This is a genomic window from Scandinavium lactucae, from assembly GCF_033843265.1.
GTDB classification, from domain to species: domain Bacteria; phylum Pseudomonadota; class Gammaproteobacteria; order Enterobacterales; family Enterobacteriaceae; genus Scandinavium; species Scandinavium lactucae.
In genome coordinates this window covers 114,127-171,797 of the sequence record NZ_JAWXRD010000002.1, presented here as the reverse complement: position 1 = coordinate 171,797, position 57,671 = coordinate 114,127, and the positions used below count along the sequence as shown (strand labels likewise).

At 56.2% G+C, this 57,671-nt stretch carries 41 protein-coding genes and 1 tRNA gene (1 of these 42 running past the window's edge); 23 read left to right on the top strand and 19 right to left on the bottom strand.

The genetic code is table 11. From position 1 onward, the window contains the following. Positions 1-18: 18 nt before the first annotated feature. From fimA to sfmF, 6 genes are all read left to right on the top strand, one after another. Positions 19-570 (top strand): type 1 fimbrial major subunit FimA, encoded by a 552-nt coding sequence (gene fimA / locus SIK69_RS02800; RefSeq protein ID WP_319626828.1) that lies wholly within the window; start codon positions 19-21, stop codon positions 568-570. A 70-nt stretch (positions 571-640) separates the two neighbouring features. Continuing rightward, entirely contained in the window at positions 641-1,186 is a 546-nt protein-coding gene (fimI, locus tag SIK69_RS02795) for a type 1 fimbrial protein subunit FimI (protein WP_319626829.1), read from the top strand. Between the two features lie 43 nt (positions 1,187-1,229). Then, positions 1,230-1,922 carry a type 1 fimbria chaperone FimC gene (fimC, locus tag SIK69_RS02790; protein WP_319785344.1) on the top strand — a complete coding sequence of 231 codons (693 nt, stop codon included), beginning with the start codon at positions 1,230-1,232 and terminating at the stop codon, positions 1,920-1,922. Further along, entirely contained in the window at positions 1,922-4,504 is a 2,583-nt protein-coding gene (locus SIK69_RS02785) for a fimbrial biogenesis usher protein (protein ID WP_319785343.1), read from the top strand. The genes fimC and SIK69_RS02785 overlap by 1 nt, the downstream gene beginning before the upstream one ends. A 13-nt stretch (positions 4,505-4,517) precedes the next feature. Then, complete coding sequence (gene fimH / locus SIK69_RS02780; protein WP_319785493.1) at positions 4,518-5,501, top strand: type 1 fimbria D-mannose specific adhesin FimH; 984 nt, start codon at positions 4,518-4,520, stop codon at positions 5,499-5,501. A gap of 49 nt (positions 5,502-5,550) precedes the next feature. Beyond that, positions 5,551-6,036 carry a fimbria assembly protein gene (gene sfmF / locus SIK69_RS02775; RefSeq protein ID WP_374941298.1) on the top strand — a complete coding sequence of 162 codons (486 nt, stop codon included), beginning with the start codon at positions 5,551-5,553 and terminating at the stop codon, positions 6,034-6,036. A gap of 48 nt (positions 6,037-6,084) precedes the next feature. Here sfmF and fimZ read toward each other — a convergent pair whose 3' ends face one another. Together fimZ and SIK69_RS02765 are read right to left on the bottom strand one after the other, a co-directional pair. Continuing rightward, positions 6,085-6,717, bottom strand: coding sequence for a fimbria biosynthesis transcriptional regulator FimZ (gene fimZ, locus SIK69_RS02770; protein WP_319626833.1), 633 nt, complete (start codon positions 6,715-6,717; stop codon positions 6,085-6,087). A gap of 897 nt (positions 6,718-7,614) precedes the next feature. Further along, positions 7,615-8,292, bottom strand: coding sequence for a hypothetical protein (locus tag SIK69_RS02765; RefSeq protein WP_319626834.1), 678 nt, complete (start codon positions 8,290-8,292; stop codon positions 7,615-7,617). Between the two features lie 402 nt (positions 8,293-8,694). On the opposite strand from SIK69_RS02765, the gene SIK69_RS02760 reads away from it, so the two are divergent. Both SIK69_RS02760 and SIK69_RS22915 read left to right on the top strand, forming a co-directional pair. Beyond that, positions 8,695-8,771: transfer RNA gene (locus SIK69_RS02760), tRNA-Arg, on the top strand. A gap of 323 nt (positions 8,772-9,094) precedes the next feature. Beyond that, positions 9,095-9,253 carry a YHYH domain-containing protein gene (locus SIK69_RS22915; protein ID WP_374941359.1) on the top strand — a complete coding sequence of 53 codons (159 nt, stop codon included), beginning with the start codon at positions 9,095-9,097 and terminating at the stop codon, positions 9,251-9,253. Between the two features lie 142 nt (positions 9,254-9,395). On the opposite strand, the gene SIK69_RS02755 is transcribed toward SIK69_RS22915, so the two are convergent. Beyond that, entirely contained in the window at positions 9,396-9,779 is a 384-nt protein-coding gene (locus SIK69_RS02755) for a DUF1090 domain-containing protein (protein WP_319626836.1), read from the bottom strand. Positions 9,780-9,977: 198 nt separating this feature from the next. Here SIK69_RS02755 and SIK69_RS02750 point away from each other — a divergent pair, with 198 nt between their 5' ends. Further along, positions 9,978-11,099 (top strand): ribosomal protein uL16 3-hydroxylase, encoded by a 1,122-nt coding sequence (locus SIK69_RS02750; protein ID WP_319626837.1) that lies wholly within the window; start codon positions 9,978-9,980, stop codon positions 11,097-11,099. An 86-nt stretch (positions 11,100-11,185) separates the two neighbouring features. Here the strand turns inward: SIK69_RS02750 and SIK69_RS02745 are convergent, their stop codons facing one another. Both SIK69_RS02745 and SIK69_RS02740 read right to left on the bottom strand, forming a co-directional pair. Further along, entirely contained in the window at positions 11,186-12,538 is a 1,353-nt protein-coding gene (locus tag SIK69_RS02745) for an MFS transporter (protein WP_319626838.1), read from the bottom strand. 46 nt (positions 12,539-12,584) lie between these two features. Further along, positions 12,585-13,673 carry a cellulase family glycosylhydrolase gene (locus tag SIK69_RS02740; RefSeq protein WP_319626839.1) on the bottom strand — a complete coding sequence of 363 codons (1,089 nt, stop codon included), beginning with the start codon at positions 13,671-13,673 and terminating at the stop codon, positions 12,585-12,587. A 200-nt stretch (positions 13,674-13,873) separates the two neighbouring features. Between SIK69_RS02740 and SIK69_RS02735 the strand changes: the two genes are divergently transcribed. The 3 genes from SIK69_RS02735 to SIK69_RS02725 all read left to right on the top strand — a co-directional run bounded on the left by SIK69_RS02735 (position 13,874) and on the right by SIK69_RS02725 (position 17,644). Continuing rightward, positions 13,874-14,887, top strand: coding sequence for a LacI family DNA-binding transcriptional regulator (locus SIK69_RS02735; protein WP_319626840.1), 1,014 nt, complete (start codon positions 13,874-13,876; stop codon positions 14,885-14,887). Positions 14,888-15,071: 184 nt separating this feature from the next. Next, positions 15,072-16,088 (top strand): HlyD family secretion protein, encoded by a 1,017-nt coding sequence (locus tag SIK69_RS02730; protein WP_319626841.1) that lies wholly within the window; start codon positions 15,072-15,074, stop codon positions 16,086-16,088. Positions 16,089-16,099: 11 nt separating this feature from the next. Beyond that, positions 16,100-17,644, top strand: coding sequence for a DHA2 family efflux MFS transporter permease subunit (locus tag SIK69_RS02725; RefSeq protein ID WP_319626842.1), 1,545 nt, complete (start codon positions 16,100-16,102; stop codon positions 17,642-17,644). Between the two features lie 55 nt (positions 17,645-17,699). On the opposite strand, the gene SIK69_RS02720 is transcribed toward SIK69_RS02725, so the two are convergent. The 11 genes from SIK69_RS02720 to SIK69_RS02670 form a co-directional block, all read right to left on the bottom strand. Then, positions 17,700-18,695 carry an HAD family hydrolase gene (locus tag SIK69_RS02720; protein ID WP_319785342.1) on the bottom strand — a complete coding sequence of 332 codons (996 nt, stop codon included), beginning with the start codon at positions 18,693-18,695 and terminating at the stop codon, positions 17,700-17,702. Then, positions 18,692-19,708, bottom strand: a complete 1,017-nt coding sequence (locus tag SIK69_RS02715; protein ID WP_319785341.1) for an oxygen tolerance domain protein — start codon at positions 19,706-19,708, stop codon at positions 18,692-18,694. Before SIK69_RS02715 ends, SIK69_RS02720 begins: the two co-directional genes overlap by 4 nt. Next, positions 19,705-21,225 carry a vWA domain-containing protein gene (locus SIK69_RS02710; RefSeq protein WP_319785340.1) on the bottom strand — a complete coding sequence of 507 codons (1,521 nt, stop codon included), beginning with the start codon at positions 21,223-21,225 and terminating at the stop codon, positions 19,705-19,707. Before SIK69_RS02710 ends, SIK69_RS02715 begins: the two co-directional genes overlap by 4 nt. Beyond that, positions 21,222-22,199 carry a VWA domain-containing protein gene (locus SIK69_RS02705; protein WP_319785339.1) on the bottom strand — a complete coding sequence of 326 codons (978 nt, stop codon included), beginning with the start codon at positions 22,197-22,199 and terminating at the stop codon, positions 21,222-21,224. Before SIK69_RS02705 ends, SIK69_RS02710 begins: the two co-directional genes overlap by 4 nt. Continuing rightward, positions 22,192-22,632, bottom strand: coding sequence for a DUF4381 family protein (locus tag SIK69_RS02700; RefSeq protein WP_319626847.1), 441 nt, complete (start codon positions 22,630-22,632; stop codon positions 22,192-22,194). The genes SIK69_RS02705 and SIK69_RS02700 overlap by 8 nt, the downstream gene beginning before the upstream one ends. Continuing rightward, positions 22,633-23,538 (bottom strand): DUF58 domain-containing protein, encoded by a 906-nt coding sequence (locus SIK69_RS02695; RefSeq protein ID WP_319785338.1) that lies wholly within the window; start codon positions 23,536-23,538, stop codon positions 22,633-22,635. It abuts the gene before it with no gap. After that, positions 23,538-24,551, bottom strand: coding sequence for an AAA family ATPase (locus SIK69_RS02690; RefSeq protein WP_319785337.1), 1,014 nt, complete (start codon positions 24,549-24,551; stop codon positions 23,538-23,540). Before SIK69_RS02690 ends, SIK69_RS02695 begins: the two co-directional genes overlap by 1 nt. Continuing rightward, positions 24,548-25,843, bottom strand: coding sequence for an anaerobic sulfatase maturase (locus tag SIK69_RS02685; RefSeq protein WP_319785336.1), 1,296 nt, complete (start codon positions 25,841-25,843; stop codon positions 24,548-24,550). Before SIK69_RS02685 ends, SIK69_RS02690 begins: the two co-directional genes overlap by 4 nt. Before the next feature lie 119 nt (positions 25,844-25,962). Continuing rightward, entirely contained in the window at positions 25,963-27,540 is a 1,578-nt protein-coding gene (locus SIK69_RS02680) for an arylsulfatase (RefSeq protein WP_319785335.1), read from the bottom strand. Between the two features lie 212 nt (positions 27,541-27,752). Beyond that, positions 27,753-29,402 (bottom strand): class I fumarate hydratase FumA, encoded by a 1,650-nt coding sequence (gene fumA / locus SIK69_RS02675; RefSeq protein WP_319626852.1) that lies wholly within the window; start codon positions 29,400-29,402, stop codon positions 27,753-27,755. Positions 29,403-29,454: 52 nt separating this feature from the next. Then, positions 29,455-30,966: an anion permease gene (locus SIK69_RS02670; RefSeq protein WP_319626853.1), complete on the bottom strand. Its 1,512-nt coding sequence runs from the start codon at positions 30,964-30,966 to the stop codon at positions 29,455-29,457. A 635-nt stretch (positions 30,967-31,601) separates the two neighbouring features. On the opposite strand from SIK69_RS02670, the gene SIK69_RS02665 reads away from it, so the two are divergent. Together SIK69_RS02665 and SIK69_RS02660 are read left to right on the top strand one after the other, a co-directional pair. Next, positions 31,602-34,376, top strand: a complete 2,775-nt coding sequence (locus SIK69_RS02665; protein ID WP_319785334.1) for an NADH-dependent fumarate reductase — start codon at positions 31,602-31,604, stop codon at positions 34,374-34,376. Between the two features lie 58 nt (positions 34,377-34,434). After that, positions 34,435-35,400, top strand: coding sequence for an FAD:protein FMN transferase (locus tag SIK69_RS02660; RefSeq protein ID WP_319785333.1), 966 nt, complete (start codon positions 34,435-34,437; stop codon positions 35,398-35,400). Here SIK69_RS02660 and dcuR read toward each other — a convergent pair. Both dcuR and SIK69_RS02650 read right to left on the bottom strand, forming a co-directional pair. Further along, positions 35,381-36,100, bottom strand: a complete 720-nt coding sequence (gene dcuR / locus SIK69_RS02655) for a two-component system response regulator DcuR (protein ID WP_319626856.1) — start codon at positions 36,098-36,100, stop codon at positions 35,381-35,383. The two genes, SIK69_RS02660 and dcuR, sit on opposite strands and share 20 nt — an antisense overlap. After that, positions 36,097-37,698 carry a sensor histidine kinase gene (locus SIK69_RS02650; protein WP_319626857.1) on the bottom strand — a complete coding sequence of 534 codons (1,602 nt, stop codon included), beginning with the start codon at positions 37,696-37,698 and terminating at the stop codon, positions 36,097-36,099. The genes dcuR and SIK69_RS02650 overlap by 4 nt, the downstream gene beginning before the upstream one ends. 170 nt (positions 37,699-37,868) lie before the next feature. Here SIK69_RS02650 and SIK69_RS02645 point away from each other — a divergent pair, with 170 nt between their 5' ends. Next, on the top strand, positions 37,869-38,786 hold the full coding sequence (locus SIK69_RS02645; RefSeq protein ID WP_319785332.1) for an N-acetylmuramic acid 6-phosphate etherase: 918 nt from the start codon (positions 37,869-37,871) through the stop codon (positions 38,784-38,786). A 43-nt stretch (positions 38,787-38,829) separates the two neighbouring features. Here SIK69_RS02645 and SIK69_RS02640 read toward each other — a convergent pair whose 3' ends face one another. After that, positions 38,830-39,936, bottom strand: a complete 1,107-nt coding sequence (locus tag SIK69_RS02640) for a GGDEF domain-containing protein (RefSeq protein ID WP_319785331.1) — start codon at positions 39,934-39,936, stop codon at positions 38,830-38,832. Between the two features lie 262 nt (positions 39,937-40,198). Between SIK69_RS02640 and SIK69_RS02635 the strand changes: the two genes are divergently transcribed. From SIK69_RS02635 to SIK69_RS02600, 8 genes are all read left to right on the top strand, one after another. Then, the gene (locus SIK69_RS02635) at positions 40,199-49,864 is read left to right on the top strand and encodes an autotransporter-associated beta strand repeat-containing protein (RefSeq protein WP_319785330.1); all 9,666 of its coding nucleotides are present in this window, start codon (positions 40,199-40,201) and stop codon (positions 49,862-49,864) included. Between the two features lie 110 nt (positions 49,865-49,974). Continuing rightward, positions 49,975-51,591, top strand: a complete 1,617-nt coding sequence (locus SIK69_RS02630; RefSeq protein ID WP_319785329.1) for a mechanosensitive ion channel family protein — start codon at positions 49,975-49,977, stop codon at positions 51,589-51,591. An 11-nt stretch (positions 51,592-51,602) separates the two neighbouring features. Further along, positions 51,603-52,709, top strand: a complete 1,107-nt coding sequence (locus tag SIK69_RS02625) for a BamA/TamA family outer membrane protein (RefSeq protein WP_319785328.1) — start codon at positions 51,603-51,605, stop codon at positions 52,707-52,709. A gap of 30 nt (positions 52,710-52,739) precedes the next feature. Further along, positions 52,740-53,699, top strand: coding sequence for a hypothetical protein (locus tag SIK69_RS02620; protein WP_319626976.1), 960 nt, complete (start codon positions 52,740-52,742; stop codon positions 53,697-53,699). Then, complete coding sequence (locus tag SIK69_RS02615) at positions 53,699-54,829, top strand: BamA/TamA family outer membrane protein (RefSeq protein ID WP_319785327.1); 1,131 nt, start codon at positions 53,699-53,701, stop codon at positions 54,827-54,829. The genes SIK69_RS02620 and SIK69_RS02615 overlap by 1 nt, the downstream gene beginning before the upstream one ends. After that, positions 54,829-55,935, top strand: a complete 1,107-nt coding sequence (locus SIK69_RS02610; RefSeq protein WP_319626863.1) for a DUF4056 domain-containing protein — start codon at positions 54,829-54,831, stop codon at positions 55,933-55,935. Before SIK69_RS02615 ends, SIK69_RS02610 begins: the two co-directional genes overlap by 1 nt. Before the next feature lie 179 nt (positions 55,936-56,114). Beyond that, positions 56,115-57,287, top strand: coding sequence for an OmpP1/FadL family transporter (locus SIK69_RS02605; RefSeq protein WP_319785326.1), 1,173 nt, complete (start codon positions 56,115-56,117; stop codon positions 57,285-57,287). A gap of 127 nt (positions 57,288-57,414) precedes the next feature. Beyond that, positions 57,415-57,671: the beginning of a YncE family protein gene (locus SIK69_RS02600; protein ID WP_319785325.1), read on the top strand. 817 nt of this gene lie beyond the right edge of the window; only the first 257 of its 1,074 coding nucleotides appear in the window; the start codon lies at positions 57,415-57,417; its stop codon lies beyond the right edge, outside the window.

Below are 57,671 nucleotides of genomic sequence, written 5' to 3'. Positions count from 1 at the left end.
AATCATCAAGGAAAAATCATGAAAGTTAGCAAAATCGCTGCGTCTCTGGTCGCTACTCTGGGTCTGTTTGCGGGCGCAGTGCATGCCGATGCCACTAGCGTAAACGGCGGTACCGTGCATTTTAAAGGCGAGCTGGTTAACGCCGCCTGTGCCGTCAGCACGGACTCCTCTAATCAGGAAGTCAACCTGGGCCAGTACCGCACCGCGTCTTTCGCAAAAACCGGTGATACCTCGGCGAAAATCCCGTTCACTATCGTGCTGAACGACTGTGATCCTGCCGTGGCAGCGACCGCTGCTGTTGCGTTCTCGGGCCAGATTGATGCCAAAGACAACACCCTGCTGGCCGTGGCTTCCGGTAACAACGCCGACACCGCGTCAGGCGTAGGTATCGAAATTCTGGATAACGCATCCGCCACTCTGGCACCGAACGGCAGCGCATTCTCTGCCGCGCAGAACCTGACCGAAGGCACCAACACCCTGCACTTCAGCGCACGTTATAAAGCCACTGCCGACACGACTGCGCCGGGCCAGGCTAACGCTGATGCAACCTTCGTTATGAAATACGAGTAAGACCTCGTCGCGCTCAGGATGAGCATTGCCTCAGGGATGAGGCTCGTTTTCAGACTCCCGGGAAGTCAACATGATACGGACGTTGCCGCTGCTGGCATTGATGATTTTGGCTGCATTCCCCGCCTTCAGCCACAGGGTTGTGGTGGACGGTGGGCGCGTTCAGCTGCGCGGCGAACTGGTCAACAGCGCCTGTGCCGTGGCGCAGGAAAGCCAGGAACTGCGCGTCGAAATGGGCCAGTACCGCAGTAATACCTTCGGTGAAGTGGGCTCCTTTTCCACTGTGACCGTGCCGTTCTCGCTCCATCTCGTCGAGTGTCGCCCCGATATTGCAAGCCTGGTCGGCGTGAGCTTTCAGGGCCTGAGCCCGGCGGAAGACCCGCAGGTTTTTGTCGCCTCGGCCAAAGCCACCGGTATGCCTGGGGAAAGCGGTTTGGGGCTGGCGCTATTTGATGGGCAACAAAAACTTATTATTCCTAACGCACCGCCTGAACATTATTTCCCGATAACCGCTAAAGAAATGATTTTACATTTCAGTGCCCGTTATCGCGTTATTTCATTGCCGCTAGTACCAGGGAATTTACTCACCGATGTCTGGTTTACCCTCGTTTATCCGTAAATATCAGACGCTGTCAGAAAATAAGAAAACAGGTAAATGGGTTATGATCCGCTTAATTAAAAAAACAATTTTACTCTCATTGCTGCTGCTCACCGGTGCGCTGCCTGCTCAGGCGGCGGGTGGCATCGCGCTGGGTGCAACCCGGGTGATTTACCCTGCCGACGCCAAACAAACCTCGCTGGCGCTGAGCAATAGCAACAAGCAAGAGCGCTACCTGATTAACGCGTGGATTGAAAACACCCACGGTCAAAAAGAAAAAACCTTCGTCATCACGCCGCCGCTGTTCGTCAGCGAACCCGACAGTGAAAACACGCTGCGCATCATCTACGCCGGGCCTACGCTTGCGGCAGATAAAGAGACACTGTTTTACCTGAACGTGAAAGCGATCCCGTCGATGGATAAAAAGAGCGGCGATAACAGCAACGTGCTGCAGTTGGCGATCCTGTCGCGCATCAAGCTGTTTGTGCGTCCGAAAAATCTTGAGATGCAGCCCACACAGGCGCTCGAGAAGCTGGCATTCACCCGTAGCGGGTCAGCCCTCAACATCAATAATCCATCCCCGTATTACCTCACCCTGGTCAATTTACAGCTGGCAGGGAAAAAGCTCGATAACGTAATGATCGCGCCAAAAAGTCGCGCCACGGTGACGCTGCCCGCGGGTGCTCAGGGCACGTTGAGCTGGCAGAGCGTGAATGACTACGGGGCAATCACGCCGGCCCGTCGTGTGAATCTGTAATGAACGTGCTCACTCTCCCGCGACGCCCCCCGCGTCTAAAACTGCTCACGCTCGCGCTGTCGGGCTTATCGTTCGCCCCTGGCGTGCAGGCAGAAAGCTACTTTAACCCGGCGTTTCTCTCGGATGATGCGGCGGGCGTAGCGGATCTGTCGCGCTTTGAAAAAGGGCATCAGCAAGCAGCCGGGGTTTATCGCGTCGATATTTGGCGTAACGAGGAGTTCGTGGGCGCACAGGATTTGCCCTTCGAACCTGCCGACGGTACCAAACCCGCCGCGGGCGGGTTAGCCCCGTGTCTGACGCCTGCTCTGCTCAAGCGCCTCGGCGTAAACACGCTGGCGTTTCCCCTGCTGGCTAAAGCGGACAAAGACGCCTGTGTGGCGCTGGAAAAAGCCATCCCGGGTGCAGAGGTGCTGTTTGATTTTGCGGCCCTGAAGCTCAGCATCAGCCTGCCTCAGGTGGCGATGTTCAACAGTGCGCGCGGCTACATTCCCCCGGAGGAGTGGGATGAGGGCATTCCGGCCCTGCTGGCGAATTACAGCTTCAGCGGCAACCGGGGGAGCGAGGATGACAGCTACTTTCTGAACCTGACCAGCGGCCTGAACTACGGCCCGTGGCGGCTGCGCAATAACGGCACCTGGAGCTATTCCAACAACAATAACCAGAAGGAAAACCGCTGGCGGAACGTGGCGACCTGGGCACAGCGGGCCATCGTGCCGTGGAAAAGCGAAATCGTTCTCGGCGACAGCAATACCGGCAGCGATGTGTTCGACAGCGTCGGCTTTCGTGGGGCGCGCCTCTACTCCTCCGACAGCATGTACCCCGACAGTATGCAGGGCTTCGCACCGACGGTGCGTGGTATCGCCCGCACGCCAGCCAAAATCACCATCCGCCAGAATGGCTATGTGGTCTACCAAAGCTATGTGCAGAGTGGGGCATTCGCTATCACCGATCTCAACCCGACCTCGTCGAGCGGTGACCTGGAGGTGACGGTGGATGAAAAAGACGGCAGCCAGCAGCGTTATACCGTGCCGTATTCATCGGTACCGCTGTTGCAGCGTGAAGGGCGCTGGAAGTATGACCTGGTGGCCGGGGATTACCGCTCCGGCAACAGTCAGCAGGACACGCCTTTCTTTGCTCAGGGCACACTGATTACTGGCCTGAACGGCGGCTATACGGTTTACGGCGGCACGCAGCTGTCAGAAAACTACACCGCCGTGGCGCTGGGGCTGGGCAAAAACCTCGGTGACTGGGGGGCGGTATCGGTAGACATCACCCATGCTCACAGTCGGCTGGTGGACGACAGCACCCACGACGGGCAATCGCTGCGTTTTCTGTACGCCAAATCTCTGAATACTTTCGGCACCAACTTCCAGCTGCTGGGCTATCGCTACTCGACCAAAGGATTCTTCACCCTCGACGATACGACGTGGAAGAACATGAGTGGTTACCAGTACAGCGACAAAGATAAAGATGAAAACGGTGTGCCGGACATCATCAGCTATCACAACCTGACGCAGAACAAAAAGGGGCGTTTTCAGGCCAACATCTCGCAGCAGCTCGGCGACTACGGCTCGTTGTATCTCTCAGGCAGCGAGCAAACCTACTGGGGCTCGGATGAAACCAACACCTGGTATCAGGTCGGTTATTCCGGCGGCTGGCGCGGGGTGAGCTATTCCTTGTCGATGTCGTGGAACAAATCGATTGGCCTCCCCGGCACCGACCGCATCGCATCATTCAACCTGTCGGTGCCGTTCAGCATCTTTAACAACGGTGCAGAGCGCCGCGATTCCGCGTTTGACAGAGCCTACGCCACGGTGTCGGCCAGCCGCAACAGCGATGGCGATAACAGTTGGCAGAGCGGCGTCAGCGGCACGCTACTGGAAGGGAACAACCTCAGTTACAGCGTGACCCAGGGCAACGCCAGCGGGCGCGGCTACACCGGCAGCGCCAGCGCTAACTGGCAGGCGACCTACGGCACGCTGAGTGGGGCGTACAACTACGACCGCGATCAGCACTCCCTTAACTGGCAGGCGGCAGGCGGCATTCTGGCTCACGCCGATGGTGTCACCTTCAGTCAGCCGTTGGGTGACACTAACGTGCTGATCAAAGCGCCGGGTGCAAGCGGCGTGAGCATCGAAAACCAGACCGGGGTGAAAACCGACTGGCGCGGTTACGCGGTCATGCCGTACGCCACGGTCTACCGCTACAACCGTATCGCGCTGGACACCAATACCATGAGTAACAGCACCGATGTGGAAAACAACGTCAGCAGCGTAGTGCCGACCGAAGGGGCTATCGTGCGTGCGGCATTCGATACGCGTATTGGTGTGCGTGCGTTGGTAACCGTGCGTCGGGGTAACCAGCCGGTGCCATTCGGGGCGATGGTCCGGGAGAACACCAGCGGCGTGACCAGCATGGTGGGCGACGACGGACAAATTTATTTAAGTGGTTTACCGCTGCGCGGTGAGCTGTTGATTCAGTGGGGCCAGGGGGCGGGATCGCAGTGCCGCGCGCCTTACACGCTGCCTGAAAAGAGCCTGCAACAGGCAATCACGCTGACGGAGATCCGCTGTGAAAAATAAAGCCATCACCCTTATGGTGCTGGGGTGGGCGATGTTGTCTACCTCCGCTTGGGCCACCGTCTGTCGTAACTCGACCGGTGTACCGACGGATGTGTTTTACGATTTGACTGACACTTTCACCAGTGCCAATAACCAGGTCGGACAGGTGGTGACGCTGAGTCAGAAATCGGGTTGGGTAGGGGTGAATGCGGTGTGCCCGAGCGGCACCAGCGGGAACACCACCAAACGTAGCTATGTCAGCCGTTTTCCGGTGGTTAGCACTGAGGGTGGCTATAAATATCTGAAGCTTAACGACTATCTTGATGGCGCGATGCAGATAACTGACAGCTACGCCGGGACGTTCTATCCGCCGCAGAATTATATTCAGATGGGCTCGCACCCTAACGTGTCAAAGCAGAAAGCTTTCCCGGTGAATGACTCGAAGCTGGTGTTCCGCCTGAAAGTGACCCGGCGTTTTATCAACATGGTGGTGATTCCTAAGCAGACGATGTTTAACGTCTATGTGACCACCACCACTGCCGACCCGTTGACGACGCCGGTCTACACCATCAGCTACAGCGGCACCATCAACGTGCCGCAAACGTGTGAAATTAATGCTGGCACGGTGGTGCAGTTTGATTTCGGGGATATCGGCGCATCGCTATTCAGCCAGGCAGGGGCGGGCAATCGTCCGGCCAACATTCCGCCGCAGCAAAAAACCATCGCCATCAAATGCACCAACGTGGAATCACAGGCGTACCTCACCATGCGCGTTGAGGCGGAGAAAAGTCAGGGTAACGCGATGGTTTCCGATAATCCGGATCTGGGCTTTATCGTGGCCGACAGCAGCGGCAACCCGCTGACACCGAATAACATCAACAGCAAAATTCCGTTCCGTCTGGATGCCAGTGCGCAGGCGCGGGTGGGGATCCGAGCATGGCCGATCAGCATCACCGGCAATAAACCGGCAGAAGGGAAGTTTACGGCGCGGGGGTATTTGCGCGTGGATTATGACTAAGGGCCAGCCAATGAAATCAGTGAAATTATGTGTAACCTTGCTGGCTGGCATGCTGATGTGCCCGGGCGTTCGCGCGGATAACGCGCTGGGGGCGGTCAACATCGAACTGTTCGGCAACGTGGTGGATTACAGCTGTGTAGTGGAAGCCGCCGACAGTGACAAATCGGTTGAACTTGGGCGCTGGGCAACCAAACAGCTACGTAACGCTGGCAGTACTACCTCGGTCATTCCTTTTACCCTCAGCCTGACAGGCTGTCCACCGGGCTCGGCATCGATAACCTTTGCCGGGAAAGCAGACGACAGTGATCCGACGCTGCTAGGGCTTAATGGCGGCAGCAATGCCAGCCGGGTGGCGGTTGAAATTCGTGACGCAGACCGCAGTCGGCTGCCGCTACAGCAGGCCAGTAAAGAGGTCACGGTGGATGCGTTGGGCAATGCCACGCTGCAGTTTTATGCCAACTATATTGCGACCGCCGACAATCCGCAGCCAGGCAAAGCCGATGCGGATGCGACGTTTATGATTAATTACAACTAATCGGTTCAGCGTCATTCCCAATATTTTACCGGGGAATGACGCTAGCGCTTAAAGCAGTTCGTGGGATTTGGCGTAGTCAATCAATTCAACAATGGTATGTACGCCGAGTTTGGAGAAAATATTTGATTTATGTGCGCTGATTGTCTTGTTGCTGAGCAGCAATTGCTCGGCAATTTCTTTATTTGACAGACCGTTTACCAGGTAGCGTAACACCGTCACCTCGCGATTAGAGAGTGGCAATTCGCTCAATTCTCCACGGCGCGAAGCGGTGTTACTGAGAAAGTTAAGGGTATCCGACGGGAAGAATGAATATCCGTTCAGCAGCATTTCCACCGCTTTGTAGATGTCATTGTGATCCTTTCTTTTGCTAACGAAACCATTCGCGCCAGCACGTATTGCCCGCCCGGCATAATAATTTTCAGATTTCGAGGATAAAAAAAGGACCTTCGTTTGCGGACTGATGTCATTGACTCGTTTCAGTAAAGAAAATCCATCTGTTCCCGGTAGTTCGATGTCAACGATTACCAGGTCTACTTTATTTTTACGCACATAATCAATGACTTCGCGGCCATCATCTGACTTGAGGGCGACGTGAATATTGCTATTTTTCTTCAGCAGAACCTCTATCGACATCCTCACGATAGGTTGCTCATCCATAATAACAACGGAAGCAGGTTTCATTTTCTATTCCTCAGATCATGTATTCAAGTGTGCAGCGTTCGCGAAGAACTCTGGCACCAGCCCAGCGCCAATGGGTTGCATTCTTCAATAACCCGTATTGCGCAAAGAAGCGTTGTCATGGGTATGAGAAGAAAACAATAATTGGCTGATCGGCCAGTATTCGTAAAAACGATGGGTGTAATCAGGAAATCCTGATGCATTGATTATTTATCCGTTGGTGTGAGCTACTCTTCCTTTTTTTACTGGCGGCAGAATTGTCGCATTGAACTATTATTCATAGGCGATTGTTTTGCCTGTTTTGTTATTAGTCTCAATGTCGTTGATTATACCGTGTAACGTTTTAGGAAAAAGCCTGAGATTATGACAATTAACTTTACTAATTACGATGTTCTGAATGAGATTGGCATGCAATTTTCTTTTGGGGTGAATTTCTGCGGTTTATCGGTTTGCTGACGCTAAGTTTTCATGTAATAGCAAAAAACAAAACATGCGACTGCTTGTTGTAGGGTTGTTAAAATATTCTCGAATTGTTATATCACCCTCCCTCAAGGGACGGCGTAAAAAAATGCAGTCTTAATAGAGTGTTACCGCCATAGCCCTGCACCAAAAGTCTGAGCCTGCCTACACGGTTACTTGCCGAAGGTTGTCCTGTTTTGAGGACCCTTGATGGGCCGCTTTTGCAACCCTGCTCACAATAACCTCGAATATATCACCTGCAATACTGAGTTTATTCTTCTCTCTCAGCATCAAATTCCAGAAATTCTCTTCTATGAGGTGATTCGTTTTGTGTTGTACCAGATATTAGGAATAGTTGTAATTGTTTCATTTTGGTTAAAAAATTACCGAATATTAACTTTAATTTAAGTAATTTCTTAAATATTTCCCGGCATCAGCAGGTTATTCCGAGTGATGGCTATCGCGGAGCGCGTTGATGCGCTGTAACAAGCGCAGGAGCTGCTGGCGATGATTTAAACGAAGCAGTGACAGTACACAACCCACGCGATAAATGATTCGATGATAGGGACGCAGCTGTAAGCGGGCGATGCTGCACAGCGAATGACCGTTGGATATCAACATCAGCACACTCCACTCTTTGCTTTTAAACAAACGTGAGACCAGAGGCTGAGGGGGATCGTGGAGTTGAAAAGCATGACGAGCCTGCACCAGCGCCAGACGCTTATCAATTATTCGACAGCGGCAGGATGCCTGTAAAAAACGCAGTGATTCCCGATCGGTTTCTGGCGTAATCAGCGCAATGTCCATCTGGGGGTGGCGTTGCTGTAAATCTCGCAGCCGATCAAGCAGAGTGAGAGTTGGCTGACTCCAACCCTCGAGGTCAACAATCAGACACAGGGGGAGGGTTTGTCGAACCACGTTCAGCGCTTCATCGAAATCGTCATAAATGCGGCACAGACAGAGCGGAACTGGGCTGTGGCGAACGCCGATGGCAAGGTAGTGGTCACGAGTCACCAGAATGCGATAGTCACAATAGCGTGCGGTGTGGTTGAGCAGGTCGCCACGATCCACCAGGGCGTTATGGGGCAGGGGAAGTGAATGCCCCTGAAAATCCATCATATTACGCCGCCGCCTTTCCCTGCGTAGCATCACGCGCATCGTTTCCCTCCCGGCACGTTCGCACTGGCTCACGCCTTTTATTCAGTATCGGCATGAGCGAAGAAATATTGCCTGGCGTGTTCCCGACAACCCCCTGTCATTGCGACTGCTCCCGTCTTTGCATGACCTGTTCCATTGTTGCTACAGGAAAACTCTGAAGGTACCAGGCGTTGCTTAAACCGTGGTTGGATATTTCGTAGTGAGAGGGCAGATAAAGGTGGGTGTCTAAGCTTTAATCAGTTGAGCGCGCGTGTTTTGGGCATCTGGATGAAGAAGGGGAATTTGAGGGCGAAAGCCATTGACTCACCAGGCATTGACCGTATAATTCGTCGCGTTCAACACCGCGAAGTTCATCTTCTCAGTGCGCCCTTAGCTCAGTTGGATAGAGCAACGGCCTTCTAAGCCGTAGGTCACAGGTTCGAATCCTGTAGGGCGTACCATTTAAGTTCAGTGACTCCTTCCTCTCAAGCAAAAGATCAGTTGTGTAAAGTGCTGTGCTTGTATAGCTAATTGGTTATTGTCTGGCTTTTTTCACCTTTTAATCCCTCTAACTTTTTAAGAATTGTAATTCATATACACCCTCATTCATTTTATATGGTTATGAGTCATTCCTCATGCATACATTAAACAGTGGGTTTGATAAGGTATATTAATAAGAGAATTAAAGTAGACATCTATCGTAATGGGGTTACTATGGGGGTGTTATTTTATTCTGGTGTTATGGAGTGCTTGTTTATATCGGAATATGACTCAGTAGTTACCAATGGGTATTATTAAGGATAATATAATGAAGAGAATTTTACTGGCACTATTCGTGCTTGCTTATGCGAGTAGCGCCCTTGCTCACTCTGGCGGCACCAACTCTGAAGGTTGCCACACACAACACTCAACTGGCGAATATCATTGCCACAATAAAAAATAACATCGTTATGAATGTTTTTTCCATATAGGGATTGGTTTTGCCCTGCTGATTTTGGGCTTAATAATTATCTTCAAATATGACGTGAAATGGTAAGCGCCGAAGGACGACTGACTTCGGCGTTTATTTTTGTCAGATAGCCCGACTATTTATTCAGCTCATCCTTAGCCTGCGCCAGTTCGTCTTTGGCGTCATTCAGCTTCTCCTGCTTTTTCTCAATCTTATCAGCACGGCCCGAGGCTTTTGCTTCGTTTAACTCCTGCTCGCGCTCCGCCACTTTTTGCTCTTTTTTACGCACATCGGCTTCACGATCTGCACGCAGAGAGGCATCGGTACAGTTGGCCGTCACTTCCGCCAGCGCCTTCTCCAGGCCCGCCACGCGGTAGCTATTGTTATGCGCTTTCGCGTAGTCAATTTGCTGTTCGATATCGGCTTTCTTGGCCGCGCAGCCCGTTAAACCCGCCGCTGCAAAAGCTGAGGTCGCAGGCAGTGCCAGCAGCAGCAGGGCAAACGTCATATTCCTTTTCATCACGGTCATTTCCTCATTTTTCTCAACACGTTCGTTTGTCTAAGGAAAATCTTACCGTGGAGATCTTAATGAATTCTTAAACGAGGGATAAACAGGGCGGATGAATCATTTTTTCGCCAACCCTTGACCCTTAACAAAGTCGGCCTGGAGGAGGTGGCGCATAATCACGCCCGTTTATCCTTTTACTGGTGTGATTGTATGGTTAACCAACTGAACCTTAACTGGCCCGAGTTTTTAGAGAAATACTGGCAAAAAAAGCCGGTTGTGTTGAAGAATGCCTTCCCGAACTTTGTGGACCCGATCACGCCGGATGAACTGGCCGGTCTGGCGATGGAGCCGGAAGTGGACAGCCGTCTGGTCAGTCAGACCGATGGGAAATGGAACGCCAGCCACGGACCGTTCGAGGACTTTGACGGCCTGGGCGAAACCGGCTGGTCGCTGCTGGCGCAGGCGGTGAATCACTGGCATGCACCGTCGGCGGAGCTGGTGCGTCCTTTCCGTGTGTTGCCGGAATGGCGTCTGGATGACCTGATGATCTCCTACTCGGTGCCCGGCGGCGGCGTGGGTCCGCATATTGATAACTACGATGTGTTTATCATTCAGGGTATGGGGCGTCGTCGCTGGCGCGTGGGTGATGCCATTCCGATGCGTCAATTCTGCCCCCATCCGGCGCTGCTGCATGTCGACCCGTTTGAGCCGATTATCGATGTAGAAATGTCTCCGGGCGACATTCTGTATATCCCGCCAGGATTCCCGCACGACGGTTTCACCTTTGAAGACACGCTGAACTACTCGGTCGGCTTCCGGGGGCCAAACGGACGTGACCTGATCAGCAGCTTCGCGGATTACGCCCTGGAAAATGATTTAGGCGGTATTCATTACAGCGATGCAGATTTGACCGTGCGTGAACATCCGGGCCGGGTCGAAGAGTATGAGCTTGAACGCCTGCGCGCGATGATGATTGAGGTTATCAGCCAGCCGGAGGACTTTAAACAGTGGTTTGGCCGCTTCGCCACCACCCCGCGTCATGAGCTGGATATCGCCCCGGCAGAACCCCCGTATGCGGAAGAGGAAGTACTGGATGCGCTGACGGGGGGCGAAACCCTGACCCGTCTGAGCGGTCTTCGCGTGCTGCATATCGGCGACAAGTTCTTCGTCAACAGCGAAGCCTGGAACACCGTCCACCCTCAGGCGGCCGATGCGCTGTGTCGTTTAACCGAAGTCGGGCAGGAAGAACTGGGTGATGCGCTGCACAATCCGGCGTTTATCGCCGAACTGACGGCGTTGATTAATCAGGGTTACTGGTACTTCGAAGCGTAATTCTCCTGGCACCCGGCGGCGCTGCGCTTGCGCGGACCTACAAATTCATCACGTAGGCCTGGCAAGCGTAGCGCCGCCGGGCGTTTTTATTCCTGCTGCAAGGCATGACGCCTATCTGCCAGCAGACGACAAATCTCCGCGTGTTTCTCTTCGGTGAAGGTAAAGCGTGACATAAAGCCTATGCGAATCAGCGAGCCAATCGCCGGGAGCAGGCAAACCCCAAAGAACAGTCCATTCAGCACCGCATCGCTCTGCGTTTGTGCCTGTGGCACGTAGCCAATCAGGGTCAGAAACAACCCAATAAGCCCCCCGCCAACCGCCACCGACATCTTGCCGGTGAAGGTCTGTCCGGAAAAGGTGATCGCCGCGCAGCGTTTGTGGGTGTGATATTCGGCATATTCGATGGTGTCGGCAATCATCGATGAGGTCAGAATATTGCTCATCATCACGAACAGGGTGCTCAGACCCAGCAGCAGGAACAGCACTGCAGTGTGGTGATATCCGGCAAACCACATCACCACCCGCACCGCGATATCCAGCCCGCAGAGGATCATAAACAGCTTCCGCTTCTGCATTTTACGGGTCAGCATCGGCGCTACCAGGCATACCACCGCAGCAACGATCCCCATCAGACCAATCACCATTTGCAGGCTGGCATCGCCCATGTTGTAGATAAAAAAATAGATGTAAATGCCGTTGGCGACGTTATGGAATACACAGAAAAAGAACGACAGCAGAATAATAAATAACGGTTTGTTCTGCCGCAGATTACGGAAGGTATCCCGCATGGTGACTTTTTCCGGACTCGGCGGTACACGTTCTTTAATTTGCAGGAAGCCGTTTAGCATCAGTGGCAGGCCAACCAGCATCATCACCAGCGCCGCCATAAAGTAGCCTTTGTCGTTGCTGTACTGGGCAAAGAAGGCCGCCAGTTTGGGGAAGAAAATATTGGCGCAGGCGATGCCCGCATTCACCCCCAGCATTGCCGCGGTCACCGCGCGAGTACGCTCCCCGGAATCGTTGGTCATCACCGATGACATCGACCAGAACGGAATATCGGAAATCGCATACAGGGTGCCCCACAGAATATAGGTCGCGCCCGCGTAGAGAATTTTGGTGGTGGTATCGGCCTCTATTTTATAGAACGACAGCAGGGTCACACCGGTGATTAGCAGCGGCGCAATCAGCAAAAAGTGACGGAACTTGCCGAAGCGGCTGTTGATGGTGTCCATGAAGCTGGCAAACAGCGGATCGTGGACCGCATCCCAGGCGCGGGCGATAAGGAAAATGGTACTGGCGGCGAGGGCGGAAATGCCCAACACATCAGTATAAAAATAGTTAATAAACGACCCGACTAAGCCAAAGCTAAAACACTGACCTAAACCATAACCAAAATAAGACCACAACTCACGAGACGGTATTTTCATCGTATTTGCCATAGCGCGTACCTTTCCCCGCCAGCGGTCTGACGGGGTCATATTCTTATTAACGGGTAGGGTGCAAGCCAATCTGGCTCAGTTTACCTACCAGGGTCATTTCCGCTTTCGAGAACGGAATACCGTTTTCTTCGAATACGTCGTGGAACCACAGGCGACAATAGTCTGGCGAGTTTGTCATCACCACCGGCCAGGGCAGCCAGGTCTGGGTTTTGCCGCGCACCAGGCCCCACTGGTACGGCGCAACGTTGGCGGCGTGCATCAGCGGGAGCTGTTCTTCAATGGTGCTGCCGACGTGGCGCGCCAGCCATTCGGTACAGAAGATCGGGCGGCCCAGTTGTTGCAGCTGATGAATAATGGCCACCATCCGCGCGGTATGGGTATAGGCGTGAAAGCTCACCACGTCAGACAGCGCCAGCGCGGTCTGATCGAGCGGATGCTGCCAGAACTGCTCGTTCTCCGTTTCCGCAGGTAGACGCCAGGCGCAGACGGTCAGCGGTTGCTCGGGATCTTCGTCGCGCACCCATTCGAATGCCCGCTGCATCAGCTCATGCGCGTAGTCTTCGAGCTTTGCATCGTACTGCACTTCCACGGTGCCGGTGGCGAAGATCCCCCGGTTGCCCGGTTCGTTGTAAAGGTCCCACAGCAGGACGCGTTTATCGCACCTGAACTCACGCACAATATCGCGCACGTAGCGCTCAATCAGCGGCCAGTCGTCGCGGTTGCAGACTTTCGCCCGACCCGGACTCGCCGCCGCCTGACTGTTATGTTTCCCCGGCACCGGGGCTTTTTGCGGCCCGAGGTAGGGCTCGTCGCCAGAGAAACCGCAGTCGTCCATCAGAGTCAGCATGGTACGAAAGCCGTGATTATCGGCAATGTTTAAGAACCGGTGGATGCGGGCAATCAGCCCGTCGCGGTCATGTTCCCAGACGATAAACGGCAGATTGATACGCAGGCTGTTGTACCCGACGTCTGCCGCCCAGCCGAGCTCACGTTCGATGGTTGGCGCGTCAAAGGTCTCTTGTTGCCAGATATCGGTCCAGTTCACTGCGCTGGACGGCAGATAGTTAAAGCCGCACAGCCAACCCTGTTGCTGATACCACCCCTGCGCCTGGGCCTGACTCCATTGCTGTTTCATGCTATTCCTCGTTGCTGATAATATTTAGCTAATAAATATTAGTTGGTGGATAAATCAGCAAATGGCATGACGTGAAATAGCGACTGGCTTCACAAAGTTGAGGCTGATATAGCGAAGAAACGTGATGGACCGCGCATCAGGCTGCCGTAACCGGATGCGGGAAGGTATGATGTTGATTCAGCAGGCGTGAGGCAGGGAATATGAAGCGGAAAAATAAGGTCACGATGAACGATATTGCGCGTGCCGCCGGGGTTTCCCAGGCCACGGTGTCGCTGGTGCTTAACCAGTCGCGCAACATCAAACTTAGCGAGGAGACGCGCCAGAGGGTCATCGCCGTGGCAGGTGAATTGGGTTATGACCGTCTGCCTGCCATTCATTCGCCGCGCAATCAGGAGGAAATTGCCCTGCTGATAAGCTCATTGCAAAGCTACGATCCGTTTGTCGATGCTATCAGCCAATCGAGGGAAGCCGCGTGGCGTAACGAAGTCTTGCTCACGGTGTATGACTACGGGGACGATAACCCGCTGGCGTTGAACATCATTCGCCAGCTGGAAAAGCGCAACTGCGTTGGGATTATCCTCGCCTCGCCGGTGACTACCGTTGTGGATATGACAGCTTTTCAGGACTGTACCACGCTGCCGTTGGTGCTGCTCAACCAGCGCGACCCTGACTCTCCGCTGCTGCCGTCATTCGTGCCGGACGATTACGCCAACGCCTTCCAGCTCACGCGCCACCTGATAAACCAAGGGGCGCGGCGGATCGCGCACATCACCGGAGAAAGCTGGATGGAGGCTACCCGCCAACGTCTGGCGGGCTATCATGCGGCGCTGGCTCAGGCGGGCATTACTCCGCAGCCGGAATGGGTTCAGCAGACTAACTGGCAGTTCAATCAGTCGTACCAGGCCACCGTAGCATTGCTGAATCAGGCCGCCCGCCCGGAGGCAATTTTTTGCGCCAGCGACTGGCTGGCGATCGGCTGCTATCAGGCGCTTTCGGCCCATGGGGTGCGGGTGCCGGACGATATGCTGGTGGCCGGGTATGACGATCAAAATATTTCCGAGCAAATGACGCCCCCGCTGACAAGTATTCAGCTGCCTTATGGAGAACTTGGCAGGCTGGCAGTGGAATATCTCTGTCATGCGGAAGACACGGCCACGCATTTATCCCTCGCCGGACGCCTGAAAATAAGGCGTTCCACCGCCGCGAATTTATAATTAAACCGCCAATAGCACAGCCTGCTTAGTTTACACTTAGCAGGCTAAGTATATTTATCGCATCAATACTTCTGCTGATACCTGAAGACTTCACTTTGACGCCGCCTGTCCGTCGCGCACGGCGTCTGTGTATTTTTATTTCCTTTTTTCGACGTGGGTATCGCTCCAATAAAGAGACCTGCACATGAATATTAAAAAGCTTCGTTTTATCTTATTGCTGGTGGTGCCGACTCTGGGCGTGGCTGCCGGAGGCTGGGTGTATTTTACCGGCGGTCGTTATGTTGAAACCGATAATGCCTACGTGAAAGCCGATAAAACGGCGATCGGGGCTGAAGTTTCGGGCCGGGTATTACAGGTCGCGGTAAAAGAAAACCAGCACGTGAATAAAGGTGATTTACTGTTTAGCATCGATCCTAAACCCTATGAATTAGCCGTCGCCCAGGCCACATCCGATCTGAATAATACGGTTATTGATTTAAAAACCATCAAATCACAATATCAGAGCAAGCTCGCCAACATCGCGGTGTCGAAAAGTCAGCTGGCCTACGCCCAGCGGGAAGAAGGGCGTTTGCATCGTCTGAACGGTCCGGGCTATGTGTCGGCGTCCGATCTTGACGGTGCGCATCAGAAAAGCCTGTTGATGGCGCTGGAAGTGAACATGCTGCAAAAACAATTGCAGGAAGTGGCTGACAGCTTCGGCGGTGATATTTCTCTGCCGGTGGAAAAACATCCGCGTTATAAAAAAGCGCTGGCTGAACTGAATACGGCGAAAAACAATCTCTCACACGTTAATGAATATGCGCCGTCGTCCGGTAATATCACCAAAGTCTTGCAGCGTGGCGAATACGTGCAGAGTGGCACCACCGCCATGTTGCTGGTCTCCGATCACAATCTGTATATCGAAGCGAACTTTACCGAAAAAGATTTGACCCATATTCGGGATAACGAACCGGCGGAGATTAATGTCGATTACGCGCCGGGTGTGACCTGGCACGGCAAAGTCAGCAGCATCAGCCCGGCGACGGGTGCCGAGTATTCGGTTATTCCGGCGGAAAACGCGACCGGGAATTGGGTGAAAGTAACCCAGCGTGTGCCGGTGCGTATTCGTCTGCAAACCGACGCCAATCAGCCGCAGCTACGGGCTGGCTTAAGCGCCACCATCAAAATTGATACCCAGGCTGACGCTCGCAGCGCATCCTGAGGAGGTGGCTTATGTCTACTGATGTGATTGCGGCCCCGCAGCCGCAAAAGCAGGGCGTTGACCGCCGACTGCTGATAACCTTCTCGGTGATGTTGGCGACCATCATGCAGGCGCTGGATACCACCATTGCCAACGTGGCGCTGCCGCATATGCAAGGCGCGATGGGCGCAACCCAGGATCAAACCTCGTGGGTGTTAACGTCCTACATTGTGGCTGCCGCGATTGCGATGCCGCTGACCGGTTTTGTCGCGGCGCGTATTGGGCGTAAGCGCTTATTCACCTGGTCGGTGGTGGGTTTTACCGTGGCATCGATGCTGTGTGGTGCCGCGCAGTCGCTCGATCAAATCGTCATATTTCGTCTGTTGCAGGGCATTTTCGGCGCAAGCCTGGTGCCGTTGTCGCAGTCGGTGATGCTGGATGCCTGGCCGAAAGAGAAGCACGGTTCGGCGATGGCGATGTGGGGCATGGGGGTGATGGTTGGCCCGATCCTCGGCCCGGCACTCGGCGGCTGGCTGACTGAGTATTACAGCTGGCGCTGGGTGTTCTACATTAACATTCCGTTTGGTGCCCTGGCGTGGTTGGGAATTTCGGCTTTTGTCAGCGAAACGGCTATCGATGCAAAACGTAAATTTGACTTGCTCGGCTTCTTCCTGCTGAGCGTCGCTATCGGCAGTTTGCAGTTATTTCTCGATCGCGGCCAGTCAAAAGAGTGGTTTGCGAGCGGGGAGATCATTATCGAAGCGGTGCTGGCGGCGCTGGCGTTTTATCTGTTTATTACCCACATCTTTACCGTCAAAAAACCGTTTATCGAGCCGGGTATTTTCCGCGATAAGAACTTCGTCGTTGGGTTGCTGTTCAGCTTTATGATGGGCACCATTCTGCTGGCGACCATGGCACTAATGCCACCGCTGCTACAGAACTTCATGAACTATCCGGTTATCGACGTTGGTCTGCTGATGACTCCGCGCGGGTTCGGCACCATGTTCAGCATGATGGTGGTCGGGCGTATCGCCGGAAAAGTCGACCTGCGTTACGTCATCGCCCTTGGCGTGGTGGTCATGGCCGTTTCACTCTGGCAGATGACCCAGTTCAGTATGTGGATGAGCCAGTGGGAGATTATCAGCTCCGGGGTGGTGCAGGGCATTGGGATGGGACTGACGTTTGTGCCGCTGTCGACGTTAACGTTTTCCACGCTGGCACCGTCGTACCGTACCGAGGGCACGTCGTTGTATTCGCTTATCCGTAATATCGGCAGCAGTATCGGGATTTCGATGGTGACGACTTACCTCGCGCAGCAGAGCCAGCGTAACCATAGCGTGTTTTCCGGGTTTATTAATCCGTTCAACAAAGCCTTGCAGCATGATATCCAGCACGGGGCGTACAACCTGCATCAGATGCCGGGCCTGATGGCGATTAACAACGAAGTCACCCGTCAGGCGACGGTGATGGCCTACTATCAGGATTTCCGCCTGATGATGTTTTTATGTTTCTTGTTGCTGCCGTTGGTGCTGCTGTTTTCGAAGCCCACGAAAGTCGGCGAGACGATTTTAGAATAGGGGCGCAATTCTTTTCGCCCTCTCCCGGCGGGAGAGGGCGTCAGGCTTCACAGGCTCACTTCACCGGGCACTGCGCCGGGTCGAACACCGTTTTCCAATCCTGTTTCATATCCACCACCGTCCAGCCTTTAGCTTTGGCTTCCGGCAACGCGGCTTCCAGCTTGCCGCTGGCAGGCGGGTGGCTGTCGTAGGCGTATTCCCGGGTGGCATCGGTGTGATGCACGATCAGGCCAAAGGTTTTGTAATCCGGGTTGGCGGCGGTGTATTGCAGCATCTGCAAATCGCCATCGCTGTTACCAAAGGCGGCGACCGGGCGATGGCCCATAAACAGGTGGATCGCCACCGGTTTGTTGGCGGCATCGTCGTTAAACGCCCCGGTCATGGTTTTGCGGATCTGCGTGCCGTTGTCGGTGAGGGAAAACTCGCCGAGTGCAAACGATCCGACCACCTGCTCCGGCGGGATGCCGTACATTTTCTGCGACATCACGCGCATGAAGTCGATCCCACCCCCGGAAATAATCCACGTTTTGAAGCCGTTTTCCCGCAGGTAATCCAGCAGCTGACGCATTGGCTGATAACCTAACTGGTCGTAGCGACAGTCGGTTCGCGCGTCTTTGTGGTTAGCGAGCCAGCTTGCCACGCGTTGTTCGAAGTCTTCGGTGGTCATCCCGCTGTGGGTCATCGCCAGCAGCTTCATCAGCCCCTTGTCGCCCGCTTTCACCACCGTTTTCAGATCGTTGTTCAACACCGCGTTAACCAGCGGATCCTTCTTCCAGTCCGGATGGTCCGGAGCCTGACGCTTAACTTCGTCCAAAATGAACTGGATCTGGAACGTCAGCGGCGCTTCCGGCCACAGGGTGCCGTCGTTATCGAACACCACATAGCGCTTATCCTTTGGTATGAAGGTGGTGCTGCCCTGTTTCGTCGAGTTCTGCACCCACTGGACAATCGACGCTTTTGCCGCGGTATCATTCCACGCCGACAGCGGATCGGCATGGGCGAGGGTAGTGCATCCCAACATTAGGGTGCAGGCGAGTAGCGTTTTTTTCATCGTTTTTTCCTTTCAACGGGGGCGAGTCCGGGCAAAGTGACCGGCTGCCAGAAGCGTTGCCAGCGGTGCGTGATCCACGCCGCGCTTTGAAATAGCGAGTGGCGGGAAAACCAGCCGATGACGGCAAGCAGCGCCAATGCCAACAGGCCGATAATCAGTGACCCGTTGACTTCACCGCTGCTGCCGCGCAGGGCAGATTCTTTTCCGGCGGCGCGCGCGTTTTCTATTTTCAGCGTCTGGCCTTTCAGTTCGGCGAGCTGCCATTGCTGATGTTCGGTATCCCACCAGCGCAGCTTCACCGGCGGGAGCGTCACCGTTCCCGCCTCGGTTGGCATATAGCGCAGGCGCTCGACGCGCATCGCGCCGTCAATGTCGCCGCGCCCGCCCTTGATAAAGCTGTTTTGCGGGATCAGACGCTGGCTGTCGCTACCGGGAATGGCATACAGCAGCTGGGGGATTTGGGCGGGTAACACATCCCGCGCTTTGACGGTGACCACGCGTTCGATAGCATCGCCCGCGCGCAGGGTTGTGTCTTTACCGGCGTGAAACTGGGTGATGGTCTGGGTCAACGTCAGGCCGCGCGCGGGCAAAAAGCGGTCTGGCTGTTCGACGCCTTTCGGCCATTTCACCGGCAGTTCGATCGCGTCCAAATGCACTGTGGCGGGTGGCTGGCCGGAAGAGGTGACCGTCAAGTCGACCGCAGGCAGACGCAGGGTGCTTTGATCCCAGGCCATCAGCTGGCGCTCGAGACGAATGCCACTCCAGCTAATGCCGTTTTGTTGTCGGGTCAGCAGTTGGTTCGGCAGCGGCGTGTTGAGCAACACCCCATTCTGCACCGCAAACTCCGGCCATTCCGGCGGCGGATTAAACCAGCTGTCGGTCCAGAAGGTGACTGCGACGGTCACCGGTTGGCCCGGAACGATCGTTTTCGGGGCAACAATGTCGCGGGTGATGTCCATCGTCGCGTGAGCCGGGAGCATGACAAACAGTAACAGCGCTAACCACCGTTTCATGGCGTCGTCTCCTGTGCGCCATTTCGATACAAGCTTTCCAGTAAACCCGAAGGCGATACCTGCAAATTCTCATACCACTGGTTGAGTTGCGGCGAGCTGCCTTTGATAGCGCCAATGTCTTTTTGCTTCACGCCCTGACCTTTCTTCAAATCTTTCAGCACCTTGTCTGGCCCTTCATCATCCTGGTTGCTGCCTTGCTCCTGCTCAGCCTCGCGCTGCTTAAGCCGCAATTGCATCACGATGTGCGACACTTTTTCGCGGTTATCTCGCGCCATTTTCCAGTCAGGGCGCAGGCTTAACGCCAGATCATAAGTATCGAGCGCCTGCTGCCACTGCTTTTGCTGGGCGAGACTGTTGCCGGTCCACAGCAGGGTTTCCGGAGTTTGCGGTGCGCGACGAAACGCGTTCACCGCCGCCGGGAAGTTTCTGGCATTGTACCAGGCAATGCCCTGCCACAGCGGGTCGCGGAAGTGTTCGGCGGCCTTCTGGAATTGTCCTTTATCGAAGGCGCGCTGGCCCTGAATATCCGGGCTGACCCACGCGTCCAGCCAGGCGGCATCACTGTGTGAAGACCAGAACATCAGCGGCATCACGAAGGCGACACAGATAAGCTGCCGCCGCCAGAAGAACAGCAATATCAGCATCGGGATTGCCAGCAGCCAGCCGCTGTTTTTCCAGTGCAGGTCGCTGCGGGCGTTGTTCTGTTGGCTGATGGCCTGTTGAATATGGCTTTTGACCACCTGCAAATCGCTGCCATCGCCAGTGACCAGCGTCACCGGAATCCCCGTCTCGCGCACCGCCCTGAAACGCTCAACGTTCAGGCGGGTATCAATCCCCCGACCGGCGTACTGTTCTGGTAGCGTGCCACCTGCGGCGGTGCCGGGCACCCAGATTTGCAGCGGCACATCGTGTTTTTCGAGGTAGGCGGCATCAGCATCCGTCAGCGTATCGGCCACCAGAATCAGGCTGCGCGGAGTGACCGGGCTATTTTTAATCGCTAAATCGATGGCGGACTTCAGCCCCGAGCCGGTGCCTTCTGGCATCAGCGACGGCGTTTGGGCGTGGAGGAACAGCGAGAAGAACTGCGGGTCCTGCGTCAGCGGGGTGGTGACGAACGCCTGATTGCTGTAGACCACCAGACCAAAACGTGCGCCGGGGGATTGCTCCATCAATCGACTGATTTTGCTTTGCATTCTCTCGTTGCGGCTCGGCGTCAGATCCTGGGCGTACATCGCCAAATCTTGCTGCATCACCACCATCACGTTACTTTCTGGGGTCAGGGCGGCGGGCAGCTCCCGCTGCCAGCTCGGTCCGGCGAGCGCAATGATGCCGAGAGCAAACAGCCAAGGCAGCACCTGGGTTAGCCGTTTGTTGCGCCCGATAATCAGCGCCTTCGCAAACGGTTTGTCCATGATTCTCGGCCAGCTGCTGGCCTGCGCGTAGGGCAGAAACGCCAGCAGGGCGGCGATAATCAAGCCCAGCAGCCGCCAGGGATAGATAAAGTGGAAATCACTCATGCGCGTTTCTCCCTGATAAGCCTGGCGAGGGCCAACGTTAACAGCAGCAGCATGGCGGCCCCGAGTGGCCAGGCAAACAGCGGCAAATGCCACGACCAACCGATGCTTTTCACCTGCACCGGGGTGATGGCGTCAATCTCTTGCCATACGCTGTCCAGCGCTGCACCAGAGTTCGCCGCGGTCCAGGATTTGCCGCCGGTCGTGCGGGCGATGTTTTGCAGCAGCGTCAGGTCGACCTTATCATCGCCTGCACTGTGCAGGTCGCCAAAGGCAATGGTATGCACCTGCACGTGATGCGATGCCGCCAGCGTGGCAGCGAGATCGGGGGAGAGCTGCGAGGCGGTATCGTTGCCGTCGGTCAGCAGGATAGCCAGTTTACTGACGTCTTTATTTGGTCCCGAATCAAGCAGTTTGACCGCCACGCCGAGCGCATCACCAATGGCGGTTTGTTGACCAATCATCCCCGGCGCAAGCTGATTGATGCGCATGTTCAACGCCTGTTTGTCTTCGCTCACCGGGGCGAAAGGCCAGGCACTGCTGGCAAAAATCACCATCCCGATACGGTCAGAATGACGCGCCGCGACGAATTTGCGCACCGACGCCTGTACCGCCTGCAAACGGGTTATCCCGCCTTCAACATCGTTTTTCTGCATCGAGCCGGACACATCAAGGATCAGCACCATATCGCGCATCGGTTTTTGTATGTGCTGCGGCGGGGTGAGGTATTCCGGGCGGGTCAGGGCGCAGACCAGTAAGCTCCACACCAGCCAGAACAGCACCCCGCGCAGCCAGCCTTCGCGCACCGGCTGGCTGTCGAGCTTCAGTTCATTGATAAGGTTCGGTAAAAACGGCACCCGCACGTGTTCTTTCAGCTGTTTATCCTGAGGCAATAAATAGCGCCCCAGCAGCGGCAACAGCAGCAAAAGCCAGGCCCAGGGCCAGGCAAAATCCATCCTTGAGAAAAGCTCAGACATCGGGCAGCTCCTTTAACCATGTCGCCAACTGACGGCGTAAACGCGACTCGTCCGCTTCCGCCAGTTGGTTATCTCGCTGGCAATATTTGGCGCACATCTGTTGATGCAGATCGTTGTCCAGCGGGATAGGCTGCAACAGCGATTGCGCCGTCAGGCTTTGGCTGACGGTGGCCCGTGGCTGGTGGACCAGCAGCACCTGCTTAATCAGATTCAGCCAGTCATCAACGCTGTGCGAGGCGGGTAGCAACGCCAGCGCCTCACGCCGCCAGCGGTTACGACGCCAGCGGGCGTAGCGGAAAAACAGGATCACGGCTACCGTCGCCAGCAGCAGGGCACCCAGAACCAGCCAGCCCGGCGGCAGTGGGAACCAGGAGGGAGAGGCAGGCAGCGCCGGCTGTGATAGCGCGGGCACGGTAAATCCTTTCTCGAGCATTCAGAGACCTTTTTGTAACTGCTTGATCAAATCCTGGCTGACCACCAGATGATTCACGCGAATGCCAAGCCGCGTCAGGCGGCTTTGCTGGCGGGCCAGGCGGGCGGTAATGCTTTGCTCAGTCTCCGCTTTCAGGCCGGACGAGAGTGCGAAGGCCGCCTCATGACCCTGGTAGGTTGCAGCCAGCACGCCCGATGAAGGAAGCCGCAAATGCAAATCATCCAGCACCACAAAGGCGCTGACTTCACAGCGACGGCGCAGCCCGGCGAGCAGGGCATCACAGTTGGCATCGATATCGTGGAAGTCGCTCAGCACCGCGACCCATGCGCCATTAGGGATGGCACCGCTGGCGCGCTGAAGTGCATCTGCCAGCGTGATGCTGGACGCAGGCTCCTGCGGATACTGTTCCGGCAATTGCTGGTTGTAGTGCAACAGGGTGTCGAGGATGGTGTTAAGCGTGGTGCGCGGCGGGCGGCATTTTTGCAGCGTCATCTCGCTGTCGTTAAACACCAGGCTGCCGACCCGGTCACCATCGTGCCAGCTTCGCCATGCCAGCAATGCGGCAGTTTTGGCCGCCGCCACCGATTTGGTTTGCCCCTGGGTGGCGAAATACATGTCGAGGCGCTGATCGACCAGCAAAAATACCGGGCGTTCGCGCTCTTCGTTATACAGGCGGATCCACGGCTGGCGCAGTCGGGCGGTGGCCTGCCAGTCAATCAGGCGCACATCATCGCCAGGCTGATAGCGGCGCAGGCTATCGAAATTCAACCCGCGTCCCTGCTGCTTCGAGGTGCGTTCCCCGGCCAGCGCGCCCGGGGGAATTTGCCCCGGCGGGTTGGCAATCAGCCGGGCATCGTTGACCAATGCGAGCAATGTCTCCCGGTCAACGCTGAGGCGGCTGTCCATCACGCCACCACAGCGTCGAGCAGCATGTTCACCACGTCATCGGCGGTACGGTTATCGGCATTGGCCTGGTAACTGAGCATCAGACGATGGCGAATCACCGCCGGGGCAATGCGGCGCACGTCTTCCGGCAGTACCGCATCACGGCCTTCGAGCCAGGCCTGCGCCTTGGCGCAACGCTCAAGAGCCAGGGTGCCACGCGGGCTGACGCCGATGTGAATATAGCTCGCCAGCGTGTCGCTCACGCTCTGTGGGTGACGGGTGGCGTTGATCAGATTGACGATATATTCCTCAATCGCCGGGGCCACGTACACCGCAGAAATCGCCTGCCAGCTGGCGGCAATCTCCTGCTGGGAAAGGGTTAAGGTCGCTTCTGACTGCGGATTGTCGTGCTGCCCACTTTCGCCGTTCGCCAGCGCCTGATATTTGGCCTGCTGCTCAGCCCGCACCAGCTGCATGACTTTTTGCTCGTTCTCTTTCGACGGATAGTCCACCAGCACTTTCATCAGGAAGCGGTCAAGCTGGGCTTCCGGCAACGGCCAGGTGCCTTCCTGATCGACCGGGTTCTGGGTGGCGAGCACCATAAAGACGCCTGGCAGGGGCCAGGTTTTCCCGGCCACGGTAACGTGACGTTCTTCCATCGCTTCGAGCAGCGCCGACTGGACGCGGGCGGAGGCACGGTTGATTTCATCGGCCAGAATCACATTGCCGAACACCGGCCCCGGACGGAAGCGGAACTGGTCCTCTTCGCGGGTGGCGTTCTGCTGATAAATTTCGCTGCCGGTGATGTCGGAGGGCAGCAAATCGGGAGTGAACTGAATGCGGCGGAATTCGCCTTCGATGTGCTCCGCCAGTTCGCGCACCGCTCGGGTTTTCGCCAGGCCCGGCAAGCCTTCCAGCAGCACGTGTCCGTCACACAGCAGGGCGATAATCAGCATTCTGACCAGCTCTTCCTGGCCCAGTACCTGGCTGTTCATCCGTTGTTCAAGCTGAAGCAGTTTCTCTGCGCTATTCATTTTTTAACTCCTGCAAAATCGCGTTTCAGCAGTGTGGCAATCCCTACCAGAATGGGCTCGGCATAGTTGAAGAAGGCTTTGATCCCCGGACACAGGTAGTTCAGCCCCAGTTCGCCGTCGGGAGTACGCACAAGGCGATTTTTCGGGCATTCGCCCCAGCACAGCTTGAGGTACGGACACGCTTTACAGTATTTCGGCAGGGTATCTTTTTTACCCATCCCGAAGGCTTGCTGACGCTCAGAGAACGCCAGGTGCGCCAGCTTGTTATGCTCGATATTGCCAATCTGGTATTCCGGGTAGACGTAGTGGTCGCACGAGAAGATGTCGCCATTTTTCTCGATAGCCAGCCCTTTGCCGCAGAACTCGGAGGCGGTACAAATCTGCGCGGGCATCCCCATGGTCTGGGCGACGGCGGTTTCAAACAGGTTCACCTGCACGCGGCCCAAATCGTTATTGGCCCACTCCTCAAATACCGCAATCAGGAATGTTCCCCAATCGTCCGGATCAACCGACCAGTCGGTAACGATGGAGTCGAGATCGCCCGGATGCGCGCGGCGGCTGCCGGTAATCGGAATACTGTCGTCCTGCCAGAACTGCGGGGCGGTGCTTTTGAAATCCACCGGTTCAACACACGGGTTGAACTGCACGTAGGTGGCCCCCAGTTCACGGGTCATAAAGCGATAGACTTCGAGTGGGAAGCGGGCGTTAGTGCGGTTGACGGTCACCAGCGCATTGAACGGGACGCCGTGGCGCTTCAGCGCGTCGACGCCTTCCATCACTTTATCGAAGGTTGGCTTGCCGCTGCGGGTGACGCGGTAGCGGTCATGCAATTCTCGTGGGCCATCAATGGAGATCCCCACCAGAAATTTATGTTCTTTGAGGAACGCGGCCCATTTGTCGTTGAGCAGCACGCCATTGGTCTGCAAATCGTTTTCAACTTTTTGGCCGGGCTTCTGGTACTGCTTCTGAAACTTAACCACTTTTTCGAAAAATTCGAGCCCCATCAGGGTCGGTTCGCCGCCCTGCCAGGAGAAGACCACCTGGTCGCCATCCTGTCCGTCAATGTACTGACGAATGAAGTTTTCCAGCACCTCGTCGCTCATCCCGGTGTGTCTGTCCTGATGGAGTAATTGTTCTTTAGACAGGTAGAAACAGTAGGTGCAATCGAGGTTACAGGTGGAACCGGACGGCTTGGCCATCACGTGGAAGCGGCGTTTGTATTCTGGGCCTTTGCCGTCATATTTTTCCGCGGACGGTAACGCTTTAACGGGTAGTGTGGTGCTGTACTTCATAGCAAACCCCTAAGGTAACTGACTGACAAAGCGCACAAAGAGCGAATTTCAAAATGCAGAGCGGATTGCCAATACAACCCGCTCTGAAAGTGAAGTCTCACATGACTTCATGAGGCAACTTAGTTTTTAATGCCTGAACCTTGTTGAATCATCGCGGATGCATCAGAAATAGTGAACGAGCCAGGTTTCTGACGTGGCGGGAACTCTTTAAAGGATTGCAGCATTTCGCCTGCATATTTCTGCGCGCCACCCAGTAAGAACAGACGATCGTAGAACCAGGTGTTGTAACCCATACCCTGATCGCCTTTTTCCAGTGGATCGATTTCCAGATCGAAAATCAATGGCACACGCAGTTTGGTGAATGGATATTTCCACAGATCCAGGCCCTGATGTTCCTGAATCATAAAGTGTGCTTTCCAGCGACCGTAACGCATGGCCAGCAGGTCACCGTCATCACTCCAGTAGAAGAACTCTTTACGCTGGTCTTCGCCTTTACCCTGTAGGAAGTCGAGCTGGTTGTAACCATCCAGATGCACTTTGTAGGTGATGGACGGGGTTTTGTAACCCTTCAGCAGCTGATCTTTGATGTTCGGATCGCCGGCTGCCGCGACCAGCGTTGGGAACCAGTCATAGCTTGCAAACATGTCTTTTACGATGGTGCCTGGCTTGATGTGGCCTGGCCATTTGATCATCGCCGGAACGCGGAAACCGCCTTCCCAGCCGGTGTTTTTCTCACCACGGAACGGGGTTTCACCCGCATCCGGCCAGGTCGCGGTCATCGGACCGTTATCGGTGGTGTAGATAACAATGGTGTTATCTTCAATGCCCAGATCTTTAATTTTCTGCAGCACTTCACCGATCATCTTATCGTGTTCAACCATGCCGTCGGCATACGTACCCAGGCCTGTTTTACCAATGCTGGCGTCTTTCAGGTGGGTTTTATTGTGCATACGGGTGGTGTTGAACCAGGTGAAGAACGGCTTGTTGGCCTTCACCTGACGTTCCATAAAGTCGTTGTTCGCCGCGAGTGTTTCTTCGTCAACGGTGCCCATACGTTTTACGGTCAGAGGTCCGGTATCTTCTATTTTGCCGTCAGCGCTGCTTTTAATCACGCCGCGCGGGCCGAATTCTTTACGGAAGGCCGGGTCTTTCGGATAGTCCGGGTTCTCTGGCTCTTCTTCGGCATTCAGGTGATACAGGTTGCCGAGGAACTCATCGAAACCGTGAGCGGTTGGCAGGAATTCATCGCGGTCACCAAGGTGGTTTTTACCGAACTGGCCGGTGGCATAACCGAGCTGTTTGAGAATGTTGGCGATGGTCGGATCTTCTTTTTGCAGACCCTGTGGCGCACCCGGCATACCGACTTTACTCATCCCGGTACGGAACGGCATCTGGCCGGTGATGAAGGCAGAACGACCCGCGGTGGAGCTTTGTTCCGCGTAGTAAGAGGTAAATTTGGCACCCTGAGCAGCAATACTGTCGATGTTAGGGGTGTCATAACCCATCGTACCCTGGTTGTAGGTACTCAGGTTCCAGTAACCAATATCGTCACCAAATATGACAACGATGTTCGGTTTGTCGGAGTCTTGTTTTGGAGAGGCGGTGGCAGGCGCTGCATAAGCGGATGTGACGGCACCAGAGGCCAGCGTCAACATACTTGCAAGCATTGTCCGCTTGAATGGGACATGATTAAACATGAGGAACTCCTGTTGATAAAGTCCCATTTAGTATAGTTAGACCGCACCTTTTGCAAACTTACGATCGATGTAAAAATAAATGCTTACCTGTTTGCACTTTACCTAACAAATTTATTTTCTTGCACAGGATGTTTTGCGCACGCAAACATAAATAATGAGGGGTTGGGGATAATCGAGATAAAACGGCCAGCGCGAGGCTGGCCGGAGGGAGATTATTTCAGTTTACAGCCTGAACACTGCTTATTTTGGATCTGCTGGAAGAAATCATTGCCTTTGTCATCCACCAGGATAAACGCCGGGAAGTTTTCGACTTCGATTTTCCAGATGGCTTCCATACCCAGTTCCGGATACGCCACGCATTCGAGGCTCTTAATGCTCTGCTGGGCCAGTACCGCCGCCGGGCCTCCGATGCTGCCGAGGTAGAAGCCACCGTGTTTATGGCACGCGTCGGTCACCTGCTGGCTGCGGTTGCCTTTCGCCAACATCACCATGCTCGCCCCGTGTGCCTGCAATAAATCCACATAGGAATCCATGCGACCCGCGGTGGTTGGGCCGAGCGAGCCGGATGCGTAACCTTCTGGGGTTTTCGCCGGGCCTGCGTAGTAGATCGGATGATCTTTCACGTACTGCGGCAGCTCCTCGCCGTTATCCAGCAGCTCTTTCAGCTTGGCATGCGCCATGTCACGCGCCACGATGATGGTGCCGTTCAGCGACAGACGGGTCGAGACAGGATGTGCGGCCAGCTGGGCGCGGATCTCACTCATTGGCTGATTCAGGTTGATGCTTACCACATCGCCTTCACCCTGTTGGCGCAATTCTTCAGGAATGTACTGGCCCGGATTGGCTTCCAGTTTCTCAATCCAGATCCCGTCGCGGTTGATCTTGGCTTTGATGTTACGGTCCGCCGAGCAAGACACGCCCATGCCGATCGGGCAGGACGCGCCGTGGCGCGGCAGACGGATAACGCGGATATCGTGGGCGAAGTATTTGCCGCCGAACTGCGCGCCGAGGCCGAGGTTCTGTGCCTCCTGCATCAGTTCCTGTTCCAGCTGCACATCGCGGAATGCCTGACCGTGCTCGTTACCTTCGGTTGGCAGACCGTCGTAATAGCGGGTGGAGGCCAGTTTCACGGTTTTCAGCGTCGCTTCTGCCGAGGTGCCGCCAATCACAAACGCGATATGGTACGGCGGGCAGGCGGCGGTCCCGAGGGTACGCATCTTCTCAACCAGCCAGTTTTTCAGCTTCGCCGGGGTAATCAGCGCTTTGGTTTCCTGATACAGATAGGTCTTGTTGGCGGAGCCGCCGCCTTTCGCCATGCACAGGAATTTGTATTCGTCGCCGTCCACGCTGTAGAGGTCAATCTGCGCGGGCAGGTTGGTGCCGGTGTTCACTTCTTTATACATGTCCAGCGGCGCGTTCTGCGAATAGCGCAGGTTATCTTCGGTGTAGGTGTTGTACACCCCGCGCGCCAGGGCGGCTTCATCGCCGCCACCGGTCCACACGTTCTGACCTTTTTTACCCATGATGATTGCTGTGCCGGTGTCCTGACAGGTCGGCAGCACGCCTTTGGCAGCGATTTCTGAGTTACGCAGGAATTGCAGGGCCACGTATTTATCGTTATCGCTGGCGTCCGGGTCGGTGAGGATCGCGCCGACCTGCTGCTGGTGGGAAACACGCAGCATGAAGGACGCATCGTGGAACGCCTGCTGGGCCAGCAGGGTCAGGGCTTCTGGTTCGACTTTCAGCATCGGCTGGCCGTCAAACTCAGCCACGGAAACATGCTCGCGGCTCAGCAGATAGTATTCGGTGTCGTCTTTCGCCAGCGGGAAGGGATTCTGATAAACAAAGGGTTTATTCGACATACTCAACTCCAGAAATTTAAAAACCGCCGGAGTCTCCCCCGACGGTTAAGGATTAGAACATCATCGACATCCACGGATAGCCAATCAGCAGCAGCGCGGCGAGGAAGATCGCCCCAAAGATAGTACCGAGACGCCAGTAGTCTTTGGTTGGCAGGTAGCCGCTGCCGTAGTAAATCGGGCTTGGGCCGGTGCCGTACGGGGTGATAATCCCCATCACGCCCAGCGAGGTCACCATCAGCAGACAGAACACTTCCATATTCATGCCCGGAATGGTGGAGGCGATGGTCAGCATCGCGGGCAGCAGCGCGGTGGTGTGCGCGGTGGTGCTGGCAAATAAGTAGTGCAGCAGGTAGAACGCCAGCAGCAGCACGATAGTTGCGGTGCCCGGCGAGATACCGCCCATCAGCGCGCCGCCTTCTTTACCCAGCCAGGTGATGAACCCGGTAGAGGAGAGACCATCGGCCAGCGCCACCAGGGTGGCGAACCAGACAAAGGTATTCCACGCGGCTTTATTATTGGTGATGTCGTTCCAGTTCAGTACCCCGGTCCACAGCATCAGCACGATAACCAGCAGGGCGGCCATCGCCGGTTCAATCCAGTCGGCGGCGAAGATCCACATCATCAGCGCACAGCATACGAACACCAGCAGCAGGATTTCATTGCGCGACAGTTTGCCCAGTTTTTCCAGCTCACGTGCAGCCCACAGCGGCACTTCGTTGTTCACTTTCACTTCTGGCGGGTAGAACCAGTAAGCCAGCAGCGGCATGACCAGAATCAAAATCACACCCAGCGGCAGGAAGGCGAGGAACCACATACCCCAGGAGATGTTCAGGCCAACGATGCTTTTTACCAGCGCCAGGGCCAGCAGGTTCGGTGCCAGCGCTGACAGGAACATCGAGCTGGTGATACAGGCGGCGGTGATCGCCACCCACATCAGGTAGGAACCGATTTTACGGGCGCTCGGGTCGTTTGGTTTAGAACCGTACAACGGCGGTAGATTAGCGATAATCGGATAGATGGTGCCCCCGCTGCGCGCGGTGTTCGACGGGGTGAACGGGGCCAGCAGCAGATCGGCGAAGGTAATGGCATAGCCCAGCGTCAGGCTGCGACGACCAAGGTATTTCACCAGGATCAGCGCCAGACGACGACCGAACTGCGTTTTGTCATAGCCTGCGGCAAACATGAAGGCACCGAAAATCAGCCACACGGTAGAGTTGCCGAAACCGCTGACTGCCCATTTAAAGGATGCGGTGGCCAGCTTGAATTTCGGCTCCAGCATCTGCTCTGGGCTGAACAGCAGCCACTGGCTGCACAGGGCGATCACCACCACCCCGGTTAAGCCGATCACGGCACCCGGCAGCGGTTCAAAAATCAGGCCGACAATCACGCCGACAAAGATAGCGAAGTAGTGCCAGGCATAGGGCGGCAGGCCGTCCGGCACCGGCACGAAAAGCAGCAGAACCGCGACAATGACAGGCAACGCCATCATCAGCAGGCGGTTGGATTTCCCGGCTTTTGCTTTACCCGGACTGGTGGCCGGTGGGGTGACTGTATTCTCTTTCATAGTGAGACTCGACAAGTAGTTAAAAATACGGTGGACGACCTAAGTAACGGCTTGGTTTATTTAGTTACGAAACTTACTTTAATTATTAATGACCGTGCTTACGTCGTTTTTATATAGTGATTCAACGCCATAAAACAGGCGTTAAATTAATAATCGGGCTTATTTATATATTGCGCGTTCATTGCCGATTACAATTGATCGAGATCAAAAAAACGAAATAAGCAGTCCTTTTTTTTCATTGTCGAATAACCCTATTGTGGCATGTGGTTATTTTCTATAAATTCCAGAAGATGTTAAAAACAAAAGAGGTTGAAGTGCGTGTTGTATGTGCTAATTTCATTTATCTTGTTGTTTTGTAATGGGTGCGTTGGTTTTCGGTATGCGGTTTCGCTGTTAACAAAAGTAGCCTTGTTGTTATCAATATTGAATGTGATGTAAATGTTATATTTTAAAATGATAATACCGTGGTGGTAGTGCTGTTATAGCGGGTATTAAATAGTTTTTTAACTAACGTAATAGCTTTAGAAACTAAAGAAAGCGCTATATTAGTAGCATGAGCTCGGACCACTAAATAAAACCGATAAAGGCCCGTCACCGAATTCTTAAATTTCAATTTTAAAATCTGGAGTTCCATTATGACCAGTAATGAACGTATTTTAAGCCCCTTCACACTCCCTAACGGGACCGAACTAAAAAACCGTTTGTTAATGGCACCGATGACCACCTGCACCGGGTATTTCGACGGCAGCGTCACCAACGAGCTGGTGGAGTATTATCGGGTTCGCGCGGGCAGCATTGGCACCATCATCGTTGAGTGCTGCTTCGTCGACGATCTCGGCCTCGCCTTCCCGGGCGCTATTGGGATCGACAGCGACGAGAAAATTGCCGGTCTGGCCAAAATCGCCGCCGCCATTAAAGCCGAAGGTTCAAAAGCTATCCTGCAAATCTATCACGGCGGCCGTATGGTCGATCCGAAACTGATTGGCGGGCGTACGCCGGTCGGCCCAAGTGCCGTGGCGGCTCCGCGTGAAGGTGCGGCCACCCCGGTGGCGCTGACCACCGAAGAAGTGGCGGGGATGGTAGTGAAATTCGGTGAAGGCGTACGTCGCGCCATTCAGGCCGGATTTGACGGCGTGGAAATCCACGGGGCCAACACCTATCTTATTCAGCAGTTCTACTCCCCGAACTCAAACCAGCGTACCGACGAATGGGGCGGCAGCCGTGATAACCGCGCTAAATTCCCGCTGGCGGTGCTGGATATCACCCATAAAATGGCCCGTCAGTATGCCGACGATGCGTTCATCATTGGCTACCGTTTCTCGCCGGAAGAGATGGAAGTCCCGGGCATTCGCTTCGACGACACCCTGTACCTGCTGGAGAAACTGGCGGCGCGCGGCGTGGATTACCTGCACTTCTCCCTCGGTGCGAGTCTGCGTTCGTCCATTGTTGATACTCAGGACCCCACCCCGCTTATCGAAAAATACTGCGCGATGCGCTCTGACACGCTGGCCCAGGTGCCGGTGATGGGCGTGGGTGGCGTGGTAAACGCAGCGGATGCCGAGGAAGGGCTGGACCACGGCTACGACCTGATTGCCGTGGGGCGCGCGACGATTGCTTATCCGGACTGGACCAACCGCATCGCACGCGGTGAAAACCTGGAACTGTTTATCGACAGCACCCAGCGTGAAGCGCTGAACATTCCTGAACCCCTGTGGCGCTTCTCGCTGGTTGAAGCGATGATCCGCGATATGAGCATGGGCGATGCTAAATTCAAGCCGGGCGTGTTTGTGGAAAACGTGCAGGATGATACCCACGAACTGGTTATCAACGTTAGTCTCGAAAGCGACAGGATCGCTGACATCGAACTGGTCTCCGGCCCGCAGCAGGTGGAATTCGTCACCAGCTTTGAAGAGATTAAAACCCGTATTCTGGATGCCAACACCCCGCACGTGGACGCCATCTCCGGCGCAACCAGTCAGAGCGAAGCGGTGAAAAAAGCGGTATCAAAAGCGATGGTGAAATCCACCAAAGCCCGCGTGGCGGAAGAGGGGGGGGATACCCAGGCGGCGAAAAACTACGACGTAGTGGTGGTCGGTAGCGGCGGGGCCGGTCTGGCGGCGGCGATTCAGGCGCACGATGAAGGGGCCAGCGTGCTGATCGTCGAAAAAATGCCGACCATCGGCGGGAACACCATTAAAGCCTCGGCGGGGATGAACGCCGCTGAAACCCGGTTCCAGCGCGTGAAAGGTATTCACGACAGCAAAGAGCTGTTCTATGCCGAAACCCTGAAAGGCGGCGGCAATAAAAACAACCCGGAACTGCTGCGTCGCTTCGTGGAAAACGCCCCGGAAGCCATCGAATGGCTGGCGCGTCGTGGCATTATGCTGAATGACATCACCACGACCGGGGGGATGAGCATTGACCGTACTCACCGCCCACGTGACGGATCGGCGGTTGGCGGGTATCTGATCAGCGGCCTGGTGCGGAACGTGACCAAACGCGGTATCGACGTGATGCTCGACACCTCCGTGGAGGAGATCCTGTTCAATGACGGGGAAGTGAACGGCGTGCGTCTGCTGAATGACGAAAACGAAACCCTCACCGTGCAGGCGAAAAGCGTGGTGGTTGCCACCGGGGGCTTCAGCGCCAACAGCGCGATGGTGGTGAAATACCGTCCTGACCTCGAAGGCTTCGTGACCACCAACCACAAAGGTGCGACCGGGGGCGGGATCGCGCTGCTGGAACGCATCGGTGCAGGCACCGTCGACATGGGGGAAATTCAAATTCACCCGACCGTCGAACAGAACACCTCGTACCTGATTTCTGAATCCATTCGTGGCGGCGGGGCGATTCTGGTCAATCAGCAGGGCAGCCGTTTCTATAATGAAATGTCGACCCGCGATAAAGTCTCTGCCGCCATCATCGCGCTGCCGGAACACTTCGCGTACATCGTGTTCGATGAGCACGTGCGAGCGAAGAACAAAGCCGCCGATGAGTACATCGCCAAAGGTCTGGTGACCAGCGCCAGCTCACCGCGCGAACTGGCCGCCGCATTGGGTATGGATGAACACGCTTTCCTCGCCACCCTGGAACGCTACAATGGCTTTGTAGAAAAACAGCACGACGACGATTTCGGTCGCACCACCGCGCTGCGTGCGCCGATTAACGAAGGCCCGTTCCATGCTATCCGTATCGCGCCGGGCGTACATCACACCATGGGTGGCGTGACCGTGAATACTCAGACCGAAGTGCTCAACGCCGAACACGCGGTAATTCCGGGGGCGTACGCGGCAGGTGAAGTGGTCGGCGGTATCCACGGCGGCAACCGTATCGGCGGTAACGCGGTCGCGGATATTATTATCTTCGGTACACTGGCGGGCCATCAGGCTGCGGTTCGGGCCCGGGGGTAAACATACATAAATGCCCTCTCCCTTTTGGGGAGAGGGCCAGGGTGAGGGTATAAACGCCATGCCAACTGACGGCTCGGTTTACAGCTATTCTGCGGTCCTGATGGGTTCGCCCATTCTGCTCAAACTCTTCTCTCACAACCCACCGCTCGCTTCCCGTGTTTTTAGCCTGATCAAACAGTATGAAGACCTGCTGACCGTCAACCGGGCGCAGTCGCAGGTAATGGACATCAACCATGCCGCCGGGCTGCATCCGGTCACGGTGAGCCGTCCGGTGTATCAGCTGATCCAGTGCGCAAAAGCGGCGAGCGTTTTGCCCAACAGCGCCTTTAATCTCGCCATCGGCCCGCTGGTCAAACGTTGGCGCATCGGCTTTAAAGGCGACAGCGTCCCGCCCGCCGATGACATCCAGGCGCTGCTCAATATCACCCAGGCGCAGGACGTGATCCTCGACGACGACAACCTGAGCGTATTTCTGACCCGCAAAGGGATGGAGATTGATTTAGGCGCGATTGCCAAAGGTTATATCGCTGACCGGGTGCGGGATGTATTGCTGAAAGAAGGGGTGACCGACGGGCTGATTAATCTCGGCGGCAACGTGCAGACCCTCGGCACGCCGCAGGGGCGCTGGAGTATCGGCCTGAAAAAACCGTTCGCTGAAGCGGATGCGCTGGTCGGGGCGATGCAGGTGGCGCACAAATCGGTAGTCACCTCTGGCACCTATGAGCGGTACTTTGAACAGAACGGGCGGCGCTACCACCATATTATTGACCCGCACACCGGTTATCCGCTGGATAACGAACTCGACAGCGTGACCATTATCTCCACCGATTCGCTCGACGGCGATATCTGGACCACGCTCTTGTTCGGCGCGGGGGTGGAGAAGGGCTGTCAGATGCTGAAAGGCCGGGCCGACATCGAGGCGATTTTTGTCACTAAGGCGCAGGAAGTGATCCTCTCTTCCCAGCGCCAGTTCCGCTTTACGCTACTCGACGACAGCTATCGGCTTATTGACTGTACTGCTTGAGTAAGCCGTACTGCTCGGCGATGAGACGATAGCGATACACCGGTCGGCCAGTGGCCCCGTAGTGAATGCTGGTGAACAGGATATTCATCTGCGCCAGCCAAATCAGATATTTACGACATGAGACCCGAGATATAGCCACTGCATTCGCCAGTTCATCGGTCGAAAACTCGCTGCCCGGATGGGCATCAATCCACTGACAAATGGTGCGCAGGGTCTGTGGGGTTAAGCCTTTCGGCAGCTTTTTGCTATCAGCCACCTCTGGCGTGCCGCCGTGCAGCAGCCGGTCTACGTCGGCCTGCTCATACCAGGCATGGTTGCCCATCAGGTTTTTCTTCTCCCGCCAGGCGTTGAGCGCTTCTTCAAAGCGCGGGAACTGGAAAGGTTTGATCAGATAATCGACCACTCCGTAGTGAATCGAGGTCTGAATGGTCGCCGCATCGGCCGCGGAAGAAATCATGATAACGTCGATAGCCCGGCCAGATGCGCGGATCACCGGCAGCAAATCGAGACCGTTATCCTGCTGCATGTAAACGTCCAGCAGCACCAGATCGATCTCCAGCGACGTGTCGTTGAGAAGCGCTGTGGCCTGCGCCAGCGTGGACGCGGTCCCGCAGCACTGAAATCCGGGCACCCGGGCGACATACATCCGGTTCAGCTCGGTCACCATCGCGTCATCATCAACAATTAATACATTTATCACGCACTCTTCCTTTCACTGTCCCACGGGAGACTGACAAAAAATTGGGTAAACACGCCGGGCTCGGATTCTACCGTAATCGAGCCGCCGAGTTCATCCAGCTGTTGGCTGGCGAGGAACAAGCCGACGCCGCGGTTTTCCCCTTTGGTGGAAAAGCCTTTGGCGAAAATGGCCTCTAAATTGGCCTCGGGAATGCCCGCCCCATCATCGCTGACTTCGCAGGTGAGCCACCCACTCTGGTAATGCAACAACAGACTGATTTCCCCTTCCGACTGACTTTGCATTGCATCAAGCGCGTTTTCTATCAGGTTGCCGAGCACCGTGACCAGCACCGTGACCTGTTTTTCATTCGGGTTATCCGGCACCAGGCTCTCGTCCGCCAGCGTCAGGCTAAAACCCCGCTCTTTGGCGCGATTGATTTTGCCGAGCAGGAACCCGGCCACCACCGGCGATTTAACCCGATGCTGAATGGCCCCGATATCCATTTGGTAGGTATGCGCGGTGTGCAGGACATACTCTTCAAGCTTATCGTAACTTTTCATGCTCAGCAGGCCGAGGATCACGTGCAGCTTGTTCATAAACTCATGCGAGGTGGTGCGCAGGGCATCGACGTAGTTCACCATCCCGTCAAGGCGCTGCATCAGCTGGCTGACTTCGGTTTTATCGCGGAAGGTGCTAATCGCCCCGGTCACCCGGCCCTGACTGCGGATCGGCACGGTATTGCTGAGCAACAGCCGCCCGTTGCAGCCCAGCGCCCGGTCCTGCAGCGGTTGACCGCTGGCCAATACCTCGCGCAGATTCTCCAGCAGCGGGGCGTGGCCTGACTCGCCCGACAGCAGCATTTTACGCGCCGCATGGTTGACGACCGTCACCCGGCCCAGGGCATCGACCGCCATCACCCCCTCCTTCAGCGACTGCAACATTGCCTGACGCTGCTGATACAGGTTGGTGATTTCCCACGGCTCAAGACCCAGTAGCACGCGCTTGAGCACCCGTACCAGGCAGTAAATGCCCGCGCTGCCGACGATAATGCTGAAGAGCACGCTCCACAGCACGCCCCAGTGGCTGCGTCTGACCTGCTCATCGACCTTGCTCAGCGAAATACCGACCGCCACCACCCCAATTTGCCGATGGTTATCGTCATACACCGGGGTAAACACACGCAGCGCCTGGGCGAGCACCCCGTGGTTGATCGAGACGTTCTCTTTCCCGGTTAACGCCGGATGAATATCGTCCCCGATAAAGGTCTGGCCGATGATGGCCGGGTCCGGGTGTGAATAGCGGATGCCTTGCATGTTGGTCACTACCGCAAACAGCAGGTGGTTGCGTTCTGCCACGCGGTTGGCCAGCGGCGCGATGATGTTGTCCTGCGGCGACTGGCTCAGGCCACGCTTGACCTCCGGGGAATCGGCGAGGGTACGCGCCACCGCCAGCGCCGTGTCCTTCACGCCGTTGCGAGTGACGTTGCTGATTTGCCCGAGCCACAGCGCGTAGGCCAGGATCAGTACCGCGCCCATCACACAGCACACCATCAGGGTGACAAGGGTACTCAGTTTCATCCGCCGTTGTGGTGTCGCGGCGGGAAGGGGCGAATCGCTCATGTCAGGTCCAGAAAGCCGTAAAGGGGTTATTATCGTCGCCGGGGCGCTTTTTTTAAAGCGGCGTAAAGAAAAGGAAAAGGGGGAGAATGGGCAGTGAAGCGTGACGGCACTCGCGGTTCCGGTTGGGAATATCCTTATAGTAGATAAGGACGATAACAAAGGAGCGTGTTATGAGCATTAAGCCAATGAGTATTGCCATGGAACGTCGCAACGCCGCCACCACTGAGATAGATAAACTCTCGACGCACGACATGCTGGCGCTGATCAACAGGGAAGATAAACAGGTGACCGATGCGATTGCCGCGTGCCTGCCGGACATTACCCGTCTGGTGGATAACGCGACGGCGACCCTCAGCCGGGGCGGTCGGGTTATCCTGGCAGGCGCAGGAGCGTCTGGCCGGGCGGCAGTGCTGGCGGCAGGGGAGTTCGCGCCAGACAACAAACATGCCCTGCTGGCGTTGATGGCGGGCGGAATGCAGTCGATGGTGCAAACCTCGGAGCTGGCGGCGGCGGATTATGACCGCGGCGTCAAAGACCTCGAAACCATCGCCTTTAGCAACAACGATATGCTGATTGGTCTGAGCGTGAGTGGCAAAACGCCTTGGGTATGGGGCGTTTTGCGCCATGCGTGGTCGCTGGGGGCGCGGGTCGGGATAATCACCCAGGATGCCAGCAGCGAAGCCGCACAGCTGGCCGATATTGCGGTTGTGCCACCGACTGGCCCTGAAGTGGTGGCCGGATTCAACAACCCGAAAGCGCATCAGGCGCAGAAGCAAATTCTCACCATGCTCACCACCGGGATTGCCATTCGCAGTGGCCGGGTATACAGCAACCTGCGTGTCGATGTCCCGGCGACCAGCACGCGCTGGCAGGAGCGGCAAATCGCTATTGTGATGGAAGTGACCGATTGCCCACGGGCGCAGGCGAAAGTGGCGCTGGCGAACAGCAATAATCACTGCCGCACCGCGATCCTGAGCATCATGACCGGGCTGGACGCCTGGCGTGCCCGGGAGTTGCTCAGCGACAACAACGACAACCTGCGTCTCGCGTTAAACGACGCCCAGCAGATGCATCTCAAGAACGTCTGACCCTTTCCGGCGGAAGGTCACTGCGACACGCCGCCGGACACGCCTACTTTTTCCCTTCCCAACAAAGTCGGTTCCGGCCATCGCGTTTCGCCTGGTACAGCTGCTTATCGGCAAACTCCAGCAGGGCTTCCAGCGTCATACCGGGGTGCCATTGCGCCACGCCCAAACTCAGCGTCACGCGCGGTGCAACCGTTGAACCTTTATGCGCAATACGTGCCTCGGCCAAGGCGTGCTGAATACGTTTGCCGATGCTCAACGCGCTACTCGGCCCGTCGCAGGTCGCCAGCACCACGAACTCTTCACCACCAAAGCGGAAGGCGGCATCGGTCTCTTTACGCAGCGATTGCTCAATGCAGCGTGAGACCCGAATCAGGCATTTATCGCCCTCGACGTGACCATACAGATCGTTGTACTGCTTGAAAAAATCGATATCCAGCACAATCAGAAACAGTGATTTTTTACTTTGCCTAAGGGCGCGAGTGCTGCGGGTAAAATATTCGCTCAGGCTGTGACGGTTATACAGTCCGGTGAGGGTATCGTAGTTGGCGAGTTTAAGTAATTTCTTGATCAGCAGATTTTTTTCATACTCGCTGCGCTGGGTACGCTGATAGGACTCTAGCAAAATATAGCGTGCCGAAAGCACCACCAGCAGGATGATCGCCGCTGCGATGCTTTGCAATAAGGTGAATTTCAACGGCGAAATAATCTCACCCACGATAACGGTAGCGATAATCGGCCCAATAAACAGGGTCAACAATTTGGCGGAGAGGTAAAAAGTAATGGTCGCCGGAAGCAGGACGAGAACCAGCGCCACCATCGCGATAGTGGGCTGTTTAAAATCATTCAGCATGTGAAAAAAAATAACTGACCAGAAAGCGCCGAAGATAAGCACGATTGCGGGCAGACATTTCTGATACAGCCCTTCGTTAATGCGGTCATGCAGACGCCAGGTCATGAGCCCGTTGATAACCGAAAAGCCAATAATGCCGTACAGCGGCAGAGTGTAATTTTCAGCATCCATTGGGATCGACGCGCCGCCAAATACCCGCAGCACCAGCCACAGACAACAAATAATATTCAGACACAAAAACCAGAGGTAACCCTTCACGCTGGCAATCGCCACTTCTCCGGTACTGTGCTTGATATCCATGAATTTACTCCAGATTTGATTACCGATGATGATAGTGGATCCCTCAGGGGCGCTCAAATCAACCCTGCCGATTTCGCCTCATTCCACCCAACCGAAGGTCGATGCAGCAGTTAATTTTATGATCACAAAATGTTGTGTTTTTTCACATTTCGACAGGTTGGATTAAGAAGAGTGTACTACTTTTACAAAAAGTAACCGTCCTGTCTCTTGCTCCAGTTTGCGTTAAGCCTAATTTAACTCTTTGATTTTGAATGGATAAAACATGAACAGAATTTACCGTTTGGTCTGGAGCCACGTGGCCTCCGCATTTATCCCCGTGGCGGAATTCAGCGCAGGATATCGAGGAAAAGCATCGCGCTCAGGGCGGCGAAAACTGTTGATCTCGGGGGCGCTGGCGGCGGGGATGTTACCCGCGATGGCCGTTGCCGATGATGTGTATTGGGCGCAGGATTACCCGACGTATGCCTTCCCGACCGACCCGGGTTATAACTTCGATCAGGTGATCAACACCGGAACCGCTTACACCATTGATGTAAACCCTGGCCCCACCAATTACCCTGCGGGCACGACGCTAAATATCCTGGGGGCTATCCCGGCATTTCCGGCCTATGCCAACAATGGCGTGAGTAGTACGTCAATTTCTGCGATTGATGCGCTCCCGGCGGGGGTTGGGAATCGTATTATTACCATTACGGCAATAGATTCGCAGGGGGTCACGACGCCGATTACTGCGGATAATATTGCCAATTATACCTATTCTCCCAGCCCGGCGATCCCGCAGAAAAACCAGGAGCTGAATGTCCAGGTACAAGGCCTGGAAGGCAGCTATGAAGTCATCAGCGTTTATGATTCCGCGTCGTTTACCTCGGCGGCTGATGTCCCGGTCGCCAATATGCAAATCCCGATCTTCGATCCTGATTCGGTCCGTATTCTGAACAATGTGGGCCTGGCGTATGTCAGCGAGGGCGGCGGTACTGCCAATATTAACGTCGGGGCCGATACCACCGGCACAACGCCGATTGCGTCTGCCCAAAATACCATCGACCTGCTGGCGAAAAATTCGACGCTGGCCTTTGTGGCGGCGGACAGCGGCAACGCAGGTGCTGCCAACTGGCAATCGGATAACTACATCCACTTCCGTCCCGCCGCCAAAATCGCCACCCAGTCCAGCCAAACCAGCGTCCAAAGCACCCAATATAACTACACCCAGATCCTGCCGCAGTATCAGGAGATCGGCAATACCGGGCGAGTCATTCGGCTTGCAGACAAAGAGTTTGCTATTACCTCTTCCGCAGATATCGCTGATGTGAACGATTATCTGCTGGGGGAGGGGGCTTATGCCGGTAAACCGCAGGTGCAATACTGGCTGTTGGCGGGCGCGTCGGTAAACGGCAGCAGCCCGATAACCTCATCAGTCGAAGCGCAAACGATCTACAACAACATTATTTCCGGTTTGCTGGGCCAGGCCGAAAGCACCACCATCAACGTGAATTACAACGTCTGGAATGATTTGGCTGCGCATACCAATAACGCCACGCTGGACAACGGCAATCTGCGGGTAATCTATGCCACTGGACAAAATGCCAGCGGCACGGTGACCGCAGGGGGAAGCCTGGCCGTTGATGGGGCGACGTCGGTGATGGAGGCCGATCGCGGGGCGGTGATTACCAACAACGGGGCGATTAATGCCTGGAGCAGCAGCGGGAATAGCCCGCTAACGAGTGGCATGCGGGTCAACGATGCGACAGCCACCAACAACGGGGTCCTCAATGCCGGGCTGTTCCTCGAAAAAGACGGCAGCAATCAGAATGTGAATAACAGTAGCGGGGCGGCGGCCATCATTGGGGAGGGGGGCAGCACCATCACCAACAATGGCCACATCAACGTGGCCATTACCGATACGGCAACCCATAACGCCTACGGTATCGCCGCCGGGAATACGACCAATGTGACCAACGCGCAGGATGCCACCATTGCGATTGTCGGCAACATTCACAATACCGATGGTAAAGGCGGTGCTTACGGTGTCCTCACCGCTGAAGATGCCAACTTCACCAACCGGGGAGCGATGTATGTTGGCAGCACGCCGGTGACGGATAGCACCGCGCCCACGGCGGTTAACCTGGCAGGAAGTGGCAACCTGACGGCGGCGATTGCCTCACTTGGCGATGGCACGTTGCTCAATGATACGACCGGGACAATCACGTTGCTGGAAAACACCCGTAATGCGGCGGGGATCCTGGTGAATGGCGGAGGGGCCACGGTCACCAACGACGGGCAGATTAACGTGCTCGGCAAGCTGGTTAATGATTCTGCGGCGGCTAACTACGGCATGTACGTGAAGGACAATACCGGGGTTGTCACCAACAACGGGGATATTCAGGTCGACGGGGATAACAATATCGCCCTGCGCGTGCTGGCTCAGGACGCTAACGCGCAAATGACCTCCACCAGTAACAGCTCGATTATCGTCGGGTCGCAAGGCGATTTGGGAGGAACCGATGAAAACCCGTATGCCTACCGGAACTATGCCCTGTACGCCGAGGGGCTGAACGGCAACGCGGCGACGGTGCAGTTTGATTCCGCGGTACGACTGCTTGCCGCCGGTGCCATCGGGGTACATGCCCGCGGCGATGCGACGATCACTATCGGCGCGCCCGCCTCCTTAACCTTTGAGAACAGCGATCAGATTGGCTACTACGCCTGGGGGCAAGGGGCGAGCATCAATCTCGCCAACCCGACGATTAGCGATGCCGGACAGGCCAAATCCATTCTGTTCGCCGTCGATAATGGTGCAACCTTCACCGGGGCGACGACGGGCGGAAACTACAATCTGACGGTCTCCGGCAACGGCTCTACCGGCGTTTTTGCCAACGGGGTTGATACGCTCAATGGCTCGGTGGCGACCAATATGACCACCGGCAACGCGCTGATCAACGTCAGCGGTGAAAATGCCGTTGGGGTAAAAGTCACCGGCGGTGCGGTGGGAACGATCAGCAACGGCGCGATAAACCTGGCGGGCGATAACACCACTGCGGTACAGGTGGATGGGCGTGATTACAGTATCAATGGCGATATTGGCAGTGACGATGATGCCCTTGATACGAAGGTGACTTCCGATGCCAACATCGTCTCAGCGGCCGGGCAAAACGGTATCACCGGATACAATGTCTCGCATAAAGGGGATTTGCTGCTCAACAGCGGGGCAGATATCACCCTGGCGGGCAACACCAGCACCGGGGTGCTGCTGCACGATGGCGGGATCGCCACGGTGGGTTCTAACGTCAGCGTGGCGGGCACCGATAACATTGGGGTGGATATCCAGAACGCGGGACAATTAACCAACAACGGCACGATCAGCGTCTCCGGCGCTCAGGGCAGCGGTAACGTTGGGGTCCGGGTTCAGGGGGCAGGGGCTATCGTCAATCAGCTTGGCGAAGTTTCGGCTGACGGTGGCCTGGCGGCGGTACAGCTCACCGGGGTCGGGGCCAACCTGACCGTTAACGGCACAGGGAACCATATCAGCGCCAGCGGGGGGGCAGATGGGGTGCTCATCGACAGCGCCGGTGCATCTTCTTTTAACGCCAGCAATACCACCATCGATATCACCGACAGCGGCGCAGGGATTAATAACAATGCCAACGCCAGTAGCATCAACCTAAGCAATGTCACCATCAACGCCGACGATGGCCCGGCGATTCGCACGGCGGTCACCTTTGCCGCCGAGGGGACGGGGAACGTCCTGAACGTCAGCGGCAGCGGCGGCGGATTTGCCTTCATGCAGGCGGACGGCTCCGCCACGACCGGGGATTTAACCATCGGCACCGGCTACACCATTTACGGTAACGGCGATGGCAGCCGGGGGGTTCTCGCCCGGACCAACGGGAAGGTGACGTCAGGCACCAATATCACCATGGCGAGCGGGGCGGGTGCGGCGATTGAGGCCATCAACGCCTCGAGCCTTACCAATAACGGCATCATCACCACCAGCAGCGATACCGGCAGCACCATCCTGGCACAAAATGCCGGGGCGTTTAGTAACACCCGCACTATCACCTCCAGCAGCACCAGCAACAGTCAGTCGCTTATCGATCTCAGCGGTGACCTTGGCGCTCGCAGCATCAGCAACAGCGGAACCATCACCAGCAACAGCCAGAACGCGACGGTGATTGATGCCACCGGCAGTGCCAATCACACCCTGAGTAATACCGGGGTCCTGCAAGCGGCCAGCAGTACCGCAAAAGCGATCGCCCTCGGCAGCGGGAATGACAGCGTGACCTTGTCCGCAAGCGGGCAGCAAACCCAGGGAGAAATCTTGATGGGCAGCGGTAGCGACCAGTTTAGCTGGAGCGGCGGCAGCCTGACGGGGGGCGTGACGTTTGAAGGTGCAGATGGGCAGGACCGGGCCACTATCAACACTGTCGATATCGCGGATACCACGCATATTCTGAGCGAAGGCGGCAGCGGCAGCACGCTGACCTTTACCAATATCGTCGGTAACATTGGCTCGCTGGCGGCAGACAATCTCAGTCTCGGCACCAACATCGGTTCCGGCTGGAGCACGCTGACGCTGGATGGCGCGACCACGGATATGCGGGTGGTAAATGATCTTACCCTGTCGGGTACGCCGGTGATTAATGTCAACGGCGGGGCTACATTACGTAGCGGCAACAGCGCCACCCAGACCGGGGTTGCCACCGTGCATAACTACAATATCGCCACCGCGGGCAGTGATAGCCTGGTCTCGTTCGATGGCAACCAGACCCAGACCTACAGCGGGGTTATTTCGGGCTCAGGCGGCATGGAGCGTATTGGCGGCGGGAACACGACCCTGCTGGGCGATAACACCTACACGGGTAATACACTGATCGGCAGCAATTCGGAACTGAGCCTCGGCAATGGCGGCACGGTGGGGAGCCTCTCGGAGCAGACCAACATCACCGATAACGGCATCCTGACGGTTAACCATTCTGATGCGGTGTCGTTGAACGGGGTGATTTCGGGCAGCGGTCGTTTCCAGCAGATGGGAGCGGGCATTACGCGTCTGGGCGGGGCAAACAGTTACTCCGGCGCAACCGATGTACAGCATGGCACGCTGCTGATTAACGGCGTGCAGAGCGGCTCCGGCCTGACGACGGTGAACAGCGGCAGCACCCTGGGCGGGTACGGTACGCTGGGTGGCGATGTGGTATTTAATCCTGGCACGACACTGAAACCCGGCGATGACGCGCGGGGCAACGGCACGGGCATCTTAACCGTGAACGGCAATCTGACCCTGGCGGGGGATACCAACAGCCAGTTCCAGTTGGGTGAGGCCTACACCCCAGGCGGCGCACTCAACGACCTGGTTGAGGTTAAGGGCAACCTGACGCTCGATGGCAACCTGAATGTCTCCCTGACTAACGGCGGCAGTTTCCTGCCCGGCGTTTATCGTCTCTTTAACTACGGCGGCTCGCTGACCAATAACACTCTGGATATTGCGTCACTCCCGCCGAACGACGCTGAAAACTACGGGGTTCAGACCAATATCAACCATCAGGTCAACCTGGTGCTGAACTTTGTGAACCCGACGAACCAGCTCCAGTTCTGGGACGGCGATGTGAACGGCAGTAATCACGGGGATGGGATCAGTGGTAATGGTCAGGTCGATGGCGGATTTGGTTACTGGACGGCGTTAATTTCTGGCAGCAGTAATAACTGGACCCAGCAAGACGGCGTGGGTAACGCGCCGTGGGCGCAAGCCTCGTTCGCGGTATTCCAGGGGGCGGCGAACACCGTCCTGGTGAGTGATATCTTTGGCGAAGTGCTCACCTCTGGGATGCAGTTCACCACCGACGGATATAAGCTCATAGCGGACCCGGATTTACCGGATTCACAATTACGCTTTGTGGCGACCAACCCGCCGGGTGTCTTTGCCCCTGACAACAGCTACGCATCTCAGGGGGCGACTCATGCCGACAGCTATTTCGCCATTCGCGTAGGCGACGGCGCGGCCGGGGCTGATGTTACGACGACCATTGCCGTCGATCTGGTACAGAATGATGTCGCGGACGGCAATATCCGGCTGCTGAAAACCGACCCGGGCCGTTTGATTTTAACCGGGAATAACCAGATTACCGGCGGGGTTGAAGTCTGGAACGGTACGCTGAATATCACTCGTGACAACGCGCTCGGGGCCAGCACCAATTCGGTGCTGCTGAAAAATGGGGCTAGCTTCCAGGCCGGGGCGGACTTAACCACCTCGCGTCTGTTCTTCGTCGATGGCACCGGCGGCGGGACCTTCGATACCTACGGCAACGTCTTCACCCCCACTGGGGTGATTGGCGGCGACGGGCCGCTGACTATCGAGGACACCTCGGCTGGAACCGGCTCAGGCCAACTGGTGCTGAATACCGCCAATACCTATCTGGGCAATACCACCGTGAAGGGCAAAAATGGCACCGGCACGCTGGCGGTCAACGTCAACGCCACCGGGGCTTTCGGCAAGCAGGACAGCACCGTATCGCTGACCGATGAGGCCCAGGTCAACGTCAACGGCAGCGCTAACGCTCAGACCCACACCTTCGCGGTGAATAACGCGACCCTGGCATTCAACGACAGCGCCAGTGCTGGGCAGAGCACGATCGGTTTGACCGACGGCACCGCCCGCTTTACCGGCAGCAGCAACGCGGGCAGCGCGGCGATTAACGTCGATGCCGACTCACAACTGCTGCTCTCCGGCAGCGCGGACGGTGGCACCAGCGTGACCACTAACGCCGGGCTGGTGTCGTTCTCAGGCAATGCGCAGGCAGCGAATGCACGGCTTGTTAACCAAAGTGGCGCGAACGTGGCGCTGGCGGATGTCGACAGTAAAACGTCCATCGGGTCCCTCTCCGGCGCAGGCACCGTCGACGTGGGGAATAAAACCCTGAGCGAAGGTAATCTTAATCTGAACGACACCATCAGCGGCCTGATTTCCGGGGTCGGTGGCGGGCTGGAGAAAGTTGGGACCGGCATTCTGACCCTGACCGCTGATAACACCTTTACCGGGGCGGCTGCGGTGCTGAAAGGTGCGCTGCTGATCAACGGCAATCAAAGTGCCGCCACCGGTGCAACCAGCGTGGCCAGCAATGCGACCCTCGGCGGGGAAGGGACGCTCGGCGGCAACGTCAGCGTGGCGGATAACGGTCATCTGGCACCGGGGAAAGATCTCAGCAGCGTCGGGATCCTGACCATGAACAATCTGTCCCTGGCAGAGAATTCGCAGCTCGATTTCCAGTTCGGTAAATCCAACGTGCCGGACGGGAAGGACGCGCTGAACGATCTGCTGGTGGTCAACGGTGATTTGACCCTCGACGGTCGACTGAATATCACCGAACCACCGGGCGGCAAGTTTGATGTCGGGGTGTATCGTGTCATCAACTACAGCGGCAACCTGACCAACAACAGCCTGCTGTTCGGCACCGTTCCGGAGGCGGCGGATCAGCTCTATATCCAGACTTCGGTGGCGAATCAGGTCAACCTCGTCAACACCACCGGCCTGGTGCTTAATTTCTGGGACGGCACCGGCGGCGCTAACGGCAGGCTGAAAAATAACGGCAAAATCGACGGCGGCGACGGCCTGTGGCAGAACAGCGGCGGGAACGACAACTGGACTACCGATCAGACCGATCCGGGCGGCAGTATCAACGCCCCGTTCAGCGACGGCGCATTTGCGGTATTCAGCGGTAAAAAAGGGAACGTCACCGTCGATAACAGCCTGGGTGAGGTGCTGATCAGCGGGGCACAGTTCGCCACCAACGGTTATGTGATTAACGATGGGGTTATCACCACTAACACTGCCGATACGGTGATCCGCGTTGGCGACGGTACCGCGCTCGGCAAGCGCTATACCGCCACCATCAACTCAGATATCACTGGCCGCGGTGGGATCGATAAAACCGATGTCGGCACCCTGGTGCTGAACGGTAATAACAGCTATCAGGGCGGGACCACCGTCGGCGGCGGCGTGTTGCAGGTTAGCGGTGACCAGAACCTCGGCGCGACAGGCACCGGCATTACCCTGAACGGCGGCACTTTCCGCTATGGTGCGGCGTTTGATACCGCCCGGGCATGGACCTTAAGCGGCGATGGCGGCACCATTGACACCAATGGCAGCAACGTCTCGTTGCTGGCGGCGGTGAGCGGCAGCGGCGGTCTGATCAAAACGGGTGACGGCACGCTGACCCTGACCCAGGACAGCCGCTACAGCGGGCTGACCACCATCCGCAATGGCACCCTGCAACTCGGTAACGGTGGCGATACCGGCAGCGCGACTGGCAACATTCTCAACCTCGATACCCTGGTGGTGAACCGCAATAACACCGTTAACCTCGATGGCGTCATTTCGGGGGCAGGGGACTTTATTCAGCGCGGCAGCGGTACCACGGTGCTGAACGGGTTGAATACCTGGCGCGGTTACACGCTGGTGGAAAACGGCACGCTGCTGGCAGGCGGCGTGTCGCGCCTCAGCGCCAGGTCCTCGCACATCGTCAGCCAGAACGCCACCCTCGATACCGGGGGGCATAACCAGACGGTGGCGAACCTGGTCAACCAGGGCACCGTCAATCTGCGCGGGGGCCATGTCGGTTCGAGCCTGACGGTCAACGGGGATTATGTCGGGATGGACGGCACGATAAAAATTGCCGCCCAGCAGCACAGCCCTGGTGTGGCGGACAAACTGGTGATCAACGGCGGGAAAGCGACCGGCACGACGCGGCTGGATATTGACGTCAGCCAGCTCGGCGAACCGACCACCGGCGACGGTATCAGGGTGGTAGAGGCGTTAAACGGCGCGACCACCACCGCGCAAACCACTAAAGACGCCTTTAACATTGGCAGCGATAAACTGATCGCCGGGGCATGGCAGTACCAATTGTTTGCCGGGAACGCCAGCGGAGCGGGGGAAGACTGGTTCCTGCGGGCGGGTTATAACCCGGTGGTGCCGGGCTTTAACAGCGTAGCGGCGATCACCCGTCAGGCCGATCTGTACGTGCTGGGCACCCTGCACCAGCGTGTGGGTGACGAGCAGCCGTGGCGGGCCGATGTGCCAGCGGATCAGGAGAATCGCTTCTGGGCGCGTTATCTGACCAAAACCGTCGATATTCACCTCGATGATGCGACCAGCAGCAAGAGCCATTCGCAGTACGACGGGATGCAGATGGGGGTTGATCTGTGGCAGAACGATCAATGGCGCACCGGGATCTACACCACCTTTATGGATATCGACAGCTCGGTCAGCGGCAATACCGGAATGGGTGGCGGCTCCGCGTATAACTCCACGTTCTCCACCTACGTCGGCGGCTACGCGACCTGGACCGATAGCAACGGTTTGTATGTTGATAACGTGTTGCAATATGGTTACCATTCGGTTGATTTGAAAAACCTGAGCGATGGGCAGACCTATCACCCTGATGGCAACAGCGTGACCGCGTCGGTCGAAGTGGGTAAACCCTGGCAACTCGGCGACAGCAACTGGGCGTTCGAGCCGCAGGCGCAGCTGGTCTGGCAGTGGAGCGACTTTGATGATGTGACGCTCAACGACGGGGCCAATACGCACGTCGGCATCGACGCCGATAGCGCGGTGATTGGCCGTCTTGGGGCGCGTCTCACCGCAGACTACGACACCCACGTCGGCAAAGTGAAACCCTATGTGCGGGTGAACTACTGGCAGGAGCTGACCGACGGTGATGACGCGGTGACGTACCGCAATAGCGCGAACAGCCATGGCAAAACGACCCTTAACGCCAGCCAGAAATACAGTGCCACCGAAGCCGCCGTCGGCGCGACGTGGACCGTTACCAACGATGTGCAGGCCTATACGGAAGTGGGGCGCACCTGGGATAACGGGGGCGACACCAATGTCGATGCCAATCTGTCCGCATCGGTGGGGATGAAAATCCGTTTCTGAGGGGTCTTGAATTCGCTTTAGGCTGGTCTATGCTCAAAACAGAGCAGGCCAGCCTTTTGCTTTTGTGCTCTGAATAATAACGATAAAAACCACTTTTGCGGGTAGAAATTATGAACAGGATGCGGCATGTGTTACTGGCGTGGCTTTCGCTGCTGCTGGCGTTTCCCTTATTTGCCGCCGAACCGCGGCAGCAGCCTACCGATCAGGAACGGGCGCGAACGGTCTATATTTTCCACCAGCCAATTGTCATGTTGCAGGCCACATTTGGGCTGAGCACCCCGGAAGAGCGCGTCCTGCGCATCCGCAATACCCTGCGTGCCTTCACCCACGATGACGTCAGCCAACCGCTGACTGTGGAACCGATTACCCGCTATAACCAGCCCGCACGGTTGTTCCTGATGAACGGCAAACCGATCATGTTACTCAGTCAGGCGGATCTTGATGAAGGCGACGATCTCACCCTCGATCAGGCCGCCCAGCGGGTGCTGGCGCGCATGGAAATGCAGCGTACCGCGTTAAAGGATCAGTACAACTCCGGCTATCTGGCGCTGGCGGCGCTGAAATCGGTGCTGGGCCTCGCGGTACTGGCGCTGTTTTGCTACGGGGCGTACCGCACCTGGCTGTGGGTACGACGCTATAACCGCCTGATGCTGCTGGAAAAACGCGGCATTATTCCTTACAGCTGGCGGCGTTTTTTAGGCGCTATCGAATCAAAGCTGTATGGCCTGCTGATGATCCTGCTGTCGCTGGTGGCAGTGTATCTATGGCTGGGCTGGATATTTAGCCTGTTCCCGTGGACCCGCGTGTGGGGCGAATCACTCGGGAACTGGACCTGGCGGGTGCTGCAAAAAATCGCCCTGTCGATAGCCTCGGCGATGCCCGGTTTGCTTATCGTTTTGATAATCTTCCTGATTACTTCGTTTATTATTAAATTATTGAAGGTTTTACTTAACCAGGTGGCGACGGGTAAAGTGCAACTCCCTGGTTTACATCCGGAAACGGTTGGCGCAACGCGCAAGCTGATTTCGGTCATGGTCTGGTTGTTTGCCCTCTCTGCTGCCTATCCCTTCCTGCCCGGTGCGAACTCGCTGGCGTTCAAGGGCATTAGCGTTTTCTTCGGTCTGATGTTGACGCTCGGCTCGGCGGGCCTAATGAACCATGCCATGAGCGGGTTAGTGCTTATCTACTCCCGCGCATTACGCAAAGGTGACGTTATCCGAATTGCAGACAACGAAGGCCAAGTCAGCGAGATTGGGATGCTGGCCACCAAAATTATTACCCGTGAAAACTATGTCGTGACGGTGCCCAACGCGGTGGTGGTCAGCGGCAAAATTACCAACCTCAGTGCGCAAAACCCTGACGGCGGGGTGAACCTCACCACCGGCGTGACCATCGGCTATGACACGCCGTGGCGGCAGGTCCACGCGATGCTGGAGCTGGCGGCCCGTCGCGCCGAGGGCATCGATCACGCCCATGCGCCGCTGGTGCGCCAACTGAGCCTGATGGACTGGTATATCTCTTACGAATTGCAGGTCAGACTGCTGCCGGGCACCTCGCTGGCCGTGGCGCGTAACGCGCTGCACAGCAACATTCAGGACGTCTTTAACGAATTCGGCGTGCAGATTATGTCGCCTAACTTTGTCCTGCAACCGGACACGGCGGTGGGCGTGGCGAAAGACAACTGGTACGCCGCACCCGCCACGACGCCCGGCGGGCCGCAGGCATGAGGTGGAGAGACATGGCGGCCTTACTGCTGCTATTAAGCAGCGGGCAGGGCATGGCCGCCAGCCTGTTCGACGCGCAGGACGACATGTTCGATATGAGCGAGTACCTGCGCGATAACCGCTACGGTTTTTTACCGATCCCGGTGGTGATTACTGAACCGGCGATAGGCTACGGTGGCGGGTTGTTCGGCCTGTTCTTACACGGCAAAGGCAAGATGGACGGCGACCGTTTTATTCCGCCCAATCTGACGGCCTTTGGCGGGGGAGCCACCGAAAACGGCAGCTGGTTTGCCGGGGGCGGGCATCGACACACCTGGAATAACGACCATATTCGCTACCTGGTAGGCGTCGGCTATGCCGACGTCAACCTCGATATTTACAGCGGGGATGTGCTGGGGTTTGGTAAGAATAAGGCAATTAATACTAATACCAAGGGCTACGGCGGCCTGCAAAAACTGCAGTTCCGCGTCGGCGATTCCCCGGTCTTTCTGGGGGTATCGCAGTTCTATGCCCGCACGGAAATTTCGGCTGACAATAAGCTGATTAACGCCGCCTGGCAGCGTATTTTTGGCAGCGACAGCACCTCGTCAGCGGTCGGGCTGCTGGCGGAATATGACACTACGGATAATTTTTTCTATCCTCACAAAGGGTTGTCATTGAGCGCCGAGTACCGGTTCTACAGTTCGTTTTTGGGCGGTGATTATCGCTATAACCAGCTCACGGTTGACGGAAAATATTATCTGCCGCTGACCCGCACCCTGACGCTAGGGCTGGCGGGCAACTATCAGGCGCTGACCAATAGCGACAGCCATTTGCCACCGATGACGCGCCCGGATATCAATCTGCGTGGCATTTCGCGCTATCGCTATCAGGGTGACTACGTCGGCACGGTGCAAACGCAGCTGGCGTGGCAGGTGACGCCGCGCTGGATCCTGCAAGGTTTTGTCGGTGCGGGAAGCGCTGCCAATGAAAATGATGAGTTATTCCGCTCCAGTGAAGTCGCCTGGGGTTCCGGATTTCGCTATCTGATAGCCCGACAATATGGGCTGTATACCGGCGTCGATGTGGCCTTTAGCGAAGGTGAACAGGCGGTCTATTTTAATGTCGGCTCCGGGCTTTAATCGGTGCAATGCGTAAACGAGAATAAAATGATGAGATGGAGTCAAACGCTGGTCCCGCTGCTGCTGATCTCTGGGGCAGCCTGCGGTGCGGGGACTACAAGTCCCCTCAACCCGGAGGACGCGTCCTCCAGCGACAGTATGTTCCCGATTTGGGGCGATGAAGCCCGGGCGCGTGGTTATTCTATTCCGCTGCCGTTTGGGGTGAACGTCAGTTACATGAATATGCGTCAGAACATTAACGTCGAAAGCATTTCCCTGACCGGGCTACAGTTTGGCGGTATGCCCATCCCGGATGACATGTTTAATATCGGCGTGGGTGATACCCGCCAGCGCAGCGAAACCGAAAACCTGCGTCTCGATATGTGGGTGTTTCCGTTCCTCAACGTTTACGGCATTCTCGGCCACACCAAAGGCTCGTCGGTGTCGAATATTTCCGTAGATGCCGACCCATCAAAGTATGGCCGTTTCGATCGAAATCGCATCATCGCTCAGGCGATACATGCGGGTTATGAAAGCGGGGCGCTGCAAGACCTCGACTTTAAGCTCAATTTTGAAGGTACCACCTACGGGGCCGGGGTCACGCTGGCGGGCGGATACGGTAATTGGTTTACCATTCTCGACACCAACTATACCCAAACCAGTTTTGATATTCTTGACGGTAAAATCTCGGCTCTGGTGGTGTCACCGCGTGTCGGTTACCGCTTCGAAATGCCAGGTATTGCCGGGCCGTCGCACCTCAGCCTGTGGGTGGGCACCATGTATCAGGACGTGCAGCAGGAATTTAAGGGCAATCTCTCTGATTTGAACCTGCCGTCGGCGCTGGACAGCGTGGTGGAGAACGGGCGCTTTGACGTGAAACAGCACCTGACTTCACCGTGGAACATGCTGGTGGGGGCACAGTACGAAATCACGCAGAACTTCAACGTGCTGACAGAATTCGGTTTTAACGATCGCAACAGCTTCTTTATCGCGGGTGAATACCGATTCTGATGAACAGATGGGGTGTAGTGCTGGCAGGGCTGGTGAGCGCAGGTATCGCGACGCCCGCCGTGGCAGAAATCAGTCAGCAATCGATCGACGATTTTCTGGGAAAACTCGGGGCCGATAACCAGTACGATCCCAGCAAAGGCATCGACTGGAGCGTGTTGCCGGGACCGTTTTATACACCGGAGCTAAAGCTCGGGCTTGGCACCGCGGTAGCCGGTATTTATCGCGTCGATCCTAACGATAAAACGACGCAGAACTCGTCCATCTCCTTCACTGGATTTGTCAGTACCAGCGGCGCACTCGGCGTTGGGCTGCACAATTACACCTTCTTTTCCGACGATCGCTGGCGGCTGTTTATCGATGGTGCGGTGGCGAAAGTGCCGACCGAATTTTGGGGGGTGGGCTACGATGCTGCCCAGGGCGACTCGCAAAAATACAACGATAATTCGGTGCAGGTGCATCCGCAGTTGATGCGCCAAATCGTCAACAATTTGTACCTCGGCGTCGGCTGGGATTTCTCGGCGATGAATGCCAACATCAAAAACAGCAAACCGGGCGATAAATTCTCTCAGTATGCGCACACCACCAACCCGCTCAGTTCCGGGGCCACCGTCAGCCTTAACTACGATTCGCGTGACGTCATCACTCAGCCGCATCACGGGCAATATATCAGCGTGGAATACAGCTATTTCGACCCGTCCCTGGGCTCAGATACCCATTTCACCGCCACAAAGATGCAATACAACTATTATCTCCCGCTGGATGACAAACGGGTGGTGGCGTTTGATCTGTGGGGGCGCTTTACCCACGGGGACGTGCCGTGGGACCGGCTGTCAGAAGCCGGGGATGACAATCGTCTGCGCGGCTATTATCAGGGGCGCTATCGCGATAACGACGTGGTCAGCGGTCAGGTGGAGTATCGCGAAAAGCTGACCTGGAGACACGGCTACGTGCTGTGGGCGGGCGTCGGAGCGCTCGGCAGTTCGCCGTCAAATTTGGGCGATAACCCGCTGCTGCCGACGGTGGGCGTGGGCTACCGTTTTGAAGTGAAGCCGGATATGAACATCCGGCTGGATTTGGGCTTTGGCCGGGACAGTGCCGGTTTCTATTTTCAGGTTGCGGAGGCGTATTGATGCGGGGTTGGCTGTTAAGTCTGTTACTGGTGACCAGCGTGGTAGGGGCGAGCGATTCGCTGCTGCCAGTGGAACAAGCCCGACGCGTGTCGCCAGTGGTCGGGCATCTGGTGGCACCAGAATCGCTGCGCCCCTGCTGCGCTTTTGGCTATGATCTGAACGTGCGCGCGATTGGCGTGCCGATCCCGGTGTATCAGATTGGCAACGTGCTGACGCTTGATACCCTTGGGCATCATCATTACAACGACAGCGCGCTGGCGGCGGTCAAAGATTTAGTCGGCTTGAGCGATGAAAAAAGCGGGCTGATTTATACCCATCGCGGCGGCTTTATTGATATCGCCCACGTACGTGATACTGCCGATAACACCTTCTATTTGTTCTCGAAAATTTATCCGAAGCTCGGTCAGCGCTGGCGCTTTTTCTACAGCGAGGAGCTGGGTGTTCGCCGCATTCAGCTCAATGCGTTTACGCCTCCGGCCTCGATGCCGCAACGCTACACCCTGGCGGCGTGGCTGGCGGGGAAAATTGCCTTTGAGCTGGCGGAATGGCACGAGGTTGCCCAGTGGTACGGCTTCCAGTCGGTGCCCGGTTTCTCCGAGGAGATCTCGGCGTTTTCCCCGGAAGATCTCTACTCCAATCTGCTGGGTGCCCGGTTGGCCATTAACGTCATCCTGCAAGGCGATGCCGGATCGGTGGATGCCTATAACAAGGCGATGGACAAGCAGATCCATCAGGCGCTGGTGGGTTTGGGGGTGGTGACGCGTGAAGAAACCGAGCAGAAATTCCGCGAAGTGGATGGCGACTGGTGGAACAGTAAACGCCGGGTGCCGGACAAGTTTCTGGTGCTGAAACGCAACTATAATCTCAGCGATAACCGCCTGCCAACCCCGGTGCCTTTCGAAAAATCGTCGCCGTATGAACTGCACATGCCTGCGATGATGGCGGGTTTTACCCTCTCGACGCTCGGCGAGTTGAAAATCTATAAAGGCCACGATATGGAGCGCCTGCCCTCCCCAGACGGGCACTACGCGCCGACGCAGTTCCAGCAACTGGCGAACAAGGCCCAGGAAGCCGACCGAACCCAGCTCGATCGGATGCAGAAATAGCCCAGCCATTTATAAATAAATAGATCTCTTGCTGAAGAAGTAAGCACCCCTTTGTTATCCTTTTGCCCCTTCAAAAAGAAGGGGTTATCCCTGCGTTTGCCACTGGCAAATTTGACGCGGGTAACTATGCTTTTTCAAATCATAACAATGCAATAACGCTTATTTTTGGCAGGTGGCAAATGAAAAAAATCGCCCTCGTGTGCTCTGGACTGCTTTGCACATCACTGGCTCACGCCAGTGCGCTCTATTTCTATGAAATTGGAACCGAAGATACCGCTCTGGCCGGGGCCGGGCAGGCCGCGCGTGCTCAGGACGCGTCGACTATCGCGACCAACCCGGCGGGGATGACCCGTTTGCCGGACCATATGTTTACCGGCGGCTTGCAGGCGCTGGGCGGTAATATCGATTATCAGCTCGATAACGACAGGCAAAGTCCGAGCAATATTCTCGACGTCATGCCCAACGGCAATGCGTTCTACAGCCAGAAATTGACCGATAATCTGTATGCCGGGATCGGCATGTACGGCAACTTCGGCCTGGGGATTGATTACGGCGATTGGGCGGGCGATGGCCTGATCAAAAAGAGCTCAATGATGGCGCTGACCGTTAGCCCGTCGCTTGCCTATAAGCTGAGCGACAAGGTGTCGATTGGCGCATCGGTTAACGCTAACTATGGCTTCCTTAGCCTGACCCGCGACGTGGACGGCGACGATAAAAAGCAGAAGGACCATGACTGGGCCGCCAGTTATCGTCTGGGTCTGTTGATGCAGCTCACCGACCAGACCCGCGCCGGGATAACCTGGAACAGCAAAACCGATTACGACTTTGACGTCGACGGCAAAGTGCGTCTGCCGCAGGGTAACTTTGAGCTGCCGCTGACCGCGCAGGTTCGTGCCCCGCAACAAATCATGCTGAGCGTGGTACACGACATCAACAAACAGTGGTCGGTGATGGGGGATCTCGGCTGGCAGGACTGGAGCCAGTTTGGTGCGCCGCAGATTACCGTTGAAGGCCGCGAGGTCAACAAAAATAGCCGCCTGAAAGACACCTGGCACACCGCGCTCGGCGTGCAGTATCGTCCGACGGAAGAATGGCGTCTGAACGCGGGCGTGGCGTTTGACAGCACCCCGTACCACAGCCAGGGCGATATGTCCCTCAGTATGCCAACCGGCGATGAATGGCGTTTTGGTACCGGGGCGCAATACCAGATTACCCCAGCCAGCAATATTGGTTTTGCGATGGAGTATCTGCACATGCAGTCGGGTAAAGTCGCCTCGCCGGACGTGTTCTCCGGTCATATCGACAATCCGTATTTCTGGTTCGCGAGCGTCAACTACAGCTACCAGTTCTGATGTTCACTGCCCGGCGGCGCTTCGCTTGCCGGGCCACCTCTTCCCCTGCATAAATAATGTTGAACTAACAAAGATAATGCGTATAGTTCTCATTTTCGTTTTTATTTAAATTTGCAGGGAACTTTCCATGAAACAGCAATTCACCGCGATGGCGCTGGCTTTCGCGCTGGCGGGATGTGCTTCGCAGAGCACGCCGGTGGCACCCACTCCCCCCAAAGTCGCCTCACCGACGACGGCTGGCACGCTGACAAAACGTGAGCTGGCCGATGGCCTGTACGAAATGGCGTTAAGCCCGAAAGGCGACGCGCTGTATGTCGCCAGCGCCGAAGGGTTTAAAGATGTGCAGGGCGGGGTGGTGTACAAACTCGACCCGCAGTCGCTGAA

Coding starts and splice junctions, on each gene's coding strand:
- fimA (WP_319626828.1), top strand. CDS start 19: ATGAAAGTTAGCAAAATCGCTGCGTCTCTGGTCGCTACTCTGGGTCTG.
- fimI (WP_319626829.1), top strand. CDS start 641: ATGATACGGACGTTGCCGCTGCTGGCATTGATGATTTTGGCTGCATTC.
- fimC (WP_319785344.1), top strand. CDS start 1,230: ATGATCCGCTTAATTAAAAAAACAATTTTACTCTCATTGCTGCTGCTC.
- SIK69_RS02785 (WP_319785343.1), top strand. CDS start 1,922: ATGAACGTGCTCACTCTCCCGCGACGCCCCCCGCGTCTAAAACTGCTC.
- fimH (WP_319785493.1), top strand. CDS start 4,518: ATGGTGCTGGGGTGGGCGATGTTGTCTACCTCCGCTTGGGCCACCGTC.
- sfmF (WP_374941298.1), top strand. CDS start 5,551: ATGCTGATGTGCCCGGGCGTTCGCGCGGATAACGCGCTGGGGGCGGTC.
- fimZ (WP_319626833.1), bottom strand. CDS start 6,717: ATGAAACCTGCTTCCGTTGTTATTATGGATGAGCAACCTATCGTGAGG.
- SIK69_RS02765 (WP_319626834.1), bottom strand. CDS start 8,292: ATGATGGATTTTCAGGGGCATTCACTTCCCCTGCCCCATAACGCCCTG.
- SIK69_RS22915 (WP_374941359.1), top strand. CDS start 9,095: ATGGGTATTATTAAGGATAATATAATGAAGAGAATTTTACTGGCACTA.
- SIK69_RS02755 (WP_319626836.1), bottom strand. CDS start 9,779: ATGAAAAGGAATATGACGTTTGCCCTGCTGCTGCTGGCACTGCCTGCG.
- SIK69_RS02750 (WP_319626837.1), top strand. CDS start 9,978: ATGGTTAACCAACTGAACCTTAACTGGCCCGAGTTTTTAGAGAAATAC.
- SIK69_RS02745 (WP_319626838.1), bottom strand. CDS start 12,538: ATGGCAAATACGATGAAAATACCGTCTCGTGAGTTGTGGTCTTATTTT.
- SIK69_RS02740 (WP_319626839.1), bottom strand. CDS start 13,673: ATGAAACAGCAATGGAGTCAGGCCCAGGCGCAGGGGTGGTATCAGCAA.
- SIK69_RS02735 (WP_319626840.1), top strand. CDS start 13,874: ATGAAGCGGAAAAATAAGGTCACGATGAACGATATTGCGCGTGCCGCC.
- SIK69_RS02730 (WP_319626841.1), top strand. CDS start 15,072: ATGAATATTAAAAAGCTTCGTTTTATCTTATTGCTGGTGGTGCCGACT.
- SIK69_RS02725 (WP_319626842.1), top strand. CDS start 16,100: ATGTCTACTGATGTGATTGCGGCCCCGCAGCCGCAAAAGCAGGGCGTT.
- SIK69_RS02720 (WP_319785342.1), bottom strand. CDS start 18,695: ATGAAAAAAACGCTACTCGCCTGCACCCTAATGTTGGGATGCACTACC.
- SIK69_RS02715 (WP_319785341.1), bottom strand. CDS start 19,708: ATGAAACGGTGGTTAGCGCTGTTACTGTTTGTCATGCTCCCGGCTCAC.
- SIK69_RS02710 (WP_319785340.1), bottom strand. CDS start 21,225: ATGAGTGATTTCCACTTTATCTATCCCTGGCGGCTGCTGGGCTTGATT.
- SIK69_RS02705 (WP_319785339.1), bottom strand. CDS start 22,199: ATGTCTGAGCTTTTCTCAAGGATGGATTTTGCCTGGCCCTGGGCCTGG.
- SIK69_RS02700 (WP_319626847.1), bottom strand. CDS start 22,632: ATGCTCGAGAAAGGATTTACCGTGCCCGCGCTATCACAGCCGGCGCTG.
- SIK69_RS02695 (WP_319785338.1), bottom strand. CDS start 23,538: ATGGACAGCCGCCTCAGCGTTGACCGGGAGACATTGCTCGCATTGGTC.
- SIK69_RS02690 (WP_319785337.1), bottom strand. CDS start 24,551: ATGAATAGCGCAGAGAAACTGCTTCAGCTTGAACAACGGATGAACAGC.
- SIK69_RS02685 (WP_319785336.1), bottom strand. CDS start 25,843: ATGAAGTACAGCACCACACTACCCGTTAAAGCGTTACCGTCCGCGGAA.
- SIK69_RS02680 (WP_319785335.1), bottom strand. CDS start 27,540: ATGTTTAATCATGTCCCATTCAAGCGGACAATGCTTGCAAGTATGTTG.
- fumA (WP_319626852.1), bottom strand. CDS start 29,402: ATGTCGAATAAACCCTTTGTTTATCAGAATCCCTTCCCGCTGGCGAAA.
- SIK69_RS02670 (WP_319626853.1), bottom strand. CDS start 30,966: ATGAAAGAGAATACAGTCACCCCACCGGCCACCAGTCCGGGTAAAGCA.
- SIK69_RS02665 (WP_319785334.1), top strand. CDS start 31,602: ATGACCAGTAATGAACGTATTTTAAGCCCCTTCACACTCCCTAACGGG.
- SIK69_RS02660 (WP_319785333.1), top strand. CDS start 34,435: ATGCCAACTGACGGCTCGGTTTACAGCTATTCTGCGGTCCTGATGGGT.
- SIK69_RS02650 (WP_319626857.1), bottom strand. CDS start 37,698: ATGAGCGATTCGCCCCTTCCCGCCGCGACACCACAACGGCGGATGAAA.
- SIK69_RS02645 (WP_319785332.1), top strand. CDS start 37,869: ATGAGCATTAAGCCAATGAGTATTGCCATGGAACGTCGCAACGCCGCC.
- SIK69_RS02640 (WP_319785331.1), bottom strand. CDS start 39,936: ATGGATATCAAGCACAGTACCGGAGAAGTGGCGATTGCCAGCGTGAAG.
- SIK69_RS02635 (WP_319785330.1), top strand. CDS start 40,199: ATGAACAGAATTTACCGTTTGGTCTGGAGCCACGTGGCCTCCGCATTT.
- SIK69_RS02630 (WP_319785329.1), top strand. CDS start 49,975: ATGAACAGGATGCGGCATGTGTTACTGGCGTGGCTTTCGCTGCTGCTG.
- SIK69_RS02625 (WP_319785328.1), top strand. CDS start 51,603: ATGGCGGCCTTACTGCTGCTATTAAGCAGCGGGCAGGGCATGGCCGCC.
- SIK69_RS02620 (WP_319626976.1), top strand. CDS start 52,740: ATGAGATGGAGTCAAACGCTGGTCCCGCTGCTGCTGATCTCTGGGGCA.
- SIK69_RS02615 (WP_319785327.1), top strand. CDS start 53,699: ATGAACAGATGGGGTGTAGTGCTGGCAGGGCTGGTGAGCGCAGGTATC.
- SIK69_RS02610 (WP_319626863.1), top strand. CDS start 54,829: ATGCGGGGTTGGCTGTTAAGTCTGTTACTGGTGACCAGCGTGGTAGGG.
- SIK69_RS02605 (WP_319785326.1), top strand. CDS start 56,115: ATGAAAAAAATCGCCCTCGTGTGCTCTGGACTGCTTTGCACATCACTG.